Origin of the sequence: Paraburkholderia sp. GAS33, from assembly GCF_050436645.1 — a bacterium.
GTDB classification, from domain to species: Bacteria; Pseudomonadota; Gammaproteobacteria; order Burkholderiales; family Burkholderiaceae; genus Paraburkholderia; species Paraburkholderia phenazinium_B.
The window spans coordinates 1-56,565 of sequence record NZ_JBNDMP010000005.1; the positions used below are offsets into that span (position 1 = coordinate 1).

At 62.9% G+C, this 56,565-nt stretch carries 57 protein-coding genes (1 of these 57 only partly in view); 19 read left to right on the top strand and 38 right to left on the bottom strand.

What is annotated here, in order from left to right:
* Positions 1–3 precede the first annotated feature (3 nt).
* Complete coding sequence (locus P3T24_RS16510) at positions 4–231, bottom strand: hypothetical protein (RefSeq protein WP_429436183.1); 228 nt, start codon at positions 229–231, stop codon at positions 4–6.
* 59 nt (positions 232–290) lie between these two features.
* Here P3T24_RS16510 and fliL point away from each other — a divergent pair, with 59 nt between their 5' ends.
* From fliL to fliR, 7 genes are read left to right on the top strand one after another with little or no spacing between them, the layout of a single operon-like run.
* Positions 291–806, top strand: coding sequence for a flagellar basal body-associated protein FliL (gene fliL, locus P3T24_RS16515; RefSeq protein WP_074262842.1), 516 nt, complete (start codon positions 291–293; stop codon positions 804–806).
* A gap of 55 nt (positions 807–861) precedes the next feature.
* Positions 862–1,860, top strand: a complete 999-nt coding sequence (fliM, locus tag P3T24_RS16520) for a flagellar motor switch protein FliM (RefSeq protein WP_074262843.1) — start codon at positions 862–864, stop codon at positions 1,858–1,860.
* Positions 1,853–2,314 (top strand): flagellar motor switch protein FliN, encoded by a 462-nt coding sequence (gene fliN, locus P3T24_RS16525; protein ID WP_074262844.1) that lies wholly within the window; start codon positions 1,853–1,855, stop codon positions 2,312–2,314. Before fliM ends, fliN begins: the two co-directional genes overlap by 8 nt.
* On the top strand, positions 2,311–2,982 hold the full coding sequence (gene fliO, locus P3T24_RS16530) for a flagellar biosynthetic protein FliO (RefSeq protein WP_429436186.1): 672 nt from the start codon (positions 2,311–2,313) through the stop codon (positions 2,980–2,982). The genes fliN and fliO overlap by 4 nt, the downstream gene beginning before the upstream one ends.
* The gene (gene fliP / locus P3T24_RS16535) at positions 2,983–3,837 is read left to right on the top strand and encodes a flagellar type III secretion system pore protein FliP (protein WP_074262845.1); all 855 of its coding nucleotides are present in this window, start codon (positions 2,983–2,985) and stop codon (positions 3,835–3,837) included. It abuts the gene before it with no gap.
* A 44-nt stretch (positions 3,838–3,881) separates the two neighbouring features.
* Positions 3,882–4,151, top strand: a complete 270-nt coding sequence (gene fliQ, locus P3T24_RS16540; protein WP_074262846.1) for a flagellar biosynthesis protein FliQ — start codon at positions 3,882–3,884, stop codon at positions 4,149–4,151.
* A 34-nt stretch (positions 4,152–4,185) separates the two neighbouring features.
* The gene (gene fliR, locus P3T24_RS16545; RefSeq protein WP_074262847.1) at positions 4,186–4,968 is read left to right on the top strand and encodes a flagellar biosynthetic protein FliR; all 783 of its coding nucleotides are present in this window, start codon (positions 4,186–4,188) and stop codon (positions 4,966–4,968) included.
* 65 nt (positions 4,969–5,033) lie between these two features.
* On the opposite strand, the gene flgL is transcribed toward fliR, so the two are convergent.
* The 12 genes from flgL to flgB form a co-directional block, all read right to left on the bottom strand.
* Positions 5,034–6,284 carry a flagellar hook-associated protein FlgL gene (gene flgL / locus P3T24_RS16550; protein ID WP_074262850.1) on the bottom strand — a complete coding sequence of 417 codons (1,251 nt, stop codon included), beginning with the start codon at positions 6,282–6,284 and terminating at the stop codon, positions 5,034–5,036.
* A gap of 11 nt (positions 6,285–6,295) precedes the next feature.
* On the bottom strand, positions 6,296–8,299 hold the full coding sequence (gene flgK, locus P3T24_RS16555; protein ID WP_429436189.1) for a flagellar hook-associated protein FlgK: 2,004 nt from the start codon (positions 8,297–8,299) through the stop codon (positions 6,296–6,298).
* 137 nt (positions 8,300–8,436) lie between these two features.
* Positions 8,437–9,192: a flagellar brake protein gene (locus tag P3T24_RS16560; RefSeq protein WP_074262852.1), complete on the bottom strand. Its 756-nt coding sequence runs from the start codon at positions 9,190–9,192 to the stop codon at positions 8,437–8,439.
* A gap of 374 nt (positions 9,193–9,566) precedes the next feature.
* Positions 9,567–10,493, bottom strand: coding sequence for a flagellar assembly peptidoglycan hydrolase FlgJ (gene flgJ, locus P3T24_RS16565; protein ID WP_074262853.1), 927 nt, complete (start codon positions 10,491–10,493; stop codon positions 9,567–9,569).
* A 12-nt stretch (positions 10,494–10,505) separates the two neighbouring features.
* The gene (locus tag P3T24_RS16570; RefSeq protein WP_429287763.1) at positions 10,506–11,675 is read right to left on the bottom strand and encodes a flagellar basal body P-ring protein FlgI; all 1,170 of its coding nucleotides are present in this window, start codon (positions 11,673–11,675) and stop codon (positions 10,506–10,508) included.
* A gap of 2 nt (positions 11,676–11,677) precedes the next feature.
* Positions 11,678–12,382 (bottom strand): flagellar basal body L-ring protein FlgH, encoded by a 705-nt coding sequence (gene flgH, locus P3T24_RS16575; protein WP_074262855.1) that lies wholly within the window; start codon positions 12,380–12,382, stop codon positions 11,678–11,680.
* A 32-nt stretch (positions 12,383–12,414) separates the two neighbouring features.
* A complete protein-coding gene (flgG, locus tag P3T24_RS16580) occupies positions 12,415–13,203 on the bottom strand; it encodes a flagellar basal-body rod protein FlgG (RefSeq protein WP_074262856.1) in 789 nt (262 codons plus the stop codon).
* 40 nt (positions 13,204–13,243) lie between these two features.
* Positions 13,244–14,005: a flagellar basal-body rod protein FlgF gene (gene flgF / locus P3T24_RS16585; protein WP_074262857.1), complete on the bottom strand. Its 762-nt coding sequence runs from the start codon at positions 14,003–14,005 to the stop codon at positions 13,244–13,246.
* Positions 14,006–14,025: 20 nt separating this feature from the next.
* On the bottom strand, positions 14,026–15,531 hold the full coding sequence (locus tag P3T24_RS16590) for a flagellar hook-basal body complex protein (protein WP_429436192.1): 1,506 nt from the start codon (positions 15,529–15,531) through the stop codon (positions 14,026–14,028).
* A gap of 49 nt (positions 15,532–15,580) precedes the next feature.
* Positions 15,581–16,303 (bottom strand): flagellar hook assembly protein FlgD, encoded by a 723-nt coding sequence (locus P3T24_RS16595; RefSeq protein WP_074262859.1) that lies wholly within the window; start codon positions 16,301–16,303, stop codon positions 15,581–15,583.
* A gap of 11 nt (positions 16,304–16,314) precedes the next feature.
* Entirely contained in the window at positions 16,315–16,740 is a 426-nt protein-coding gene (flgC, locus tag P3T24_RS16600; RefSeq protein WP_074262860.1) for a flagellar basal body rod protein FlgC, read from the bottom strand.
* Between the two features lie 109 nt (positions 16,741–16,849).
* Positions 16,850–17,347, bottom strand: coding sequence for a flagellar basal body rod protein FlgB (gene flgB, locus P3T24_RS16605; protein WP_074262861.1), 498 nt, complete (start codon positions 17,345–17,347; stop codon positions 16,850–16,852).
* A 220-nt stretch (positions 17,348–17,567) separates the two neighbouring features.
* On the opposite strand from flgB, the gene flgA reads away from it, so the two are divergent.
* The 3 genes from flgA to P3T24_RS16620 all read left to right on the top strand — a co-directional run bounded on the left by flgA (position 17,568) and on the right by P3T24_RS16620 (position 20,174).
* Positions 17,568–19,133 carry a flagellar basal body P-ring formation chaperone FlgA gene (gene flgA, locus P3T24_RS16610; RefSeq protein WP_429436194.1) on the top strand — a complete coding sequence of 522 codons (1,566 nt, stop codon included), beginning with the start codon at positions 17,568–17,570 and terminating at the stop codon, positions 19,131–19,133.
* A gap of 166 nt (positions 19,134–19,299) precedes the next feature.
* Positions 19,300–19,656, top strand: a complete 357-nt coding sequence (gene flgM, locus P3T24_RS16615; protein ID WP_074262863.1) for a flagellar biosynthesis anti-sigma factor FlgM — start codon at positions 19,300–19,302, stop codon at positions 19,654–19,656.
* A gap of 74 nt (positions 19,657–19,730) precedes the next feature.
* Positions 19,731–20,174: a flagella synthesis protein FlgN gene (locus tag P3T24_RS16620; protein WP_074262864.1), complete on the top strand. Its 444-nt coding sequence runs from the start codon at positions 19,731–19,733 to the stop codon at positions 20,172–20,174.
* Between the two features lie 251 nt (positions 20,175–20,425).
* On the opposite strand, the gene P3T24_RS16625 is transcribed toward P3T24_RS16620, so the two are convergent.
* From P3T24_RS16625 to flhD, 20 genes are all read right to left on the bottom strand, one after another.
* The gene (locus P3T24_RS16625) at positions 20,426–21,160 is read right to left on the bottom strand and encodes an RNA polymerase sigma factor FliA (protein WP_074262865.1); all 735 of its coding nucleotides are present in this window, start codon (positions 21,158–21,160) and stop codon (positions 20,426–20,428) included.
* Between the two features lie 28 nt (positions 21,161–21,188).
* Positions 21,189–22,058 (bottom strand): MinD/ParA family ATP-binding protein, encoded by an 870-nt coding sequence (locus P3T24_RS16630; RefSeq protein WP_074262866.1) that lies wholly within the window; start codon positions 22,056–22,058, stop codon positions 21,189–21,191.
* Positions 22,051–23,982 carry a flagellar biosynthesis protein FlhF gene (gene flhF / locus P3T24_RS16635; RefSeq protein ID WP_429436197.1) on the bottom strand — a complete coding sequence of 644 codons (1,932 nt, stop codon included), beginning with the start codon at positions 23,980–23,982 and terminating at the stop codon, positions 22,051–22,053. The genes P3T24_RS16630 and flhF overlap by 8 nt, the downstream gene beginning before the upstream one ends.
* A 204-nt stretch (positions 23,983–24,186) precedes the next feature.
* Positions 24,187–26,289 carry a flagellar biosynthesis protein FlhA gene (flhA, locus tag P3T24_RS16640; RefSeq protein WP_074262867.1) on the bottom strand — a complete coding sequence of 701 codons (2,103 nt, stop codon included), beginning with the start codon at positions 26,287–26,289 and terminating at the stop codon, positions 24,187–24,189.
* On the bottom strand, positions 26,286–27,494 hold the full coding sequence (gene flhB, locus P3T24_RS16645) for a flagellar biosynthesis protein FlhB (protein ID WP_074262868.1): 1,209 nt from the start codon (positions 27,492–27,494) through the stop codon (positions 26,286–26,288). Before flhB ends, flhA begins: the two co-directional genes overlap by 4 nt.
* Before the next feature lie 252 nt (positions 27,495–27,746).
* Positions 27,747–29,021 (bottom strand): DUF3443 domain-containing protein, encoded by a 1,275-nt coding sequence (locus tag P3T24_RS16650; protein WP_429436200.1) that lies wholly within the window; start codon positions 29,019–29,021, stop codon positions 27,747–27,749.
* Positions 29,022–29,044: 23 nt separating this feature from the next.
* A complete protein-coding gene (locus P3T24_RS16655; protein ID WP_074262870.1) occupies positions 29,045–29,563 on the bottom strand; it encodes a DUF2844 domain-containing protein in 519 nt (172 codons plus the stop codon).
* Positions 29,564–29,845: 282 nt separating this feature from the next.
* Entirely contained in the window at positions 29,846–30,553 is a 708-nt protein-coding gene (gene cheZ / locus P3T24_RS16660) for a protein phosphatase CheZ (RefSeq protein WP_074262871.1), read from the bottom strand.
* A 1-nt stretch (position 30,554) separates the two neighbouring features.
* On the bottom strand, positions 30,555–30,950 hold the full coding sequence (cheY, locus tag P3T24_RS16665) for a chemotaxis response regulator CheY (RefSeq protein WP_074262872.1): 396 nt from the start codon (positions 30,948–30,950) through the stop codon (positions 30,555–30,557).
* Positions 30,951–31,063: 113 nt separating this feature from the next.
* The gene (locus P3T24_RS16670) at positions 31,064–32,164 is read right to left on the bottom strand and encodes a protein-glutamate methylesterase/protein-glutamine glutaminase (protein WP_074262873.1); all 1,101 of its coding nucleotides are present in this window, start codon (positions 32,162–32,164) and stop codon (positions 31,064–31,066) included.
* A 5-nt stretch (positions 32,165–32,169) separates the two neighbouring features.
* Positions 32,170–32,949, bottom strand: a complete 780-nt coding sequence (gene cheD / locus P3T24_RS16675; RefSeq protein WP_429436203.1) for a chemoreceptor glutamine deamidase CheD — start codon at positions 32,947–32,949, stop codon at positions 32,170–32,172.
* Positions 32,946–33,896, bottom strand: a complete 951-nt coding sequence (locus P3T24_RS16680) for a CheR family methyltransferase (RefSeq protein ID WP_429411656.1) — start codon at positions 33,894–33,896, stop codon at positions 32,946–32,948. The genes cheD and P3T24_RS16680 overlap by 4 nt, the downstream gene beginning before the upstream one ends.
* Positions 33,897–34,097: 201 nt before the next feature.
* Positions 34,098–35,972 (bottom strand): methyl-accepting chemotaxis protein, encoded by a 1,875-nt coding sequence (locus tag P3T24_RS16685; RefSeq protein WP_429436205.1) that lies wholly within the window; start codon positions 35,970–35,972, stop codon positions 34,098–34,100.
* Positions 35,973–36,015: 43 nt separating this feature from the next.
* Positions 36,016–36,531, bottom strand: coding sequence for a chemotaxis protein CheW (gene cheW, locus P3T24_RS16690; protein ID WP_074262876.1), 516 nt, complete (start codon positions 36,529–36,531; stop codon positions 36,016–36,018).
* Positions 36,532–36,595: 64 nt separating this feature from the next.
* Positions 36,596–38,902: a chemotaxis protein CheA gene (cheA, locus tag P3T24_RS16695; RefSeq protein WP_429436208.1), complete on the bottom strand. Its 2,307-nt coding sequence runs from the start codon at positions 38,900–38,902 to the stop codon at positions 36,596–36,598.
* Positions 38,903–38,985: 83 nt separating this feature from the next.
* Positions 38,986–39,363: a response regulator gene (locus P3T24_RS16700; protein WP_429411650.1), complete on the bottom strand. Its 378-nt coding sequence runs from the start codon at positions 39,361–39,363 to the stop codon at positions 38,986–38,988.
* 78 nt (positions 39,364–39,441) lie between these two features.
* Entirely contained in the window at positions 39,442–40,449 is a 1,008-nt protein-coding gene (gene motB / locus P3T24_RS16705) for a flagellar motor protein MotB (protein ID WP_429287755.1), read from the bottom strand.
* A 24-nt stretch (positions 40,450–40,473) separates the two neighbouring features.
* Entirely contained in the window at positions 40,474–41,334 is an 861-nt protein-coding gene (motA, locus tag P3T24_RS16710; RefSeq protein WP_074262880.1) for a flagellar motor stator protein MotA, read from the bottom strand.
* 179 nt (positions 41,335–41,513) lie between these two features.
* The gene (flhC, locus tag P3T24_RS16715) at positions 41,514–42,089 is read right to left on the bottom strand and encodes a flagellar transcriptional regulator FlhC (RefSeq protein ID WP_074262881.1); all 576 of its coding nucleotides are present in this window, start codon (positions 42,087–42,089) and stop codon (positions 41,514–41,516) included.
* A gap of 60 nt (positions 42,090–42,149) precedes the next feature.
* The gene (flhD, locus tag P3T24_RS16720; protein ID WP_074262882.1) at positions 42,150–42,473 is read right to left on the bottom strand and encodes a flagellar transcriptional regulator FlhD; all 324 of its coding nucleotides are present in this window, start codon (positions 42,471–42,473) and stop codon (positions 42,150–42,152) included.
* Positions 42,474–43,184: 711 nt separating this feature from the next.
* On the opposite strand from flhD, the gene P3T24_RS16725 reads away from it, so the two are divergent.
* Positions 43,185–44,249: a glycosyltransferase family 4 protein gene (locus P3T24_RS16725; protein ID WP_074262883.1), complete on the top strand. Its 1,065-nt coding sequence runs from the start codon at positions 43,185–43,187 to the stop codon at positions 44,247–44,249.
* 227 nt (positions 44,250–44,476) lie between these two features.
* Here the strand turns inward: P3T24_RS16725 and P3T24_RS16730 are convergent, their stop codons facing one another.
* Positions 44,477–44,779 (bottom strand): H-NS histone family protein, encoded by a 303-nt coding sequence (locus P3T24_RS16730; RefSeq protein WP_074262884.1) that lies wholly within the window; start codon positions 44,777–44,779, stop codon positions 44,477–44,479.
* A gap of 293 nt (positions 44,780–45,072) precedes the next feature.
* Between P3T24_RS16730 and aqpZ the strand changes: the two genes are divergently transcribed.
* Entirely contained in the window at positions 45,073–45,816 is a 744-nt protein-coding gene (aqpZ, locus tag P3T24_RS16735; RefSeq protein ID WP_074262885.1) for an aquaporin Z, read from the top strand.
* Between the two features lie 183 nt (positions 45,817–45,999).
* The gene (locus tag P3T24_RS16740) at positions 46,000–46,689 is read left to right on the top strand and encodes a histidine phosphatase family protein (protein ID WP_429436212.1); all 690 of its coding nucleotides are present in this window, start codon (positions 46,000–46,002) and stop codon (positions 46,687–46,689) included.
* On the opposite strand, the gene P3T24_RS16745 is transcribed toward P3T24_RS16740, so the two are convergent.
* Together P3T24_RS16745 and P3T24_RS16750 are read right to left on the bottom strand one after the other, a co-directional pair.
* Positions 46,686–47,504 (bottom strand): Cof-type HAD-IIB family hydrolase, encoded by an 819-nt coding sequence (locus P3T24_RS16745; RefSeq protein ID WP_429436215.1) that lies wholly within the window; start codon positions 47,502–47,504, stop codon positions 46,686–46,688. The genes P3T24_RS16740 and P3T24_RS16745 overlap by 4 nt on opposite strands.
* A gap of 63 nt (positions 47,505–47,567) precedes the next feature.
* A complete protein-coding gene (locus P3T24_RS16750) occupies positions 47,568–48,461 on the bottom strand; it encodes a BadF/BadG/BcrA/BcrD ATPase family protein (RefSeq protein WP_429406512.1) in 894 nt (297 codons plus the stop codon).
* Between the two features lie 172 nt (positions 48,462–48,633).
* On the opposite strand from P3T24_RS16750, the gene P3T24_RS16755 reads away from it, so the two are divergent.
* Both P3T24_RS16755 and P3T24_RS16760 read left to right on the top strand, forming a co-directional pair.
* Positions 48,634–49,230, top strand: a complete 597-nt coding sequence (locus P3T24_RS16755) for a DNA-3-methyladenine glycosylase I (RefSeq protein WP_429436217.1) — start codon at positions 48,634–48,636, stop codon at positions 49,228–49,230.
* A gap of 343 nt (positions 49,231–49,573) precedes the next feature.
* Positions 49,574–49,999 (top strand): hypothetical protein, encoded by a 426-nt coding sequence (locus P3T24_RS16760; RefSeq protein WP_074262889.1) that lies wholly within the window; start codon positions 49,574–49,576, stop codon positions 49,997–49,999.
* Positions 50,000–50,124: 125 nt separating this feature from the next.
* On the opposite strand, the gene rpsU is transcribed toward P3T24_RS16760, so the two are convergent.
* Positions 50,125–50,337, bottom strand: coding sequence for a 30S ribosomal protein S21 (rpsU, locus tag P3T24_RS16765; protein WP_074262890.1), 213 nt, complete (start codon positions 50,335–50,337; stop codon positions 50,125–50,127).
* Positions 50,338–50,574: 237 nt separating this feature from the next.
* Complete coding sequence (locus P3T24_RS16770; RefSeq protein ID WP_429436219.1) at positions 50,575–51,528, bottom strand: aldo/keto reductase; 954 nt, start codon at positions 51,526–51,528, stop codon at positions 50,575–50,577.
* A gap of 279 nt (positions 51,529–51,807) precedes the next feature.
* Here P3T24_RS16770 and P3T24_RS16775 point away from each other — a divergent pair, with 279 nt between their 5' ends.
* From P3T24_RS16775 to P3T24_RS16790, 4 genes are all read left to right on the top strand, one after another.
* Positions 51,808–53,286: a flagellin gene (locus P3T24_RS16775; protein ID WP_429436222.1), complete on the top strand. Its 1,479-nt coding sequence runs from the start codon at positions 51,808–51,810 to the stop codon at positions 53,284–53,286.
* A gap of 174 nt (positions 53,287–53,460) precedes the next feature.
* On the top strand, positions 53,461–54,987 hold the full coding sequence (gene fliD, locus P3T24_RS16780; RefSeq protein ID WP_429287749.1) for a flagellar filament capping protein FliD: 1,527 nt from the start codon (positions 53,461–53,463) through the stop codon (positions 54,985–54,987).
* Between the two features lie 12 nt (positions 54,988–54,999).
* Positions 55,000–55,326 carry a flagellar protein FliT gene (gene fliT / locus P3T24_RS16785; RefSeq protein WP_254368724.1) on the top strand — a complete coding sequence of 109 codons (327 nt, stop codon included), beginning with the start codon at positions 55,000–55,002 and terminating at the stop codon, positions 55,324–55,326.
* A gap of 311 nt (positions 55,327–55,637) precedes the next feature.
* Positions 55,638–56,565, top strand: the 5' portion of a protein-coding gene (locus P3T24_RS16790; protein WP_429436225.1) for a tetratricopeptide repeat protein. Its footprint extends 1,973 nt past the window's final position; only the first 928 of its 2,901 coding nucleotides appear in the window; the start codon lies at positions 55,638–55,640; the stop codon falls past the right edge of the window.

Sequence of the window (56,565 nt, forward strand, 5' to 3'; positions counted from 1 at the left end):
AAATCATGATCGAATGAACCCCAAACACTTGACCTTCAATACAGTTGCTTTCTTTGCGGCGGCAAAGAAAGTAAGTGCCGCCCCGCACAGGGGCATCGCTAATAGACCGATAAGACAGCAAGGAAAGGCCAAAGCAGCAAGAACAACCACCAAAGCGCCGCGCAGGCAAAAAAACACCGCAAAACCACAAACCGAAGGAATACCCCCCAAACCCCCTTCTTTTCGACCCATCGCGCGAAGCGCACCTGAACAACAATTCACCATACCAGCACTGAGGCAAGCAAGCACCCATGGCATCGACGACCGCAAACCAGCAAGGCACTGTTCAGCCGGCCACTCCTGGCCCGATGAAACGCATCATCCTGATCGTGCTGATCGCGCTTATCGCCGCAGGCGCGGCCGCCGGCGGCACATGGTTCTTCATGGCCCATCGGGAAGCCGCCCCCGCTCCAGCTCAAGCCGCCGCAGCGGCACCCGCGGCCCAGGCCGTGCCGGTGTTCTTCCCGCTCGAACCCATGACCGTCAACCTTCAATCAGATGACGGCCAGCAACACTATCTGCGCATCGGTCTCACGCTCAAGCTGAATGACCCCAAGGTCCAGCAACAGCTCACCGACCATATGCCGGAAGTCCGCAGCCGCGTCCTGCTCGCGCTGTCGAACAAACACCCGGACGATCTCGCGCCCCTCGAAGGCAAGCGCGCGCTCGCAACCGAACTCAAGACGCTGATCGAACAGCCGAACGATAAGGGCGCTGCGCCCATCTCGATCGATGACGTGCTGTTCACCGAATTCGTCGTGCAGTGACGCCGCGTAACGCTGCTGCCATCATCAACCGCCAAGGGACGCACGAGGAATAGGAATGGGCCACGAAGAGTTCATGTCCCAGGAGGAGGTCGATGCACTCCTCAAGGGCGTAACCGGCGAGTCCGACTCGGAAGCCGAGCAGTCAGATCGCTCAGGTGTCCGGCCGTACAACATCGCCACGCAGGAACGCATCGTCCGCGGCCGGATGCCCGGCCTCGAAATCATCAACGACCGCTTCGCGCGTCTGTTGCGCGTGGGTATCTTCAACTTCATGCGCCGTACCGCGGAAATTTCCGTCGGCCCGGTGAAGGTGGTGAAGTACAGCGAATTCACGCGCAATCTGCCGATCCCGACCAACCTGAACCTGGTCCACGTGAAGCCGTTGCGCGGCACCTCGCTCTTCGTGTTCGACCCGAATCTGGTGTTCTTCGTGGTCGACAACCTGTTCGGCGGTGACGGGCGCTTCCACACCCGCGTCGAAGGCCGCGATTTCACGGCCACCGAACAGCGCATCATCAGCAAGCTGCTCAACCTCGTGTTCGAGCACTACACGAATTCATGGAAGAGCGTTCGCCAGCTGCAGTTCGAGTTTGTGCGCTCCGAAATGCACACGCAGTTCGCCAACGTCGCGACGCCGAACGAAATCGTCATCGTCACGCAGTTCTCGATCGAGTTCGGCACCACCGGCGGCACGCTGCACATCTGCATGCCGTACTCGATGATCGAGCCGATCCGCGACGTCCTGTCGTCGCCGATCCAGGGTGAAGCTGTCGACGTCGACCGCCGCTGGGTGCGTGTGCTGTCGCAGCAGGTGCAAGCCGCGGAAGTCGAACTGAGTGCCGATCTCGCGCAGATCCCGATCACGTTCGAGCAGATCCTGAACATGCGCAAAGGCGATGTGCTGCCGATCAATATCCCCGAACACATCACCGCGAAGGTGGATGGAGTGCCGGTGATGGAATGCGGCTACGGTATTTTCAATGGTCAATATGCGTTGCGGGTCCAGAAAATGATCAGCGCAGCGGACACGATTAAGGATGGTGGATATGACTGAGCTGAATGCATCGCCGGAGAAGGAATTGCCGGCAAGCGAGGCGCAACTGGCGGGCATGGAAGCCGTCTCCGACGACAATGCGCTCGACGACTGGGCCAGCGCGCTCGCCGAGCAGAACGACAACAGCGCCGTCAACGCGACGACCGCCGGCGTGTTCCAGCCGCTCTCGAAAGTTGAACCGAACACGACGCGCAACGACATCGACATGATCCTGGACATTCCGGTCCAGATGACTGTCGAACTCGGCCGCACCAAGATCGCTATCCGCAACCTGCTGCAACTCGCGCAGGGCTCGGTGGTGGAGCTCGACGGCCTCGCCGGCGAGCCGATGGACGTGCTGGTGAACGGCTGTCTGATCGCGCAGGGTGAAGTCGTGGTCGTCAACGACAAGTTCGGCATCCGCCTGACCGACATCATCACGCCGTCCGAACGCATCCGGAAGCTGAATCGATGAAACGCCTTGCCGGGCGCAGTGCGCGCCCTAGTGGGCGCAACGGTGCGCACCGGCGGTCAGCCAGTCACGCCGGCACCGGCGTCGCGGCACCTGCAGCCGCTCGCGGCTTCGGCGCCGCAGCCACCGTCCTCGCCTTCCTCCTGAGCACGCCGCTTGCCCTCGTTCCGGCGAGCGCCGCTGCGGCAGACATGAATGCGGTCAATCATCCCGCCCAGGTCGCCTCCGGCGTCGGCGCGGGTGCTGCGGTGCCTTCGCTCGGGGTCGGCGCGGTGCTGCAAACCATTCTCGGCCTGCTGGTCGTGATCGGCCTGGTGTTCGCCTGTGCCTGGCTCGCACGTCGCTTCGGCCTGCAACCTGGCAGCCGCGGCGGTCTCGTGAAGACCATCGGCGGCGCTTCGCTGGGCGGCAAGGAGCGCGTCGCGGTCGTCGAGATCGGCGATACATGGCTCGTACTCGGCGCAGCGCCCGGCAATGTGCGCCTGCTGCACACCATGCCGGCCGGCTCGGCTGCCGGTGCAGGTGTGGGTTTGAGCACGGCAGCCTCAGGCGATCCGCTGCAGCCAGACGCTGGCGGCGCACTGCCGGGCACCTTCGGACAACGCTTTCGCGACGCCTTGAAAGGCGAAGTGGGCAAACGTTTCAACCGGCCGAACGGCGGGGATCAGTAAATGCAGTCCAGTCAACAGTCAGCGCGCCGCGAGCACGCAGCCTCGAGCCGCGCATCCGCTCCCAGCCAGCGCAGTTTCCTTTCGACGCTGTTCGCCACGCTGCGGCGCTGCTTCGCGCTCGCGATACCGGTGCTGCCGATCCTGCTGATCGCCATGCCGTCGCTCACCTGCGCGCAGACCGCCGGCCTGCCCGCCTTCAATACCAGCCCGGGGCCGAACGGCGGCACGACGTATTCGCTGAGTGTGCAGACGATGCTGCTGCTCACGATGCTGTCGTTCCTGCCGGCCATGGTGCTGATGATGACGAGCTTCACGCGCATCATCATCGTGCTCTCGCTGCTGCGCCAGGCACTCGGCACCACCACCACGCCGCCTAACCAGGTGCTGGTCGGACTCGCGCTGTTTCTTACGCTGTTCATCATGTCGCCGGTGCTGAACAAGGCCTACACCGACGGTTACAAGCCTTTCTCGGACGGCACGTTGCCGATGGATCAGGCGGTCAACCGCGGCCTCGCGCCGTTCAAGACCTTCATGCTGCGGCAGACGCGCGAATCGGATCTGGCGCTGTTCGCCCGCATTTCGCATGCACCGCCGATGCAGGGTCCCGAAGACGTGCCGTTGCCCCTGCTCGTGCCGGCGTTCGTGACGAGCGAGCTGAAAACCGGCTTCCAGATCGGCTTCACCATCTTCATTCCGTTCCTCATCATCGACATGGTGGTGGCCAGCGTGCTGATGTCGATGGGGATGATGATGGTGTCGCCCGCGACGATCTCGTTGCCGTTCAAGCTGATGCTGTTCGTGCTGGTCGACGGCTGGCAATTGCTGATCGGCTCGCTCGCGCAGAGCTTCAGCTAACCCGGCGCACCCGCCTAACCCTCACCGCTTCCGGCCTATTCATCATGACACCCGAATCAGTCATGGCACTGGCGCACCAGGCGATGTACGTCGCCGTGCTGCTGGCCGCACCGCTCCTGCTCGTGGCGCTCGTCGTCGGTCTGGTGATCAGCCTGTTCCAGGCCGCCACGCAGATCAACGAAGCGACGCTGTCGTTCATTCCCAAGCTGCTGGCGATCGCCGTCACGCTCGTGATTGCCGGCCCGTGGATGCTGTCGACCATGCTCGACTATCTGCGCCAGATGCTGACCAACATCCCGACGCTCGCCAACTGAGCCTGCTGAGCCCACTGAACATCAGACGCCCATCATGTTTTCCGTCACCTATGCGCAACTGAACACATGGATGGCCTCGTTTCTGTGGCCGCTCGTGCGCATTCTTGCGCTGGTGGCAACCGCGCCGGTGTTCGGCAACGCAGCGCTCTCGACGCCGGTGAAGATCGGCCTGTCGAGCTTTATCACGCTCATCGTCGCGCCGACGCTCGCGCCGCTGCCGCAAGTCACCGTGTTCTCGGCGATGGGCGTGTGGATTATCGTGAACCAGTTCGTGATTGGCGCCGCCCTCGGCCTGACCATGCAGATCGTCTTCACCGCGATTCAGGCGACCGGCGAATTCGTCGGACTCGGCATGGGTCTCGGCTTCGCGACGTTCTTCGATCAGGAGGCGAGCGGCTCGAGCGCGGTGCTCTCGAGTTACATGAACGTCTTCTCGATGCTGGTGTTTCTGGTGCTCGATGGGCACCTGCAGATGATAAGCGCGCTGGTCGTCACCTTCCAGACACTGCCGATCTCAGCTGACCTGCTTGGCTCGGCTGGCTGGCGCACGCTGGCAGGATGGGGCGGGACGATCTTTTCGATGGGGCTGCTGTTGTCGCTGCCGGTGGTCGCTGCACTGCTGATCGCCAACCTCTCGCTCGGCATTCTCAACCGCGCGGCGCCGCAAATCGGCGTGTTCCAGATCGGCTTTCCGCTGACGATGCTGGTCGGCATGCTGCTGCTGCAGTTGATGGTACCCAACATGATCCCGTTCTTCGCGCGGATGTTCGATCTGGGGATTGACCAGATGGGGCGGGTGGCGGCGGGGTTGCGGTAGGCGTGGTAGACCCGGTCGCCTAAGCGCCTCCCGCCTTTTACCGAATCGAATCCTTCGCCTACCGCTTACTGATTCAGATACTGGAACAACGACATCTGCTGAACCTGCACGAAAGCTTCCTGCGAGGCCTGCAGTGAGTACTGCGTCTGCGTGTACTTGCTGATAGTCGAAGGCATGTCGATCGAAGTCAGGTCATCCAGCGAGTTCGTATTCGCCAGCGTCTGGTTCTGGTTCACAGCCTGCATCGCGGTAATCTGCTGCTCGCGGCCACCCACCGTCGCCTGTACCGACGTGACGTTGTTGATCGAGTTCTGCACCTGGCTCATCCCCGTTGCCAGCGTGTTCTGCAACGCTGCCAAAGCCGTCGTCGTATCCGCCGGCGTCTGCAGCGCCGTGATCATGTTCTGGATCGTCGAGAAAATGTTCGTGCCGCCCTGCGCGGCCGGCACCTGCGTAGCCGGCGCCACGTTGAACGTGTCACCGTCCGCGGGCGTGCCGCTGATAACCACACTCTCGCCGCCCGTTCCCAGCGCGATCGCCGAGCCCGACGTGTAAGGCTGTGCCGTACCCGTCGTCGTTCCCGTACTGTTGGTGTCCGTGACCGTATAGGTGGTCACGCCGCCCGTTACCTGGAAAGCGATCGAGTAGGTGTCGCCGTCCGCCGACGTCGGTCCATTGCTCGTGCTGATCGTGCCGAGCACTCCCGTACCGGTGTTCGCGGACGATGCGTAGGCCACCGGTGTCGCCGTTTCCGGCGTCACGCTCAGGAAAACCGATGCACCCGTGTCGCCGGTCGCGATCGACGTCGTCGACGAAATCTGCGCGCTCGACACCCCGTTGTCGCCGTTGTAGACCACTGCGCCCGCTGAATTCTGCGTGAACGGCTGCGTGGATGACTGGAAGCCGCCAAACAGATAGCCGCCCGATGGCGACGTCGTGTTCGAGAGCGTCACCAACTGGTTGTTCAACTGCGTCAGCGTCGCGGCAATCCCGCTGCGATCCGTATCGTTGAGCGTGCCACCGCCGGCGCTTTCCAACTGCGTATTCACGCTTTGCAGGGCCTGGATGACGCTCGACAACGTGGAGTCCTCCGACTCCAGCGAGGTCTGCGCCGAACTCTGATTGGTCGAGTACTGCGACAGGGTGGCGCCCTGCATGCTCAACTGCACGGCCTGAGCTGCGCCAAGCGGATTGGATGCCGGCGTGGTAAGCGCCTGGCCGCTCGAGATTTCCGCGTACAGCTGGGACAGCTCGCTCTGCTGATTGTCCATCGCCTGGACATTCATGCCGAGATATTGGGAAGTAGAGATGCGCATCGTTCAACGCCTCACTGGAAGATGCCGAGAATGGTCTGGAACAGCGTGTCAGCGGTCTGAATGACCTTGCTGTTAGCCTGGTACAGTTGCTGGTACTGCAACAGGTTCGCTGCTTCTTCGTTGATGTTCACACCGGATACCGACTGCTGCGCCGACGTAATCTGCGTCACGAGCGCCGTCTGCGTCGTATTCGACGCGTTGACCTCATTGGTCGTGTTGCCGATTGTGTTGACGTAGCTCGCGTACGCGTCAGTCAGGGTAGTCGTGCCGCCGTTCAATACCTTTGCCGAAACGATATTCGACATCAGCGTGGCATTGCGGCCGTCGCTTTGCGCACCGACGTTCGACGCGATGGTAAAGGTGTCGAGGTCGCTCGGCGTGCCGCTCAACGTAACCGTGACGCCGTTCATCGAACCGCTGGGCGCCGGCGTGGTCGCGCTATTGATGGTCAGCGTCGCGCCGTCCGCCGGTGTGTACGGCACCACCGTGGAGGTCGACGTAATGTTGACCGTGCTGGGCGGCGTCGTGCCGATGGTCACGACCGAACCCGCCGGAAAGCCGGTCAGGCCGCCCGATGCGGAGCTATAGGTCAGCGTGGTGGTGGAACTGGGCAGCGAATAACCGGCCGCAACCGTTCCTTCCGTAATCGTCGCTGTGCCGGCATTGCTCGAAGTGGCCGTGGCGAGCACCGGCGAGGCCGCGGCAATCGCGGAACCGCTGGTCGTCGCAAGCGCAAAGCTGTCGAGCGCGCCACTGGTCGGCGACACCGAGAACGAATCGCCCGCGTTCATCGTGCCGGTCATCGAGAAGTTCAGGCCGTCAATCGGATTCGCCAGGCTCGAAGCCGTGGCAACGATCGAACCCGTCGAGTTGTCGGTCAGCGTATAGGTGGAACCGTTATACGAAAGCGTGTAGTTGCCGGTGGTCGGTTGCGTCGCGTCGACAAACGAAACGCTGAGAGACGCGCCGCCCGTGTTGTTCGCATTGGGTGTCGCTTGCGGCGCTGCCACCGAGAACAGCGGGCCACCGGCCGTGCCGGACAGGTTGAGACCGAGCTCGTTCTGATTGTTGACCTGCGCCGCGAAACTGGTTGCGATCGCACCCAGTTGCGCCTCTGAAGGATCGAGCGTCTGCGTGCGGAACTGGATCAGACCGCCGAGCGTGCCACCTGCATTCTGCATGGTGGTGTTCGACAGGTACTGGGTGGTCGCGGCAGTGGGCGTCGTACCGGCAGCGCCCAGGTAGGTAATCGAGTCCTCGGACGAATCCGACGGCGAGGGTGCAGTGCCCAGGTTGTAACTGGTCGACCCGGTGACCAGCGCCTGACCGCTCGGCAGGAATATGCTTTCACCGTTGGAATTCGACACCACCTGCACGCCGACGAGCTGCGACAGGTTGGACACCGCCTCATCGCGCTGGTCGAGCAGCTGGTTAGGCGGCTGGCCGCCCGCGCTGGCAGCGGTGATCTCCTGATTGAGCGAAGCGATCTGCGCGGTGTAGGTGTTGATCTGCGACACCGTGGAGGACAACTGCGTGTTGACGCTCTGGCCCAACGCGTCGTACTCCTGACCGGCCTGGTTGATCTCGCTTGCGAGCGTCTGTGCATCGCTGATGGCAGTGCCCCGCGTAGCGGAGCTCGCTGCGCCGTTTGCGACATTCTGCAAACCGGTGAAAAAGCTGGTGATCGCTGTCGAGATACCCGAGGTCGGGCTGCCGATCATGTTGTTCAGTTGCGCGAGCATCGTGTAGTTGGCGGTCAGCGAGCCGCTGCCCGACTGCGCGTTGTTCAGCTGGGTCGTCAGATACTGGCTGTACGCGCGCGTGACCGTCGAGGTGGCCACGCCCTGCGGAAGATAGCCGGAGCCGGTGTATTCACCGGAGCTTTCCGCATAGACGGGACTTTCGACGTCATAGCCGGGCGTCGTCGAATTGCTGATGTTCTCACTGGTTGTCGTCAACCCCCATTGGGCTGCGTTGAGTCCACTGAGACCGATATTGATTAGGTTGCTGGACATGCGTCATCCTGAAGGGCTGGCAACGCGCCCACCGAGTTGCCAAGACTCTCTGTATATCGGCGCACTGGCGACAAAATTGAGGGGGCAACCCGCATTAAAACGCGTACCGCGAGAAGCGCGGCGGCACGCGAGAAAAATCAGGTTCGCACCAGCGAGCGACGCTTCATTTCAAGCTGGGTAATCAACCGTTGCAACGTGTTCTCGGCGCTGCCCGGCAGCGCCACAAAGCGCATTCCGAGCTGGTAACGCTGGGTGCCGTTCGGCAGGTCTACGGCGCGAAACGACACGAGTTGCAGATCCACCGAGAGCTTGCCCGGCGCACCGAGGCTCAGCTCGCAATCTTCCAGCACACAGCCCATGGGCAGATCCACCACGCGCGTGTCTGTGCTGCGCATGCCGACCCCGCCAAGCGACAGGTCATGCACTTCGAAACGGAAGCGCTCACCGTCGGGCAGTCGGCCCGTACACGTGTAGGGGTCGAGCACCGGCGCGTCGACGCGGAAATACTCGCGACGCTGCACGTAAAACAGCACTTCGGGGAAGTCGGCTTCAAACGCCGGCCGTCCCTCGAAACTGCTCTCGCGCGGCGTGCCTGTGACGAATTCGACGCGCACGCCATCGGGTTGAGCGTGGAAGAGGCAGCGGGGCGCAGCGATCAGGCCGCGATTCTGGTCGGCGAGCGCGCCCCAGTCGAAGGTAAACGTCCGGCTGGGCACGTTCACGTCGAGAATCCGCGTGACGAGTTGGCCGCCCTTGTATTGCGCGGTCAGAAAATCGCCGCGGTTGACCAGATTGCGTAACTGGACACCGATCTCGAGCGGATTGCGGCGACCGAAATCGTTGCCGGTCTCTGAAGAGCCGTCCGTCTGGCCATTCGTCTCAGTGGTATCCATGGGCTTGCCGATATGCGGGTTCGTACGTGCCCGTGCCCGAGGTCCAGTGCCGGGGCCCGTGACACGTGCGTTGACCGGGAGAAACATGACCCCGGTATTAAGGTCTGACTGAATAGCGGCAGTCTGGACCCAAAGTTTAGGGTAACCGAGGGAAATATTTGGCGCAAACGTTAAACCGGTCACGTCCCGCCCCCTTTAGCCACCCGCATTGCCCCGTATGCAGTTCGCATCAATCCGCAAGATCCACCGTGCGGTTCGGCCGGCGGCACTCGCGTACCGTCCGGCCCCACCGTCTTGTTTTGCGACATGGCCCCGTCGCCCTGCATTTCATCCTGCTTGTTACTTTCCAAAGCCGCCTGAACCGCTCAGGCCGCTCAGCTCATCCGGCTCATGATCGACATCAGTTTCTTCGCGTAATGCGGATCGGTCGCGTACCCCGCGCGCTGCATGCCGACGGCAAAACCCGCTGCGTCATGCGAGCCGTTCAGCACCTGCGCATAGCGCGGATTGCCCTTGAGCATTTGCGCATAGTCGGCCATCGCTTCGTCATACGAGTCGTAAGAGCGGAATTTTTCGACGACGCGCTCCGGCCGGCCGTTGCGGTATTCGGTCGTGACGGTGGACACGGTCTTGCCAGTCCAGTCCTTGGTCGCCTTGATGCCGAATACGTTGTGGCTGGTCTCGCCGTTCGCCTTCAGGATCTCGCGCTTGCCCCAGCCCGATTCGAGCGCCGCCTGACCGATGATGAAACGCGCAGGCACGCCCGTGGTTTCGCTCGCGGCCTGCGCGGAGGCAGCGAGCTTGTCGACGAATGCATCGACGTTGGTCGTGCCGTCACCGCGCAGCGGCGGCGTCAACGCGCTGTTGCGCGAATAACCGACGCCGCTCGCCAGCGACCCGTTTGCCTGCGCATTGCCGTACGCCTTGGCGAGCGCGTTCAGCGCGGCGCTATTGCCTTCGCCGGCTTCGCCCGTCTGCATGCCCGAGTTGTTCATCAACTGCTTGAGCATCGCATCGGCCACGCCGATGCCCTTGTTCGACATCTGCTGCGCCATCTGCTCGTCCATCATCGAGGTGAACTGGGCGCCGTCGCGCGAGTCGAGCGGACCGTCCTGCGGCGTCGCATCGCGCATGCTTTTGAGCATCATCGTGATGAAGGTCGCGTCGAACTGCTTGGCGGCCATCTGGACACCCTGCTGCGGCGATGCGGCGGCCTTGGCGCGCAGGCCATCGAACCCCTGGACGTCGAGCGCAAAGCGCTGCGTCAGATCGGGCGTTCCTGAGGTGGAATCCATCGTCATGGCGGCTCCTTCTTAGATGATTTCAAGTTCGGCGCGCAAGGCCCCTGCTGCCTTCATCGCCTGCAGGATCGACATCAGATCGGCGGGTGTCGCACCCAGCGCGTTGAGCGCCTTTACGACATCGGCCAGATTGGCGCCGGCTTTGACGTATTTCAGCGCGCCGTCGTCCTGCTTCAACTGGATCTGGGACTGCTGGGCAACCACCGTGCGGCCATTCGAGAACGCGCCTGGCTGGCTGACCACGGGTTGTGTGTTGACCACCACCGAGAGATTGCCGTGTGCGACGGCGCAATTCTCGAGCGTCACCATCTGGTTCATCACGATCGAGCCAGTGCGCGCATTCAGCACGACCTTTGCAGCGCCCGCCGCCGGCTTCACATCGAGGTCTTCGAGTTGCGCCATGAAAGAGACCTGCTGGGCCGGATCGGCCGGAGCGCGCAACTGGATCGTGCGGCCATCGAGCGGTGTGGCGGTGCCCTGGCCGAACGCGTTGTTGACCGCCGACACGATGCGTTGGTTGGTGTCGTAATCCATGTCGTTCAGCTCGAGCTGCATGGTGCCGTCCTGCGTGATGCTGGTCTGCACCGCGCGCTCGACGATCCCGCCGGCGGCGATGCGTCCCGCTGCGAGCTGGTTCACCTGCACGCGGCTGCCGTTCGCGCTGGCGCCCGCGCCGCCCACCGCCAGGTTGCCCTGGGCAAGCGCATAGACGGAGCCGTCAGCGCCCTTCATCGGCGTGAGCAGCAGCGTGCCGCCGCGCAGGCTCTTGGCGTTACCGAGCGACGATACCGTCACGTCGATCGCCTCGCCCGGCCGGGCGAACGGCGGCAGCACCGCCGTCACCATCACCGCGGCGACGTTCTTCAACTGGATGCTGGTCAGTGCCGAGGTGCTGCTGTTCGACGAACCGGCCGACTGGTTGTTGATCGAGATGCCGAGGTTCGCGAGCATGTTCGCGAGCGTTTGCGTCGTGAACGGAGTCTGGGTGGTCTGGTCGCCCGTGCCGTCGAGACCGACGACGAGGCCGTAGCCGATCAGCGGGTTGTCGCGCACGCCCTGGATCGCGACCAGATCCTTCAGCCGTTCGGCGTGGGCCGCGGGTGTGACAGGCGGCAGTGCCCCGCACGCGAGCGCGAACACCAGACAGGCATGGCCAAAACGGTGGAGAGGTCCGAGTTTCATGATCACCACGGCGCCACGTTAAGGAAGAAGCGTTGTAGCCAACCCATGGTCTCTGCCTCGTCGATATAGCCCTTCGCCGAGTATTCGATCTTGGCGTCAGCCACCTGGGTCGAGTACACGGCATTCAGGCCGGAAATCGTATTCGGGTTGACTACGCCTGAGAAACGCACGAACTCGTTACCCTGGTTGATGAGCATCTGCTTTTCGCCGCTCACCTGGAGGTTGCCGTTGGGCAGCACATTGGTCACCGTGACGGTGATCACGCCGCTAAAAGTGTTGGAGGCGTTCGCGCCGCCGGTCCCCGAGAACGTATTGCCGCCCTGGGCACTGAGATTGGCCTTGCCGAACAGACCGGCGAGAAAACTGGCGCTCGTGGTCGAGAACTGGGTGGTCGAACTGCGGTTGGTGTTCGCGCCCGAGGACTTCGTTGCGTTGATGTTTTCCTGAATGACGATGGTCAGGATGTCGCCAATATTGCGCGGCCGCTGGTCTTCGAAAAGCGGCCGTCCGGCGTAGCCCGGATTGAAAATCGAACCCGGCGACTGCGTGTGCGGCGGCACCGGCGGAACCGCGGTCATCGGCTGCTGCACGATGGGCTGCTTCGGTATCTGCGCGCAGCCGGCCAGCGCCAGTGCAAGCACGCTGGCAGTAGCGACGAACGCGCTGCGCGCGTCGCTCTTGACCGGTTTGAGATTGGATTGCGACATCGTATTTACCTACCGCCTCTGGTTCCGAACCCTTAAATCGACATCTGCGACAGGGTCTGCAACATCTGATCGGACGTGGTGACTGCCTTGCTGTTGATTTCGTACGCGCGCTGGGTCTGGATCATGTTGACCAGTTCCTGCACGACGTTCACGTTCGACGTTTCGACATAACCCTGTTCCAGCGAACCCGAGCCGTTCGAACCCGGCGCGCTGATGTTCGGCGTACCCGAGGAACTGGTTTCCGAAAACAGGTTTTCGCCTTGCGCGTCGAGACCGGCCGGGTTGATGAAGGTGGCGAGCTGCATGGTGCCGATCTGCGTCGAGTTCGAGCTGTTGGGCTGCGTGATCGACACCGAACCGTCGCTGCCGATCGTGAGCGAAGTCGCGGTCACCGGTACCGTGATCGCCGGAATGACCGGATAGCCGCTCGAGGTCACCAGCTGGCCCTGCGCATTGGTCTGGAACGAGCCGTCGCGGGTATAGGCGGTCGTGCCGTCCGGCATCTGCACCTGGAAGAAACCGTTGCCGTTGATCGCCACGTCCTTCGAGTTGCCCGTTTGCTGCAGGTTGCCCTGCGTGTACAGACGTTCGGTCGCGACCTGTTGCACGCCGGTGCCGAGCTGGATGCCCGAGGGCACCTGGGTCTGCTGGGTCGAGTCGGCGCCCGGCTGACGCACGGTCTGATAAAGCAGATCTTCGAACACGGCGCGCGAGCCCTTGAAGCCATTGGTGCTGACGTTGGCGAGGTTGTTCGAGATCACGTCCATCTGGGACTGCTGCGCATTCATGCCGGTCGCAGCGATATAAAGTGAGCGGTTCACAGTGTTGGTTCTCCTGGGTGCACGTCTGGCGCGACGCCCGTTAGCTGAAGCTGAGCAACTGGTTGGCGGACTGATCGTTCTGATCGGCGTTTTGGATCATCTTGGTCTGCATGTCGAACTGCCGCGCATTGGTGATCATCGAAACCATTGCGTTGACCGGGCTCACGTTGCTGCCCTCGAGCGATTCGGGTGCCAGCGTGACAGTGGGATCGGCGTCGGCAGGGTTGCCGTCAGCAGTACGGAACATGCCGTCGTCGCCGCGCTTCAATGTGCCCGCTGCGGGCTTCACGAGCTTCAACTGGTCGATGACCGCGATCGCCGTGGCCGGGTCTCCCGGCGCAAGCGCCGAAACCGTGCCGTCCTTGCCGATCGTGATCTGCGAGCCAGGCGGCACCGAGATCGGACCGCCCGTGCCGACTACCGGCAGGTTGGTCGCATTCACCAGCTGGCCGTTCTGGTCGATATGCAGATTGCCGGCACGCGTATAGGCCTCGCCACCGTCGGCGGTCTGCACGCTCAACCAGCCGTCGCCCTGGATCGCGACGTCGAGCGGGTTGCCGGTCTGCTGGATCGGTCCGGGCGTTTCGTCCGCACCCGGTGTCGACGACAACACGAACGTGCGTGTCGTGCTGTCGTTGACTGAGCTGCCGTCGCCGAACGACATCGGTACCGCGCGAAACGTCTCGAGCTGGGCGCGAAACCCGGTGGTCGACGTGTTCGCGAGATTGTTCGCGACAATGGCCTGCTGCTCGAGCGCCTGGGTGGCGCCCGACATCGCGGTATAAATCAGACGGTCGGTCATTCGTTCGGCTCCTGTTGCCCTTACATGTTGATCAGGGTCTGGTCAACGGTCTGCTGCGTCTTGATCGTCTGCGCGTTCGCCTGATAGTCGCGTTGCGCCGTGATCAGGTTGACCAGTTCGTTGGTCAGGTCCACGTTCGAATCTTCCACCGCGCCGCCTTGCAGCGTGCCGTGGTTGGTGCTGCCCGGCGTCGAGATCTGCGCTGCGCCCGACGCGGCGGTCTGTGCGTACTCGTTGTTGCCGAGGTCGACGAGGCCGTTCGGATCGTTGAAGTTGGCGAGTACGACCTGACCGAGCGAGGCCGTCTGACCGTTCGAATAGTTGCCGGTGAGAATGCCGGTCGTGCCGACCGTGAAGCTCGTCAGCTGGCCGGCGGCAAAGCCATTCTGCTGCAGGTTGTTCACGCCGTCCGTGCTGCCGTACTGGGTCGTGCCGGCAAGATCCAGCGTCAGCGCCTGCGGCGTGCCGGAGCCGTCGGTGTTCGGAATCGTGAAGGCGATCGAGTCCGACGCGGTCGTAGACGCGACACTCGTGATACCGGTCAGCGCGCCGGAGGTGTTGAAACTTGCCGTGCCGACCAGACTTGCCGTGCCGCCTGCGACGCCTGCGTAGACGTCCCATGCGCCGGAGCCGGTCTTGGCGAAGTACATGTTGACCGTCTGCGAGCCGCCCAGCGAGTCGTACACCTGGGTCGAAGTCGAGTAGTTGTAGGTCGACGAGTTGCTTGCGTCGAAAGTGGTTGGGGTCGGCGTAACCGCTACCGTGTCACCGCTCACCGGCGTACCCGTCAGCGTGATCGTCTGGCCGTTGCCCAGCGCAATGGCAGTGCCGGCGGTGTAGGTCCCGGTACTGTCGTTAGCGGCGTTGTCGGCATCCGTTACCTTGTATGTTGTCGCGCTAGTAAATTCGATCGTGTAGTCGTCGTTATTCGACCCAGCCGAAGCGGTCGTAATCGTCGCACCGCTGCTCGCCAACGTCGAGCCGGTTCCCAAGGTCGGCGTCACGGTCGGCGTGCCGAGCATCAGCGAATCCTGAGCGTCCAGGTTGAGCTGCGCCGTGATGGTGGTGGTCTGCGTCGGTGCGATGTTGGTAGTCGGCACGGTCAGCGGCACCGTTTGCGCGCTGTTGATGATGCCGCTGGAATTCGCGGCATAGCCCATCAGCTCGAGTCCTTGAGCGTTCACGATATTGCCCGTGTTGCTGAGCTGGAACACGCCGTTGCGCGAATACGTGAGCGAGCCGTTATTCGACATCTGGAAAAAGCCGTTGCCGTTGATGGCGACATCCAGTGCCTGGCCGGTCGTATTGATCGTGCCTTGCGAGAACTGCTGCTGCACTTCGGCGAGCTGCGTGCCGATACCGATCTGGTTGTTCACGGCCGTGGCAACCGAGTTCGCATACATATCGGCGAACACTGCCGTACCGCTCTTGAAGCCGATCGTATCCGAGTTGGCAATGTTGTTGCCGATCACGTCGAGATCGCTCGATGCAGCCCCGAGGCCGCTCAAACCCTGCTGATAACCCATGACGTATTCTCCGTTCCGGGAAATGTCTAAATTTGGTTGAACTGATTGCTTAGAGGACTGCCGCGACCGAAGTCAGGGCGACCGTATTGCCATTCGACAGCACGAGACTCGGTGCGCCGCCGGTACCCTGTACGACGCTTTCCACGGTACCCGGGGTCAGGGTCGTGCCAACGCCTGCAGCACCGTTGATCGTGCCGGTGGCGGTGATCGTGTAGGTGCCCGTCGGCAGTGCGGCACCCGTCGAATCGACCGGGGTCCACGTCACCGGCACAGTACCGGCCGGTTGCGCGCCCAGATCGAGCGTGTTGACGATCTGGCCTGCCGAGTTCACGACGTTGACCTTCATGTCGGACGCCGCCGAGGCCAGCTGCACACCGAATTCGGTCGCCTTGCCGGAGGTCACCGAAATGGAATTGCCTGGGGCCAGCACGCTGGAACCGATCAGCAGTGCGGCCTGCGAGGTCTGGCCTGCGTTGAGCTGCGTCGCCAGCGAGCTGAGCGACGTGTTCAACTGGCTGATGCCCGTCACGGTGTCGATCTGCGCGAGCTGCGAGGTCATCTGCGAGCTGTCCATCGGATTGGTCGGATCCTGGTTCTGCATCTGCGTAATCAGCAGTTGCAGGAAGGTGCTTTGCAGATTCGCACCCGAGGTCGCCGAGCTGCTCGAGCTGCTGCTCGACGCACTGCTCGCCGAGCCCGTGCCGTTCATGGTATCGAGCAGCGTCTGCGAGACCTGGGTCCCGCTGCCGCCGATGGTGGTTGAAGTAGTCAAGGAGGCGCTCCTCAGGTTCCGATCGTGAGTGTTTTCAGCATCAACTGCTTCGCTGTGTTCAAGGTTTCGACGTTCGCCTGGTAAGCGCGCGACGCCGAGATCATGTTGACCATTTCTTCCACCGGATCGACGTTCGGCATCGTGACGTAGCCGTTCGCGTCGGCCGCGGGGTTGCCCGGGTCGTAGGTCTGCTTCATCGGCGTCGGATCGTCGACCACGCCGGTCACCTGCACACCGCCCACCTGCTGGCCGGATGCGGTGCGCGCGCCGCCGATCGGATTGACCGCGAACACGACCTGCTTGGCCTTGTACGGCTGGCCGTCAGGACCCGTCGTGCTGTCGGCGTTCGCCAGGTTCGACGCCGTCACGTTGAGCCGCTGCGATTCGGCCGACATGGCCGAACCGGCGACATTGAAAATATTCATCAGGGATGGCATAGCTTCTCCGACCTCTCCTGCCGGCAGGTTCCGGCTTGATTGTTTCCCGTGGGCGTGGTTTTTAGCGGTTACATCCAGCATGTGCGCCGGTCGTCGCGTCTGGACTCGATCAGGAGCCCGACGTGATCACCGACAGCATCGATTTGATCTGATTCGAAACTTCCGTCATGGCCGACTCGAAGTGCAGCGAGTTATCGGCGAACTGCACGCGTTCCGCGTCGAGGTCCACCGTGTTGCCGTCGAGCGAGGGTTGAGTCGGAATGCGGTACTGCAACTGGCCGTAGTCGTCGCTCGGACCGCCGGTCGCAATCAGGCTGGCCTTGCCGGCCATGTGGCCCGGTTCGGTCGAGGCCATCGTCATGCCGCTCGTCACGCCGGCAGGTTGCGCCATCGCCAGCGTCGAGTTGTTCGATGCGCCGGTGCCGGTGCTGCTGCCGTCCGTCTTTCTCAGAGCGCCCGCGAGCGTCGACGAGAAATCGACGTCACGCGCCTTGTAGTTCGGCGTGTCGGCGTTCGCAATGTTCGACGACAGCAGTTCCTGCCGGTAAGAGCGGACATCGAGCGCCTGACGGCCAAAGGCGAATTCGGCATCGAGTTTATCTAGCATGAAAAATCTCCGGATAACGTTCCCGCGTCTGGCGCTCGATCAGGGAGCACAACATCTGCGGCGACCCAAAAGGGCTTTTTGCATGAGATGCATCTTAGGCGGGGCAGGCAAGCGGCAATCTTCTGAATAACCGGGGAAGGTCGCCTCTATTCAACGTTTGCGCCGGGAGCCGCGTCACTAGAATGCAACTCGTACCCTTGCCTCACGCTGGAGATGCACGATGGCCCGATCCACTCTCGATGTGCTGCCGCCGCGGCGCCGCATCGTTGCACGACACACTGCCGCCTGGCTGGTGTGTGCCGTGGCGGGTGCGTGGTGTGCGTCTGCGGCATTGGCCCAGGAGGCCAGCGGCCCGATCGTGATTCCCGGTCCGGGCGAACAGAACCCGGCCGATCTCGCGCGCATGACCGCGATGGCGACTTCCAGCAATGCCAGCCCGCGGACGATCAATCCGCAGCTCGCGGCGACGCTCGCACCGCCTGCGCAGTCTTCGACGCCGCAAGCGACCGATCGCTTTACCAGGCTGTCGAACGCGAGCGGTGCCATTGTGATTCCGGGTACCGATGAGGCATCCGCGTCCGGCGCGCCAAATGTTCCGGCGAACACGACGGTCATCCAGCAAGCCAGCCCGGCGAATACGGCCAGCCTTACCCGCGTCAATATGAATCCCGCGCTCGCCGCGAGCCAGGTCGTGCCGGTGGTCGTCACGTCGATGCCGGCGCGTGCGACGTACGGCGCCGCACTGCGGCCCGTGAATGCCGCCCCGGCTGCCGCACCTGTCGGCGTACCGGCCGTGACACCCGCCGTGACCGCTGCGAGCAGCGTCGAAATCGACAGCCTCGCTTCGCGCGGCGAGCCGCCCGAACTGGGCGCGAGCGCGGCAGGCCGCAATCCGGCGCCTCACGTTGCTGCCGCGCCGGCTCAAACGACACTCCCCGTAAAGAATCAGGCGCAGGCGCTGGCGGAAGCCGCGCAGCGCGCGCAGGCAATTCAGGCGCTGCAACAGGCTCAGGCGGCTCAGGCCGTTCAGGCGCTGCAGCGAGCGCAGACTCCGCAACCGGCGCCCAAGCCGGTGCTGGCCGCCTCCAGGGTTCAACCGTTCCAGACTGCTGCCGCAATTCAGGCATCGCAGCCGGCTCAGGCCAGCCAGCCCGTGCCCGAAGGTCAGGAAGACGGCCAGCTGATCCACGCCGCCGCGCTGGACTTTCTCAAACAGCAGGCCAATGGCCTGCCGGGCCAGGTGGAACTGAGCGTTGCCCAGGCTTTCCCGCGCGGGCTTGCCGCCTGCGACACGCTGCAGGCGTTCATGCCGCCCGGCGCGCGACTGTGGGGCCGCACGACGGTGGCGGTGCGCTGCACGAGTGGCCACCCATGGACGGTCTGGCTGCAGGCGAAAGTCTCGATCCATGCGACTTACTACGTCGCCGCGCGGGCAATGATGCCTGGCGAGGTGATTTCCGACGCCGATCTGGTTCCTCGCGACGGCGACCTGACCATGCTGCCGGCGTCGATCGTCACCGTGCCGTCGCAGGCAGTCGGTTCGGTCACGTTGATGCGCGTGAGTATGGGCTTTCCGCTGCGTCAGGACATGCTGAAGAGCGCCGCCCAGGTGACGGCCGGACAGAGTGTGCGGGTGGTGGCGCAGGGCGACGGCTTCTCGATTTCGTCGGAAGGCAGCGCGCTCAGCAATGCGACGCCAGGGCAACCAGTCAGGGTGAAAACCTCAACCGGGCAGATCCTGATGGGAATCGTGAAGGACAGTTCGACGGTTCAGATCCAGATGTAGATGCCCGGGGATCTGAACCTGAAAATGGCGCCCGTGACAGTGGCGTTCAAAGGGTTTTGGGGGAAGAAGGCGGCCGGTGGGGCCGTTACAAACGGATACATCGATTGAGCTAAAGTTTGGTTTCTTGAATGCCGTTAAAGGAATCAAATAGTTCAGGAAGCCAATCGTGAAAATCGATTCCACCACCAATAGCATGCCGGACAGTCTGACGGGCAGCGCGGCAACGCGTACCCAGCAGGACAGCTCGGCCCCGGCGGCTTCGACCGCCCAAAGCGCGGCAGCCGCCGCGCAAGCCGCCACCGGCTCGGGTGGCGACGCGAATGTGAGCTTGTCGGGCCTGTCGTCCAGCCTGCGCAGCCTGGCGGCATCGGGTTCGGCAGACATCGACACCGCTCACGTCGAATCGATCAAGCAGGCCATCAAGAACGGCACGCTGACGATCGATCCGGGCAAGATTGCTGACGGCGTGCTCGACACGACGCGCAGTTTGTTGCAAACGAGAGCCCCGGCGACCGGCAATTGAGGTTGGACGCCGCGAGGCGTCACCTTGAAACCCGGCCCGCACGCTTTGTACGGGCGCCGTGAGAGCGACTTGTGATGAAAGACGCGCTGCTTGCCACTGTGATCGATGAGTACTCGACCATCGAAGAATTTGCTTCTGTTCTGGCTATCGAGCAGAAAGCGCTAACCCAGGTGGAACCGGCCGAGATGTTGCGGCCGGTTGTCGAAAAGAAAACCGAACTGGTCGGCAAGCTGGCCTCGCTCGAGAAGATCCGCGACGCGCAGCTCGCCGAAATGGGTCTGCCGGCCGGCTGGAACGGCATCGAGCTAGCCGCCGGGCGCGACCCGAAGCTCGCCGAGCAGTGGTCGTTGCTGCAGCAATCGGTAGAGCGCGCACGCCGCTCCAACAAGACTAACGGTGTGCTGATCCGCACCCGCATGGAATACAACCAGCGCGCCCTCGAGGTGCTGCAGGTGCGTCCGAAAAAGCCCTCGCTGTATGGGCCGGATGGACGAGTGCCAGGGTTCGGCGGCCTGTAATTCCGGACGCTCCCCCGCTCATCGAACTCCAATCCAGTCTGTCCTGAATGCTCGCTGAGTCGGTCTGACCGTTTTCAGACCAACTCGGCGCAGCCTGCCGTTTGGCGCCTGTCCGCCACCTGCGCTTGCCGCACTTTTCCTGCTTTCCTCTCAGCACAAAAAAAGCGCCGTCCCTTTACATCGGGACGGCGCTCATTGCGCTTGAATCATGAGCGGCGGGTAACGGCGGTGAACCGCCGGCCGCCGTGGTGTTACTCCGCTTCAGCCTTGGCCCAGGCCATCTCGCGCAGGCGCGTGCGCAGCCGTGCAACCGCCTGGCTATGCAGCTGGCAAACCCGCGATTCGCTAACTTCCATCACCGCACCGATCTCGCGCAGATTCATGCCGCGTTCGTAGTAGAGCGACATCAACAGCTTTTCGCGTTCCGGCAGACGCTCGATCGCTTCGACCAGCGCCGAGCGCAGGCTTTCGTCGAGCAGTGCCGAGAGCGGGTCCGAATGATCGACGCAGTAGCGGTCGAGGAACGGCTCGTCGTCGGCGGAGCGATCGAAGTCTTCGTAGTAGATCAGCTGGCTGCCATGCAGGTCCTGCAGCATCGCCTGATACTCGTCGAGCGGCATCTTGAGGTGACCGGCAATCTCCGTCTCGCTCGCCGAACGGCCGAGTGTTTGTTCGACCTGATGCACAGCCGTCTCCACCTCACGCGAGGTACGGCGAAGGCTGCGCGGCAGCCAGTCGTTGCTGCGCAACTCGTCGAGCATCGCGCCGCGGATCCGCTGGCTCGCATACGTTTCGAACTGCGCGCCCTGGTCTTCCTTGTAGCGACTCGCAGCATCGAGCAGGCCGATCATGCCGGCCTGAATCAGATCGTCGAGATCGACACTCGCCGGCATCTTCGCCACCAGCTGCAAGCCGAGCCGCCGCACCAGCGGTGCGTATTTGGTCAGAACCTCGGCTTGGGAAATCTTTCCCTGAGCGTTGTACATCGTGCTCCCCTTGTCCGCGCCCCGCCCTTCAGGCGTGCTGCACAGACGGTTGGTCGGCGTGTTGCGCCGCTGTTACTGCCGCCGGCGCCACCCATTGGTGACGTGACGACATCGCTGGCCGCATTGGCCAGTACTGCAATTCGGCGGCGAGGTGCCGATAGTCCCGCGCAGCAGGGGTCGACGGAAACGCGTCGACCACGCAGCGCGACAGTTCGAGCGCCCGGGCCATGCGCGGGTCGGCGGCGATACAGCCCGCGCCTTCCAGCGACACAGTCAGATAACGCCCCGCCACCCCCGCGAGGTTTTCAAAAGCGGTGTGCGCGTCGGTGACGCTATGCACATGGTTCACCAGCACCCGGAACTGCCCGATGCCGTGCGCGTAATGCAGCCGCTTCATGCAGGCATACGCATCGGTAATCGCCTGCGCAGCGACGCGCGTGACGATCAACAGGTCGTGCGCCTGCATCGCCAGCGCAGAGAGCTGGCCGAGCCGGTCGAGTTGCGCATCGATCAACACGATGTCCGCGGGACCGTCCAGCACCACACTCAGTTGCGCCGCCGTGTAGCCTTCGCGATTGCTGCGCGAGGCGCTCAGCACTGAAAAGCCCAGTGCATGACGCGCTACGGCGGCGTCGAGCGATATCTCGCCGCGTACCACGGCGGCGAAGTTGGCCGCCCCCTGTACGCCGCCGAGCATGGCGCCCACCGAGTAATCGCCAAGGCACTCGTCGATTACGAGGACATCCTTGCCCTGCTCCACGAGTGCCGCCGCCAGATTGACGACGGTCGTGGTACATCCAACGCTGGTCGAACCGCCCGTTACCGCCAGCACTCTTGAACCGCTGCGGGCCAGCAGGCGCCGCAGTCCTTCTGCCTGATCCGAGACGACCTTATCCAAAGCGGACCTCGTGCAGTTCGGCCGTCGAGCGTGCTGAGAGCGCCGAAAGCAACGCCGGAATATCGTCGTCCTGCGGCACGAACGGCGAACTGTCGCGCGGAATGCAGAAAGCGCTCTTGATCAGGAATTTCTTCGTTGCGACGTACAGGTTCTCGGGCACCTTCTGCCCGGTCGAGACGTAATGCACCGGCAACTTGTAGCGGATCACCGTGTCGAGTACGCCGCCCAGGTTGGTCGCCTCGTCGAGCTTGGTGAGGATGCAGCCGGCGAGCGGCTGTTGATCCGGCCCGCGCTGGTAGGCCTGCACGACTTCGTTGAGCGTGTCGCCATGGCACGTTGCGTTCAGCAGCAGCAGGCGCTGCACCGGTTGTCCGGCGCGGCACAGCATGGCGATCTGGTCGGAGACGAGGCGGTCGCGCTGGCTCATGCCGATCGTGTCGATCAGCACGATGTGCTTGTTGCGCAGCTCGGCGAGCGCCAGTTGCAGATCGGCGCCGTCCTTCACTGCGTGAACCGAAACGCCGAGGATCTTGCCGAAAATGCGCAGTTGTTCGTGACCGCCGATCCGGTAGCTGTCGGTCGTCAGGAGTGCCACCTTGCTGGCGCCGAAGCGCATCACGCAACGCGCGGCAAGCTTGGCCGTGGTCGTGGTCTTGCCGACACCCGTCGGGCCCATCAGGGCGAACACGCCGCCGCGCTCCATCAGCGCGTCTTCGTTTTCCATGATCGGCAGGTTCGACTCGAGCACGTTGCGCACCCAGTCCATCCCGCCTTCCATGTTGTCGATCTCGGGCGGCAGGTTGTCGACCATCATCTGCACCAGTTGCGCGGAGAAACCGGCGGCGAACAGGTGCTTGGTGAGCGAGGCGCGCGTCGGGCTGCGACGCTGGCGGTCGGCCCACAGGAGACCGGCGAAGTGTTCCTCCATCATGCCGCGCATCGACGAGAGCTCGCTCATCACCGTTTCGTTGACGACCTGCTCCATGCGAGCCTTGATCGCTTCGGTGACGCTGGCGGTGGTGCTGGCTGCGGCACGTGCGTCGTCCGCTGGAGTGGCCGGGCTCGGCTTCCTGCTAGCGCGGCGCGCGGCGAGTTGTGCGGCTTCGCGGGCCCAGTCGGGCGTGTCGGCGAGGTTCGACGGCTGACGCGTGCCGACCTGGATGTCGACCGGTGCGCCGAGGCCCTTGGCCATCGCGGCGGCCGGTGTCATCGACGAAGGCCGTGCGCTGTAGGCACCTTGCTGCTTGCCGGCGATATTGCGGGCGTGGTCGATCAGCCAGGGATTCGTTTCCGCCATCGTGCGCGGCGTGGCCGGCGAGAACGGCATAAACTGCGGCGCCGGGACACCGGCGGCTTTCAGCACGTCGGCGCGGATGTCGTCGCCCGAGCGCGGCATCTGCGGCATCTGCGCCTGCGGTGCGGCTTGCATCGAAGGCGCGCTTTGCGCCGCGTGAGCGGCTTGAGCCTGCGGCGCGAGCGGTGCGGCCTGAGCCGACGAAGCGTACGGCGAGGCCGTGGCCGGCTCTTCCGTTACGGCTGCCTGTGCGGGTGCAGCGGCTTGTGCCGGCGCGTTGCTGGCCGACATGCTCTCCGTGCCGGCTTCCGGGCTTGCGCCGAACACCGACGAAAACACGTCCGGCATGCCGCTCGCGTACGGATTGGACTGCATCATCGGCGTGCTGCGCGGTGCCGGTGCTGCCGGGCTCATCGCAGGGGCCGCGCTGTTTGCGCTGCTGCCGTTATTCGCGCCGTTACGCGCCTTCGGAGCGATTGCCGCGAGCTCGCTATCGGCGAGCGCCACGATCTCGACGGTGCCGTCTTCGATCGTGCGGTTCGACAGCACGACCGCGTCTGGGCCCAACGCCTCACGAACGAGGCGTAGCGCGTCACGACTGGTAGCACCGACAAATTTACGAATGTTCAAGCTGGACCCCCGATGAGGTTGACGGACCGGCGACATACCGCTTTCCATTGAGATCGATTATTGCGAAAGATGTCGAGAGACCATCGCTTGATAAAGACAGGGAAAAGCAGGCAATTCGCGTGATGGGTAGTACGCCGGGGCCGCGCTGCAAGGGTCCCCAAATGAAAACCGGCGCCTGAAGCGCCGGTCTGAAGCGTGAGCGGGTTAGCCTTTCCCGCCTATCAGATTCACCACCTTGACGTTGCGAGTGTCGGGCACCTCCGCATACGACAGCACCTTCAGCTGCGGCAGGTTGCGGCGCAGGAAGCGCGCCAGCATCGGCCGCAACGCGTGCTGCACCAGCAGCACCGGCGCGAGCCCCAGGTTCTGCTGGCGCGTCATGGCTTGTTGCGTCTCGGTCATCAGCGTGTGCGCGAGACCCGGTTCGAGACCAGGGTTTGCCCCAGTCGAAAGCGCCTGCGAGAGTACCCGTTCAAGGTTTGAGTCGAGGCCCATGACCTGCATGTCGCCGGTGCCTGGGAACCACTGTTGCGTGATCGCGCGGCCCAGCGCCAGACGCACGGCTGCCGTCAGCTCGTGCGCGTCGGTAACCTTGGGCGTGTGCTCGGACAGCGCTTCGAGGATCGTGCGCAGGTCGCGGATCGGCACACCTTCTTCCAGCAGGTTCTGCAGCACCTTCTGCAGCGTGGTGAGCGAAAGCGCCTTCGGGATCAGATCGTCGACCAGCGACGGCGTGTCCTTCTGCATGCGCTCGATCAGCGCCTGGATTTCGCGGCGGCCGAGCAGCTCGGAGGCGTGCGTGACCACGAGGTGATTCAGGTGCGTCGCGACCACGGTGCTCGAATCCACCACGGTATAGCCGTACACCTGGGCCTGCTCGCGCAGATTGGTGTCGATCCAGATGGCCGGCAGGCCGAACGCAGGATCCTGAGTCGGCGTGCCCGGCAGCGCCGCGCTCACCTGCCCCGGATTGATGGCCAGCCACTGGCCCGGATAGGCCTCGCCGACGCCGACCTCGACGCCCTTCAGCGCAATCCGGTAACCATTGGGGCGCAGTTCCAGGTTGTCGCGGATGTGGATCACCGGCGGCAGGAAGCCGATTTCCTGCGCGAACTTCTTGCGGATGCTCTTGATCCGCTTGAGCAGTTCGCCGTCCGAATTCTTGTCGACGAGCGGAATCAGCCGATAGCCGACTTCGAGACCGAGCGTGTCGATCATCGTCACGTCGTCCCAGCTTGCTTCGGTGTTTTCGGTCGGCGTGAGCGCAGCCGGCGCCACGGTGGCGAGTGCCGCGGTGCTCTTCGCTTCCGTCGCGCGCTTCTTCATCATCCGGCCAAGCTGGATCAAACCACCGCCCAGCAGCAGGAAGGCGAAGTGCGGCATGCCCGGGATCAAGCCCATCAGCACCAGAATGCAGCCCGTGATGATCAGCACGCGCGGGTTCGTAAACAGCTGCCCGGTCAGCTGCGTGCCGATGTCTTCGTTGGTGGCCACGCGCGACACGATCACGCCGGCGGCGGTCGAGATCACCAGCGACGGAATCTGCGCGACGAGGCCGTCACCGATGGTCAGCAGCGTGTAGTTCTTGGCGGCGGCGGCGAAGTCCATGTTGTGCTGGACCACGCCGACGATCAGGCCGCCGATGATATTGATCACCATGATCAGCAGGCCGGCGATCGCATCGCCTCGCACGAACTTGCTGGCGCCGTCCATCGAGCCGTAGAACTCGGCTTCCTGCGCGACTTCGAGGCGGCGGCGGCGCGCCGCGTCTTCGTTGATGATGCCGGCGTTCAGGTCGGCGTCGATCGCCATCTGCTTGCCGGGCATCGCATCGAGTGTGAAGCGCGCGGACACTTCGGCGATCCGGCCCGCACCCTTGGTGATCACCATGAAGTTGATCACCATGAGGATGATGAACACCACGATCCCGACCGCGAAGTTGCCGCCGACCAGGAACTGGCCGAACGACTCGATCACCTGTCCAGCGGCAGCCGGGCCGGTGTGGCCTTCGAGCAGCACGACCCGGGTGGAGGCCACGTTCAGCGAGAGGCGCAGCAGCGTCGAGAACAGCAGCACGCTCGGGAATGCGGCAAAGTCGAGCGGCTTCATCGTGTACATGCTCACCAGCAATACCATCACAGACAGCGCGATGTTGAAGGTGAACAGCAGATCCAGCAGGAACGGCGGCAACGGCAGGATCATCATGCCGAGGATCATGCAGATCAGCACCGGGCCTGCGAGTGCCCGCAGGTTGGTGTTGCTCAGCGAGTCCGGCCGTCGGGACAGGAAACCGGCGCGTGCGTTCATGCGGAGGCTCCAGATGCCTTGTCGTCTTCGTTAAGCGCTTCGGCGGCTTCCTGATCCGCCTCTTCGTCGGATACCGGACCCTGGTCCAGATCGGCGGGAACTTCGAGTTCGGTCGGGGCAACCGGCACCACGCCGCCTTCGGTCTTGAAGCGGCGCAATTGATAGACCCATGCGAGCACTTCCGCGACCGCGCCATACAACTGGCCCGGAATTTCGCGGTCGAGATCAACGTTGTGATACAGCGCCCGCGCCAGTGGCGGGGCTTCGAGCAGCGGCACGTTGTTCTCCACAGCAAGCTGGCGAATCCGCGCGGCGACGAGGTTCACCCCTTTGGCGACGACACGCGGCGCGCGCATCTCGCCGTCGCTGTACTGCAGCGCGACCGCGAAGTGCGTCGGGTTGGTTACCACCACGTCCGCCGTCGGTATCTTGGACATCATCCGGCGCCGCGCGGCTGCGCGCTGCTGCGCCCGGATGCGGGCCTTAAGTTGCGGATCGCCTTCGTTTTCGCGGTGTTCGCGTTTCACTTCTTCCTTCGTCATCCGGAGTTTCTTGTGGTAATTCCAGATCTGATACGGGACATCGAGCGCTGCCACAAGGAACATGCCGGCGACCGTCATGCCGCAGCACACGGCGATCAGGTGCGCCGCATTGGCGAGCGCCACGGTGAGCGGCTGGGTCGCGAGCGCGAGGATCTCCTCGCGGCGGTTCCAGACCGAGACGCCCCCGACCCCGCCCACGACGATGGTCTTGGCGAGCGACATGCCGAGCTGGATCGGCCCGTTGATCGAAAAGATCCGGCCAAGGCCGGCCATCGGATCGAGCCGGCTGAATTTGGGTTGGAGCGCCCCTGAGGAGACGTGCCAGCCGCCCAGCGCGAGCGGCGAGAGCAACGCGGCGCCGCCGGTCAGGGCGAGGATCGGTACCAGCGCACGGAGCGCCTGCATGCCGTCGACACTTGCGCCGATCAGCATGCGCCGGGTTTCGAAGACGCTGTCGTGGTTGAACATGAGCGCGCCGCGCAGCATCGATCCGAGATGATCGCCGATGCTCCCCGACAACGCCCAGACGCCATAGAAACCGGCCGACAGCAAGGCAAACGAGACCAGTTCCCGCGAACGAACGATCTGCCCTTCCTCCCGTGCCTTCTCCAGGCGCCGGGGGGTGGCGTCTTCTGTTTTTTCGAGGTCGCTTTCCCCTGCCACGCAGCTCTCCAGACGGTCGAGGCACCATGCCCAATTCCAGTGAGAGCGATTATTCCTGCAGAACTCAAGCCATGATCGGCGGATAAGAACGGGGAAACGGGGGTATTTCGGGAGATGGAGCGGCGCGGGGGGCCGCTACGGGCGGGAGCGGGAGGGGCCGGGCGAGGAGCCGGGGGGCGCTGCCGCCGAGGGTCGCCCGTTCCGGGGCCGGGAGGCGTGGAACGGGCGGAACGGGTCGCCGTGAACCCTGGATCAGTAGCCGACGTAAGGTGCCTGGCCGCCGCTCGCAGTCTGGTCGATGCCGAAGTACATATAACGGCCGTAGAAGAACGGCAGGCCGATGTCGAAGCTGCCCGAGGTGCCGATCTGGCCAGCGAGATCGTTGAAGGCGTAGTTGTTGCCGTTGCTGAACAACGTCGACGCGCTCAGGATCCCGACGTTAGCCGCAGCGGAGACGCCGTTCAGGCCAACCACGGTGACCGTACGCGTCTGCGCCGTCGAAGGGCAGTAGAAGCCGCTGAAATTGCTGCCGCACAACGCCAGGGTGCTGTCGGTGAAGAAGTAAGCGTTCGAGCCGGAATCGAAGAAGGCCGACAACGTGCTGCCGTTGAACGTGCTGTTGTTAAGGTCACCGAAGGCATCGGTCGTGAAGGTCTTCGCCGCCGCGAGCGCGTTGTTCGACTGCGTGCCGATGCCGAACACCAGCGTACCGGTGGCCGACGCGGCTCCGTTGTTCGAAACGGGCGCCATCTCGACAATCACGCCGTTGTTGTCGGTGGGGAAGTGTGCGACCGGGTTCGCCACCTGGTTGGTATTCGGCACCTGAGCGGTCGTGCAGCTCGAGCTTGAGGTCGTACACGCGTAATAATTGCTGAACTGGGCAAAGGTCGTCGAACTCGCGCAGGTCGCGCCGCAATCGTAAGGTGCGTTGCCAATGCCAAGAATGCCATTGGCGCCAAGCGCGCTGGGGGTGTTCTCTTCGGAGCCGTTGGCACAGCCTGTCGGCACACTGTTGTTCAGGTCACCCAGCACCTGGATCGGAATGCCGGCGGTCGTGGTCTCACCGCCAATTGTTACGGTTGCCGTGCGTACCGAGCCCCACGAAAAGCCATCCGCGAAATTCGTGCATTCAGCCAGCGTGCCGGACGCACCGCTGGGGATAGCAGCGTCAGGCAGCGCAACGCTCAACACGCCGCTGGCGATCCGCAGGCCATATGAACCGGTATCCACCTGCACGTTGTTAATGGTCTGGCAGGTACTCGTCCCGGGCACGCAAACCTTGACGCTCACCGTCGGAATGTTGATGACGTTCGCCACGCCCGTGCTCACCGTGATCGCGGCGGTGTTCGCCGCAGTCGCCGCAACCGGCTGTGCGGTCGGGCTGGCCGGCAACGAGCCGTTATTCGCACTCGACGAACTGGAACTGTTGTTGCTGCCACCGCCTCCGCCACACGCGGCAACCAGCGACACCAACGTGACCGTCACCGCGACCTGCGCCCACCCTCTGAGCTTTGCTGCAAATTGCATGTCTCGTCTCCCGTCCGTCACTGTCAGTGGATGTCGGAACCGCTGACGCCGGCAGGCAGCGCCTGCGGCAGCCATGCATCACCCGAGAACGCGCCCATATGGCCACCGGAATGGACCACCAGGCCGCTCTGCTCGACCGCGACCGGACCGTGGCCGCCGCGCACCGCGCGCACGGCCTCGACACCGGCCAGGTATTGCGGGAAATAAGTACCGAGCAGATTGTTCAGATCAGGCATTTGCGGCCCGTTCCAGCCGAGGCCGAAGACGGTGCCGTCCGCGGCGAGATACTCGCGCACGACTGTGCCGCTGCCGTAGGTCGTCTGACGTACGGTGTATGAAGAACTGCTGCTGGCTGCGGAGGCGGCGCCGGATGCGGCGTGTAGAACGGCAACAGGGGAAACGGTCTGGGAACTGACGGACGCGCCGGCGGGCGGCGTCATCGGACTCCCGCCCAGCGCCGCGTGAGCGGACTGAACGGCGGGCACCACGCAGGACAATCCGAGCGCTGTCATGACGACGGCGCGGCGTACACGACTCAGCATAGCCACACTCCTCCCGGTCAACTGCGATACGGCCCGTGCATCGCACGTGCGCTCGCATTTATCCAAGATCATACGGTACCGGGCCACTGCTCCGCAGGAAGGTTTCCTCCAGGGTGCCTGGCCGGGGTATCCGCTATGCGCGATGGCTAGCCGGCAAGAAACCTGCGCCCGGAGTGCGGGACGGTACACGGCGGCGCCGAACGCTGTGGAGCGGGGCGCGTGCCATGTTCGACCGCCGGGAGCCGGCGCGGTTCAGATGTGGAAAGCTGTTCGAAAGCCGTGTCAGAAGCCAAGGCTCGCCAGCAGATCGTCGACTTCGCCTTGATCCTGCATCACGTCGGCCTTGCCTTCCGGGTTGATCTGCGGCCCGTTCAGCAGGTTCTCCGGGCTGCCGGTCGACGAGGGTTCGGCCGCCAGCGCCGCTGCCGTTGCCGCGAACTGCTCGCGCCGTTCGAGCGCGATGTTCTCGATCAGCACGCCGAGCAGTTGCTGCTCGATCAGATACACGACCTCGGTGATCTTCTTGATGACCTGGCCGGTCAGATCCTGGAAGTCCTGCGCCAGCATGATCTCGAGCAGCTGCTGGTTGGTGGCCGTCGTCACCTCGGGCACGCCACGCAGAAAGGTCCGCGTGTCGTTCATCAACGCGCGCACTTCCTCGCGTTCGATCGGCGCCGCATACCATTGCTCCCAACGCGCGTCGAGCACCGCTGCGTCCTGCTGCAACTGCTCCTGCAACGGCTTGGCGACCTCGATCGAGCTCAGCACCTTTTCGGCTGCCTGCTCGGTCATGTTGGCAATGTACTTCAGACGGTCGCGCGCGTCGGGCACCGCTTCGGCGGCGCGCTCGACGTGCTTGTCGATGCCGAGCTCGCGCATCGAGTCGCGCAGTGTGCGCGTCAGTTGCCCGATGCGGGCAAGGATGCGATCGCTTGCAAGGTCGCCGCCGTCTTGCGCTTCGACGGCTGCCGCGTTGGTCGGCTGGTTCACGTCAGCTCCCGGCTTTCGCCATCTTCTCGAGAATCTTGTTGAGCTTCTCGTCGAGGGTTACCGCTGTGAACGGCTTCACCACATAACCGCTCGCGCCGGCCTGCGCCGCCGCGATGATGTTTTCCTTCTTCGACTCGGCCGTCACCATCAGTACCGGCAAATGCGTGAGGCTGGCATCCGCGCGGATTTCCTTGAGCATGGCCAGACCGTCGAGGTTCGGCATGTTCCAGTCGGAGATCACGAAGTCGTACTTGCCGCTACGCAGACGCGCGAGACCCGCCTGGCCATCTTCCGCCTCGTCGACGTTCGAATAGCCCAGCTCCTTCAACAGATTGCGGACAATCCGGCGCATCGTCGGAAAGTCATCTACGACCAGAATCTTCATTCCCTTATCCATTTCAATTCCCTTTCCCTAATCCCAGATGGTGCAGCGAGTGTGTCGACTGGAGTCCGCGTTTCAGCGCTGACTCAGGTCCCATGCAAGACGCCTGCGTTCTGACCCGGCGCGCATCATACCCGCTGGACGCGTTCACCCATTGACGAAAGACGCGCCATGACGCGCCGGCTCATCTCGGGCAGCGAGGTGATTTCGTCGGCAGCGCCGAGTGCGATCGCCTCGCGCGGCATGCCGAACACAATGCAACTCGCTTCGTCCTGCGCAAGCGTATACGCGCCTGCTTTTTTCATCTCCAGCAGTCCAGCCGCACCGTCGCGGCCCATTCCCGTGAGAATCACGCCCACCGCATTCTTGCCGGCGTGCTGCGCAGCGGAGCGGAACAACACGTCGACAGACGGACGGTGCCGGTTTACCGGCGGGTCGTCGGAGAGGTGTGCAATATAGTTCGCGCCGCTACGTGCTAGCAACAGGTGAGCGTGACCGGGGGCAATATACGCGTGTCCCGGCAGCACACGTTCGCCGTGCTCTGCCTCTTTAACGGTAATTCTGCACAAGCCATTAAGGCGTTGAGCAAAAGATTTTGTAAACCCTGGCGGCATATGCTGTGCGATCAGCACCGCGGGGGCGTCTGGCGGCAGCGGCACGAGCACTTCGCGGATCGCTTCGGTGCCGCCCGTCGAGGCGCCGACGATGATCAGCTTTTCCGTACTCAGCAGCGGGTTGTTGAAGTTCGGCGCCGGCGTCGCAGCCTGGGCACCCGCCGCGTGGCCGGCGGCCGTGCCGGCGTGATGCACCGGGGCAGCCTGGCGTACGCGGGCGCGCGCAGCGGCGCGGACCTTGTCGGCAAGCTTCTCCGAGTAGTCGAGCATGCCGTCGCGGATCCCGACCTTCGGCTTGGTCACGAAATCGACCGCGCCCAGTTCCAGCGCGCGCAGCGTGATTTCGTTGCCGCGCTCGGTCAGCGACGACACCATCACCACTGGCATCGGCCGCAGACGCATCAGCTTCTCGAGGAAGTCGAGACCGTCCATGCGCGGCATTTCAACGTCGAGCGTCAACACGTCCGGGTTGTGCTGCTTGATGAGTTCGCGCGCGACCAGCGGGTCGGGCGCGGTTGCGACGACGGTCATGTCCGGCTGGCCATTGATGATTTCGGTCATCAGGCTACGGATCAGCGCCGAATCGTCGACGCACAATACCTTGATCTTTTGCACAGCTCTCACGCCTCCTCGGCAGTTCTGGCGTTGTTTGAATTATTCGGACGCGGGCTCGCGCCAAATAGCTCGATGCGCGGCTTCGCAGCCGGGGCGCCCGTCCCTGAACCAGCAGCGGCCCTTGCACCAAACAGCTCGATTTTTGGCCGGCCGCCAGCCGGCGCGGCAAACAGTTCGACGCGTTCGCGAGCCTTTGCGAGACGCTCGGCGCGCTGCTCGGAGGTCTGCCGGGCGAGCGCCTGTTCGCGCTCGGCCACCCCGGCTTCCTGCTGCAGGCGCAGTTTTTTCACCATCACCTGGCCGGTGCGCGGCATGAAGGCGACCTTGCGCGGATGGCCGCCTTGCAGGTCCTCGGCGGTGATGCGGATTTTTTCGAGCGCCAGATAGCGGCGCACGAATTCCGAATTGCGATCGCCGATGTTCATCGTCGTCATGCCGGCCAGCACCGCGGCGCCGCCGAATACCTTGGCTTCGAAACGTTCGCGCCGGCCGCCCGCCTTGATCAGCTCGTTGATGAGCACTTCCATCGCATAGGCACCGTAACGCATCGAATCCGAGGCAGCCTGGCCGACGTCGGCGCCGTCGTCCGGCAGCATGAAGTGATTCATGCCGCCGATGCCTGCCGTGTGGTCGCGGATGCAGGCGGCCACGCACGAGCCGAGCACGGTAACAAGCACCATGTCGTCGTGGGTCGTATAGAACTCGTTCGGCAACAACTTCACGCCGGGGCGCTGGAAGTGATTGTCGAAGTACAGATTGCTGGCGATCGGCAGGGCGCTACTCATACAGTCACCCCGCTAGTCGACGAGTGAGCCGGTTGGGTCTGGCCGCGTTGACCGGCGCGCGCTGCGCCACCGTCGCGGGTCAGTTCGTAAACAGTCTGGCCACGCAGGCGGAACGCCTGGGTCACGTAGGTGAAGTTCTCCGAGTGACCGGCGAACAGCAGGCCACCGCCCTTCATGAGCGGCTCGAAGCGCGACAGCACCTGCGACTGGGTCGGCTTGTCGAAGTAGATCATCACGTTGCGGCAGAAGATCGCATCGAACTGCGAGCGCAAACCGTAGTCGCGGTCGGTCAGGTTCAGCTGCTGGAAACGGATCATCGCGCGCACTTCCGGGCGCACTTTCACCATGCCCGCGTGCGCACCGGTGCCCTTCAGGAAGAAACGCTTGAGCCGTTCCTGCGAGAGGTGCTTGACCTGATCGAACTGGTACATGCCTGCTTCACCCTTGGCGAGCACCTGGGTGTCGATGTCCGTGGCGAGCACCGTGGCCTGGCGCGCGGCGCTGTCGCCGAGCGCTTCGATCAGCGTCATCGCGATCGAATACGGCTCCTCACCGGTCGAAGCCGCCGAGCACCACACCGACACGGGTGCCTGACGGCGTGCGACGAATTCAGCGAGGATCGGGAAATGGTGCGCCTCGCGAAAGAACGCGGTCAGGTTGGTGGTCAACGCATTGGTGAACGCCTCCCACTCGGCCGGATCGTTCTCCGACTCGAGCAGATCGAGGTATTCGCGGAAGCTGTCGAGACCGCGCGCACGCAAACGACGCGCGAGCCGGCTATACGCCATGTCGCGCTTATGGTCCGACAGCGAAATGCCGGCGCCGCGGTGGATCAGTTCGCGAATGCGAGCGAAATCCGCCGAGGTGAATTCGAAATCACGTCCCGGGTCAGCGGCTTTTGCCGGTTCGACCTTGTCGGGACGAAGCTGTGCGCGCGTTACCATTATCAAAGTTCCTGCCTGCGATACGAAGCGTCGCTCGCGGCCTCAGGGGAATTCCCTGCGGGGCGAGTGATGTGCATCGCGGGGTCGCGCCTGCCCGCGAATGTTTCCTGACCGACGGCTCGAACCACGCCTTGCGAGCGTGCTTCAATGAATCGCCCGTACTGCGGCGAAGAGCCGAAAGCCTGCATAGCTAACCATCTTCCCTTAGAACGTTTCCCAATCTGCATCCGGGCCTGCCGCGGATGCGCCTGTTGCGGCCGGCCGTGCTGCGGGCGCCGCGGCGCTGGCCGAGGTCTTCGGCCGGAGCGCGGGTTCGGTACGTGCCGGTGCGCTCGCGCGCGGTGCGTCGTGCTTGATGTCCTGCTTCGCGTCGTGCTTTGTATCGTGCTTCGCGTCGTGTCTGGCTGCCGCTGCCGGCGCATGACCTGACGCTGCGGCCGCCTTCGGTGCGGCTGCCACAGGTTGAGCTGCCGCGCGCGGCGCGGCTTTGCTGCGTGCCGCAGCAGCGCCGGCGGCGCGTTGTCCGCCTTCCACGCGCCAGCCGCCCACCACGCTGCGCAATTGCCGCGTCTGCTCTTCGAGCGACGCCGCCGCTGCGGCCGCCTGTTCGACGAGCGCTGCATTCTGTTGCGTGACTTCGTCCATCTGCACCACGGCGCGGTTGACCTGTTCGATGCCGGTCGACTGCTCTTCCGACGCCGCGCTGATCTCGCCCATGATGTCGGTCACGCGACGCACGGCTTGGACGATCTCTTCCATCGTCGAGCCTGCGCGGCCCACCAGGGCCGAGCCGCTTTGCACCTTGTCGACCGAGTCGCCGATCAGTTCCTTGATTTCCTTGGCGGCGCTGGCGCTGCGCTGCGCGAGGTTGCGCACTTCGCCGGCCACCACCGCGAAGCCGCGGCCCTGCTCACCCGCGCGGGCCGCTTCCACGGCGGCGTTCAGCGCGAGGATGTTGGTCTGAAAGGCAATCCCTTCGATCACGCTGATGATGTCCACCACCTTGTTCGAGCTGGTGGCGATGTCCTGCATCGTATGCACGACCTGGCCCACCACGTCGCCGCCACGCGTCGCGATGTCCGACGCGTTGACCGCGAGCTGGCTCGCCTGGCGGGCGTTTTCGGCGTTCTGCCGCACGGTGCCCGTTAGTTGCTCCATGCTCGATGCGGTCTGCTGCAACGAAGCGGCCTGCTGCTCGGTGCGCTGCGACAGATCCGTGTTGCCCATGGCAATTTCGCGCGCACCGGTGTCGATCGATTCGGTGCTGCCGTGCACGCCTTTGAGCATCGTCGAGAGGCTGTCCTGCATCTGCTTGATGCCGCGGAACAGGCGTCCGATTTCGTTGGTGCTGGACACCGTTACCGCGTGCGTCAGGTCGCCTGCGGCGATCCGTTCGAAACACTCGGTGGCCTCCATGAGCGGCTGCACGATCAGGCCGCGCAGCGCGATGCGGATCACCACCACCAGCACCAGCGCGAACACACCCACCGCGATGATCAGCGAGGTCATCAGCGTGACGTTCGACTGGGCCGCCGTCTGCTGATCGGCCGCGCGCTGCTGCAGTGCCTTCACAACGGCCGAGGCGGAGTTGTCGTAGGCGATAAAGAGCGGGCTGATTTTCGTATCGGCAATGGCATGAAAGGCGGCCTGGTCGCCTGCGTGCAGCGCTGCGAACTCCGGCTCCACGCCGTCGTGCATCACGGTTGCGCGGCGCGCCAGCAGGTCGTCGAGCAAGGCCTGGTCGATGCCGGATTTGGGCGCATCGAGAAACGTCTGCCAGCTCTCATTGCCCTTGCCGAGCAGCTCCTGGCCACGGTCCAGTACCTTTTTCGCTTCGTCGGCATTGCCGGCGGCAGTGAGCGTGTTGTACCGGTCGACCGCAACGCGCGAGCGCAACAGATACGACGAGGCATCGTCGAGTGCGTGAATAGCCACCAGATCGCCGCGCGCAATGCCGTCGAGCGACTGGCTGGCGCGGCTGAGCGCGGTCAGGCCGAGCGCGCCGACTACGAGCGTGAGCGCCACCAGAACGATCCCGACCACGGTCAACGAGGTTCGAATCGACCACCTGCTTAGCATCTTGATGCTCCCTAATGTCCCGTCACATGCATGCCGATCGCGGTTATCCGCCGATCGTTTCGATCAAAGCCATTTCGCGGCTGGTCATGAGCTTTTCGATGTCCATCAGGATCAGCATGCGGCCGTCGACCGTACCGAGACCCGTCAGGTATTCAGTGGTCAGCGTCGCGCCGAATTCGGGAGCCGGCATGATCTGGTCCACCTGCAACGTCAGCACGTCCGACACGCCGTCCACCACCATTCCGACCACGCGATGCGCGACGTTGAGGATGATCACCACCGTCTGGTGGTCGTACTCTACGCGGCCCAGATGAAACTTGATGCGCATGTCCACGATCGGCACGATGATGCCGCGCAGATTGATCACGCCCTTGATGAAGTCCGGGGCGTTCGCGATGCGCGTCACGCTGTCATAGCCACGAATTTCCTGCACCTTCAGGATGTCGATGCCGTACTCTTCGGCGCCGAGCGTGAAGACGAGAAACTCCTGGCCGCCAGCGTCTGCCTGCAACGCATCGCGGCGGCTGACGCTCGAATTGATGGATTGGACTTCTGCCACGTTAGCCCCCAAACGGTTGGGATGAAATAAGTTAAGTAAAAAGTTGCCCGAGGTTGCCCGAGGCCTATGCGAGACTCATTGCGCCGTGCGCGTTGCGCGTCTCGCGGTTCAGCGCCGCCACGTCCACGATCAGCGCGACACTGCCGTCGCCGAGAATGGTCGCGGCGGAAATGCCGTGCACCTTGCGGTAATTCGTTTCCAGATTCTTCACGACCACCTGCTGCTGGCCGACCAGTTCGTCGATCAGCATGGCGAAGCGCCGTCCTTCGGTCTGCATGATCGTGACGATGCCCTGGGTCGGCTCCTTCTTGGCGTCTTCCACCGAGAACACTTCGTGCAGCGCGACGAGCGGCAGGTATTCACCGCGCACGCGCACCACGCGTTCGCCGGCGGCCACCGTGTAAATGTCTTCTGCCTGCGGCTGCAGCGACTCCATCACGAAGTTCAGCGGCAGAATGAAAATCTCGTTGCCGACCTTCACCGACATGCCGTCGAGAATCGCCAGCGTGAGCGGCAACACGATGCGCGTGGTGCTGCCCTTGCCTGCCTGCGAGCTGATCTCGACGTGACCGCCCATCGCCTGGATGTTGCGCTTCACCACGTCCATGCCGACGCCGCGGCCCGACACATCGGTCACCTGTTCGGCGGTCGAGAAGCCCGGCAGGAAGATCAGGTTCCAGACTTCGTCGTCAGTCATGCTTTCACTGACCTGCATGCCCTGCTTGGCCGCCTTGGCGAGAATCTTGTCGCGGCGCAGACCGGCGCCGTCGTCGCTCACTTCGATCACGATGTTGCCGCCGTGATGCGCGGCCGACAGCACCAGCTGGCCGGTCGAATCCTTGCCCGCCGCGCGCCGTGCTTCCACCGTTTCGATACCGTGATCGAGACTGTTGCGCACGAGGTGGGTCAACGGGTCGATGATCCGCTCGATAAGGCTCTTGTCGAGTTCGGTCGCCTGACCGAAGGTGACGAGTTCGACTTCCTTGCCGAGCTTCGCCGCCAGATCGCGCACCAGACGCGGGAAGCGGCTGAACACATAATCCATCGGCATCATGCGGATGGACATCACCGCTTCCTGCAGATCGCGGGCATTGCGCTCCAGTTGCGCCATGCCGTTGAAGAGACGGTCGTGCAAGGCCGGATCGAAGGTGCTGGTGGTCTCGGCCAGCATGGCCTGGGTGATCACCAGTTCGCCGACCAGGTTGATCAGCTGGTCGACCTTCTCGACGCCGACCCGGATCGAACTGCCTTCGGCCGCGGCCGCAGCCGCCGGACGCCCACTCTTGCGGTCGGATTCGCCTGCGCCCGCTGCTGCCGCGGCCGGTGCCGGCGCGGGAGCAGGGGCCGGTGCGACCGCCGCCGGCGTGGGCGCCGGAGCCGCAGCCGGTGCTGCCTGCGCCGGCGCTTCGAACAATCCGTGCGTCGGCGCTGCTGTGCTTGCCTGCGGCGCGGCAACCGGCGCGGGGGCCGGTGCCGGTGCAGGCGCCGGTGCATGCTCCGCAGCGGCAGGCGTTCCAGGTTCGCCTTGCTGCGATTCATCCACCGGTGCTGTGCCGCGGCCAATCGAGATCTGACTGTCGTCGATCACGAAACAGCACACGGCGATGATGTCGTCGGACGTGACATCGGTCTGCAGCCACAGCGTGAAATCGCCGCCCGCCTTGACCTGCCCAACGATATGCCCCAGGTTGCCGAGCTCTTCGGCCAGCAGTTCCTGGTCCTTCTCACCTACACCCCGTAGCGTGATTTTCAGATGCGGGCCGCTGTCTTCGGCGGCGGTCCCGGTTGTTGCTGTTGTCGCTGTTGTTGTTGCGCCGGTCTGGGCCGGTTCAATGCCTGATATCTCGCTCGCCACGTCGACGGCCTGATCGACCACGTGCGCCGGCGGCGGGCCGTCATCGGCCTCGACGACTGCCGGAGCCGACGCAACCACTTCCGGTGCTGCCGCGGCGGTCGGTGCCGGCTCGCTCTCGCCGCGGATGCTTTCCGCGTAGAGATGTTCGAGCTTGGCGCAGATCGCTTTCGCCACCGCCGCGTCCGGCTCGGCGCTCGCGCGGTAGTCTGCGAGCTGGCCGGACAGCACGTCCTTGGTCTCGAGGAACGTGTCGATCATGTCCTTGCGCAGCACGAGTTCGTTGTTGCGCGCGCGATCGAGCAGCGATTCGAGGATGTGGGTCGTTTCGGTCAGTGCCGTAAAGCCGAAGGTCGCTGCGCCGCCCTTGATCGAGTGCGCCGCACGGAAAATCGCCGCGAGGTCTTCCGGATCCGGATGGCCAATGTCCAGATTGAGCAGCAACTGCTCCATCTGCGCGAGCAGTTCGTCCGCTTCGTCGAAGAACGTCTGATAGAACTGAGTGATATCGAGTGTCATGCCTGGGTCACCGCGAGAGATCCTGTCTGGGCTTTGGCAGCCGTGCCGCTTGTCTAAAGGCGCTGTTTAAAAAGTTGTGTGGCTCAGGCCTCGCCGGGCTCGGCAAGCGCCGCGACCAGCTCGGTCAACATGTCCGGGTCGAGCGGTTTTTCAATCCAGCCGGTCGCCCCCGCCGCTCGCGCCGCCTCCTTGAAAGGTTCGCCGGATTCCGTCGTAAGGACGAGGATCGGCGTCGCCTGGTAAGCCGGGTTGCCGCGCAGCGCGGCGATCAGATCGAGGCCGGTTCTGCGCGGCATATGCTGGTCCGTCAATACGAGGTCAAACGGCATCGCGAGCGCATTCTCGAGGCCCTCTTCGCCGTCCGCGGCGAGCGTCACCTCATAGCCGGCCGTCGTCAGCGTGGCGGAGAGAATCTGCCGCATCGATGCCGAGTCGTCGATTGCCAGAATGTGCCTGATCATTAAATCCTCGCTGCGCTCACTATGAATCGCCTGACTGTGCCGCGGATGCGCGGCGGCACGGCCAGGCCATCGTGTCTTTCAATGCGGCGCCACGGTGGGCGCCTTCGGTGCAACCGTCGGCGGTTGCGCAATCTGTTGCAGCAGGGGCGCCTGCCCCGAACCGGCGGCATCGTCCGACAAGGTGGTCGTGGTCGAGTCGTCGTGCATCATGGCGTCCTCGGACTTCTTGTTCAGAACCAGAATGCTGATCCGGCGGTTTTCGGGGTCGAGCGGATCGCTCTTGTTCAGGTTCTGCGACGACGCCATGCCGATCACGCGCATCACCTTCGCTTCGTCCATGCCGCCCGCGATCAGCTCGCGGCGCGAAGCGTTCGCACGGTCCGCCGACAACTCCCAGTTGCTGTAACCCTTCTCGCCGCCTGCGTACTGCACGGCGTCTGTGTGACCTTGCACGATGATGCGGTTCGGCACGTCGTTCAGCGTGTTGCCGATGGCGCGCAGGATGTCGCGCATATACGGCTGGACCTCGTCGCTGGCGGTGTCGAACATCGGCCGCTTCTGCGAGTCGACGATCTCGATGCGCAGCCCCGTCAAGGTCGAATCGATACGGATCTGCTGCTTGAACTGACGCAGCACCGGATTGGCTTCGATCGCGGCCATCAGCTTGACCTGCAGATCGTGCAGGCGGGCCTGCTCCTGGCGCTCGAGTTGCCCCTGCGCCTGGTTCACCGCTTCGTCGTCGCTATGCGCGACGGTATGCTGCGCGCGCGCCGTCGTGCCGTCGCTCTGGCGCGTGATGCCTTGCGAGTCGGTCGAAATATCGCGGCCGCCGCCCTTCAGGATGCTCGAATCTTCGGCGCTGCGGTCACCGCCCCACAGCGTGATCTTCAGCGGCTGGTTGAAATAGTCCGCGATACCGCGCAACTGCACCGTGGTCGCCGAACTGAGCAGCCACATCAGCAGGAAGAACGCCATCATCGCGGTCATGAAGTCCGCGTAGGCGAGTTTCCAGGCGCCGCCGTGGTGCCCCGCCTTCTTCGGCGCGGAACGCTTGACGACAATTGCGCGGTCTTTATCCTTGCTCATCGAGTCAGCCCCTGGTCCGCGCGGTTACTTGGCTTTCACGCGGCGCACGTGCTCTTCCAGCTCGCTGAACGACGGGCGTTCAGTCGAGAAGAGCACCTTGCGGCCGAATTCGACGGCGATCGCCGGCGCGTAGCCATTCAGGCTCGCGAGGATCGTCACCTTGATGCACTGGAACATCTTGGTCGACTCGGCGACGCGCTGTTCCGCGACGCTCGAGAGCGGCCCGATCAGACCGTACGAAAGCAGAATGCCGAGGAAGGTGCCGACCAGCGCCTGGGCGATCATCTCGCCGAGCACCGCAGGCGGTTTGTCGGCGGAGGCCATGGTGTGCACCACGCCCATCACTGCCGCGACGATGCCGAACGCCGGCATGGCGTCGCCGACCTTGGCAAGTGCATGCGCCGGGGCTTCGCCTTCGGTGTGATGGGTTTCGATTTCCTCGTCCATCAGGCTTTCGATTTCGAAGGCGTTCATGTTGCCGCCGACCATCAGACGCAGGTAGTCGGTCAGGAATTCGATGATGTGCTTGTCGGCGAGGATCTTCGGATACTGCGTGAAGATCGGGCTCTTCGACGGATCGTCGATATCGGCTTCAAGCGTCAGCGTGCCTTCCTTGCGCGCTTTCGCCAGCAGGACGTAGAGGAGCGCCATCAGCTCCATATAGACGTCCTTGTTGTATTTGGACCCCTTGAAGAGGGTCGGAAGCACGCCCAGCGTCGACTTGATGGTTTTCATCCCGTTGCCGAGAACGAACGCGCCGACGCCGGCGCCCCCGATCATCAGCAGTTCGACTGGCTGCATCAGCGCGCCCAAGTGTCCGCCTTCCAGCGCATAACCGCCGAAAACGGACAACAGCGTCACGAGTGTTCCCACGAAAATCAGCACAGCCGAGCCCTCACAAGGAAGCGACGGAGACCGTCGTTAGACTGGTTTACGGCAACCGGGCGGAAAACTTTGGTGGAAAAGCAAGTTGGCGAGCCGGTGTAAACCACAGGCGGGGGACGCGAGCGCTAGGCGGACGCCTGGGCTGCGATGCAAGCGGGGCGGGCCTGGCCGCCCGCGCCTCAAACTTCCAGTTCAGCGTCCAGTTCGGCGAGCTGGTTCGCGCGTACTTTCGCTTCGGCAACTTTCTTTGTCTTACCGGCGCGGGACGGCGGCTGGCACAGTCCGCAGACAAATCCGTGCTGGGGATCGTGCGCATGGGCGACGAACTGGCCGCCGCAGCGGCAGCACGAGGTCATCTGCAGCATGCCGGAGTCGAAAAAGCGCACCAGGGTCCATGCGCGGGTCAGGCTGAGGACCGGCTCGTCGTCGTGCAGATGGACGTGTTCCTGATACAGCCGGTAGCTCTTGACGATCGACTGGATCGTCTCGCAACCGCCATGGTCCGCCATGAAGCGGTAGATGTTATAGAACAGCGAGGAGTGAAAGTTCGGCTGCCAGGTCATGAACCAGTCCGTCGAGAACGGCAACATGCCCTTGGGTGGCGAGACCCCCTTCAATTCCTTGTAAAGCTTGATCAGCCGGTCGCGTGACAGGCTGGTCTCGGCCTCGAGCAACTGCAGACGCGCGCCGAGTTCGATCAATTCGATCGCCAGGGTAATTTCCCTGACTTCGAGTACTACGCTTTTAGTGGCCATGCGCTGCGCTTCCCGCGTCCTGGTGTTGCTGGTCGGTTTTGCCGCCGTAGAATGCCGGCCTCAGCCGATCTGTTCCACGGGCTGGCTTGCCATCAAGATCGCGGTATGCGCCTGAGCAACGGCGCTGCTGGTCTTGCCCTTGTCCGCAAGTGCGGACAGGACGGCGTGATCGTCGAAGCGAAAGCGGCAGAGAACCTGGCTGGATGCAGCCAGCTTGACGGTCTGTGCCAGAGACAGATTGGCAATCACATCGGCCAACTGATCCGATATACCCATGCGGAACATCCCCATGGGCTTGTCCTCACGCAGCAGACGCTGAGCGAGCAGGAGATAGGAGAGGTTCACTTCTCGTATCTCATTGAGCATGTCACTAGTGGTGCTCATGATTCCCCCGAGTCGATCTGGCTGGTCAGGCCGTTACGGAAACGTTTGCTCGAACGCGCGCACCGCACACCGCACGAACGGCTCGTTTATGGTCTTGCAAGCATTGTGTCTAAATGTAACTGCGACTGAAATCGGACAGACACCCCGTCTGATTGCCGGAATGTTCCATAAATTCTGTAGGAATTTTTCCTACAAAACGCCTATTGGGGAGGGAATGAAAGGCGGGAGAAAGCTTTTGGGGATCGATCGGTGCGCGACCCCGCGCGGTTTTTTGCACCGTTACAGGTGCGAGCAAATTATAGATCTTTTTCACGCTGCGGCAACAATCGCTCGCTATTCGCGACGCATCGCGCCGCCTTTCAGGCCGGGGCACAAGGCGCGGCACGGTGATTGCTGAGGGGTGTCGTGCCGGCTATGCTGCACCCCGGTCTCACCTGTTACGCACGGTGTTTCGCGCTGTAACAACATTAAGCGTTTGAAAAATAACTCGAATTGCGCCGGTCGATCCCGATAATGGCCTTAAGGGATAACCCGATGCAGTGCCGGGTTGCCACCGGGCGGCGGCCTACCGCGTCCGTCCGTCCGAAAGGTATTCGCTCTTCGCCCGATCCGGGCAGATTTTGCGAACGCCGTTATGAACCGCAACTTATGTTGCATGGGCTGGAGTGTTTGCTCTTAAGGGCCGACTCCAGCCGTCACAGGAGAGTACGCATGCGAATCGCACAAATAGCGCCCCTATACGAAGCCGTTCCGCCCAAGTTCTACGGCGGCACTGAGCGCGTCGTGTCGTACCTGACCGAGGCTCTGGTCGAGCTCGGTCACGACGTGACGCTGTTCGCGAGCGGCGATTCGGTCACCTCCGCCAAACTCGAGGCCGCCTGGCCGCGCGCGCTGCGCCTCGACCCGACTGTGCGCGACGCCATGGCGCCGCACGTCCTGCTGATGGAACGGGTGCGCAGCATCGCCCATGAGTTCGACGTACTGCACTTCCACCTCGACTATCTGCCGTTCCCGCTGTTCTCGACGATGGACACGCCGTTCGTGACCACCCTGCACGGCCGTCTCGACCTGCCCGAACTGCAGCCGATTTTCGATACGTTCTCGCAGGCGCCGGTGGTGTCGATTTCGGACTCGCAGCGTCTGCCGCTCAAGCAGGCCAACTGGCTCAACACCATTTACCACGGTCTGCCGGAAAATCTGCTCACGCCGCAGACGCACAAGAAGCCCGAATATCTGGCGTTCCTCGGCCGTATCTGTCCGGAGAAGCGCGTCGATACAGCCATCAAGATCGCTGCACAAAGCGGTCTGCCGCTGAAGATCGCCGCCAAGGTGGATAAGGTCGACCAGGAATACTTCAAGACGGAAATCGAACCGCTGCTGTCGCAGGCGCACGTCGAATTCGTCGGTGAAATTAACGAAGCGCAAAAGCCGGAGTTCCTGTCGGGCGCCAAGGCGCTGCTGTTCCCGATCGACTGGTCGGAGCCGTTTGGTCTCGTGATGATCGAATCGATGGCCTGCGGCACGCCGGTGATCGCCTTCAACCGCGGTTCGGTGCCTGAAGTGATCGACCACGGCGTAACCGGCTTCGTGGTCGAGGACGTGCAAGGTGCGGTGGCGGCGCTGCAGCGGCTGGGCGACCTGTCGCGTACGGAAATCCGCGCCCAGTTCGAACGCCGCTTCAGCGCGAAGACAATGGCGCAGAACTATCTCGACGGCTATACCGCGCTTATCGAAGCTGAACGCCGTCCGATGTTGCGCCAGGTAGCGGTAGGCTGACCGGCCTATGCATCTGATGCCGGCTAAATACGCGAAAAACACCGTGTGAATCGTTTGCGCGAGCGGAACCGCGTCGATTAGCCGCTCATCTTCATAAAAGCCGCCTCTCAAAGGCGGCTTTTTTACCGCCCAATTCCAGCACAAATCTGATACATATTTCGCCGCTTAAGCTTCCCGAATGCCATTAACCTTCAGGAAGCTTTCGCCGTGACAATTAACCGCCGCGACTAAACCTGTTCGATCAGAAAGCGTTCGCGATTCTTGCCGGAAATCCACTTGGGCGGCTTGCCTCGTCCGCTCCACGTATTACCGGACTTCGGATCCTGATACTTGGGCGGCAGCGGCGCCTTCTTGGGCGGGCGTCCGCGCCGGGCGGCAACCGCAAAACCCAGGTCCTGGGCAGTCAATCCATACTCGGCAATCTTGCCGCGGATCTCCTCGATTACATTGCCGAGTTCAGTGCGTCGTGCTTCGTCCGCCTGAGCCTGCAGTCTGGCGATCTGCGCCTTAAGTTCTGCATATTGCGACATTTCCCTACTCCCTTTTTGTAGAACTCATTGTGACGCAGACTAGCCGTAATTACCGAATTTCGCAATGGACAGTAATACTCACAATTGAGGTATCGTCTGATAATTATTAAAGAGCGATGAATTGTTAAATCGATTCGGACTTTATCGGTAAATAATCCAAACTGCCTACGGCGACATTGACAATTCTTGACACCCGATTCGCCGATATTTCCCTAGAATTTGGCGCTCGGAGGTGGGTACCCGAATACCCATGTACCGCCTCCAGCAAGTCAAACTTTTTAGGATTCCATATCATGCAGTTGTCAAAGCGCCTCGCTGCCGAGCTGTTCGGCACATTCTGGCTCGTCCTCGGGGGCTGCGGCAGCGCGGTCCTCGCCGCCAACTTCGCCGGTCCGGTCCATGGGCTGGGCATCGGCTTTGTCGGTGTCGCGTTTGCATTCGGCCTCACGGTGCTGACCATGGCCTACGCCATCGGCCATATCTCGGGCTGTCACCTGAATCCGGCGGTGAGCGTCGGCCTGACCGTGGCGGGCCGCTTTCCGGCACGTGACCTCGTACCGTATATCGTTGCCCAGGTGGTCGGCGCCGTGCTCGGCGCCTTCGTGCTGTCGTTGATTGCCAGCGGCAAACCGGGCTTCGACCTCGTGTCGAGCGGCTTCGCCAGCAATGGCTACGGCGATCGCTCGCCCGGCCACTACTCGCTGATGGCGGCGTTTATCTGCGAAGTGGTCATGACTGGCTTCTTCCTGTTCGTGATTCTCGGCGCCACCGACAAGCGCGCGCCGGCTGGCTTCGCGCCGATCGCCATCGGACTGTGCCTGACGCTGATCCACCTGATCTCGATTCCGGTCACCAATACCTCGGTCAACCCGGCCCGCTCGACGGGTCCGGCGCTGTTCGTGGGTGGCGCAGCTGTCGACCAGCTCTGGTTGTTCTGGGTCGCGCCGATCCTCGGCGCTGTGATTGCCGGTCTCGTGTATCCGGTTGTCGCGGCAAGCCGCGCACCGCTCGAGTCGCGTTCTGCGCTGGCCGATTGACGAATCCGTAGCGCCAAAGGGCGAATCTATCTGCAAAGCGGGCGCTGTGGCGCCCGCTTCTGCTTTTACGGTCAGGCGGTCAGGCCTGCGGACAAGCGACCGCTGATGCAGCCGGCGCGCGGCAAGGCGCAGCGCCACTGCTAGAATCGTCCGACTTTCACACGGCTCGCAAAGAGGCTCCCGATGAACCGTTCCCGTCGATTCCTGCAAGGCGTCGCACTCTGGCTCGCGGCCTCGTGTGGCACCGCCATGTTGCCCGTCATCGCGCATGCGGCCAGCAGCCAGGCGGCCGGCACCGCCGTTGAAACGCTGGTGTTTGTCCGTCACGGCGAGAAGCCCGCGCAAGGGCTGGGTCAGCTCAATTGCCAGGGTCTTAACCGGGCGCTAGCGTTGCCCGCGGTAATCGCCGCCAAGTTCGGCAAACCTGACGCGATCTTCGCGCCAGATCCGGGCGAGCAGAAAAACGACGGTGGCCATCCTTATTACTATGTGCGCCCGCTGGCCACCATCGAACCCACCGCCATCCAATTCCAGATGCCGGTGCAAACGCCTTATGGCCTGACGCAGATAGACCGCCTCAGCGCCACGCTGATCGATCCGGCATATCGCAACAAGCTGGTGGTGGTGGCATGGGAGCACAAGCTGATCGAGAAGCTGGTGCGCCAGATGGTGAGCGCTCATGGCGGCAACGCCGCAGACGTGCCGAAGTGGCACAGCGACGATTTCGACAGTATTTATATCGTCAAGCTCGACTGGCAGGGCGGCTCGCCGCGCGCCAGCTTCCAGCATAGCGACGAAGGGCTGAATGGGCGGTCTACGGATTGCCCGTGCGCGGCGTTGGCGCCCGCGGCGGCTTCAGATGCGGTGCATTAGGCAAGCTTATCGTCCATGGCGAACAGCTTGCGCAGATGACGCGCGACGCCTGCTTCGAAGTTGTTGCCGATTCGCGGCACGTTCGGCAAGCGCGTGATCAGATCCGGGTTGGCGTTTTTCATCATGAACGGATGGCCAGCGGTTTCGAGCAGGTCGATGTCGTTCATGTTGTCGCCAAACGCGATACAGCGGCCGGTCTCTACGCCGAGGCGGTCGAGCACGAACTTCAGCGCGCGGCCCTTCGACACGTTCGATGTCATGACCTCAAGGCAATCGGGCAGCGAGTAGGTGACATAGAGGGCGTCGCCGAACTCGCGTTGCAGATTGGCCGCGACCGGTGCGAGATCGGCCGGCTCGCCAATATAGAGCGCCTTTGCAATGCCCTCGCCGTGATGCCGGCGCAGGTCGGTCACTTCGTAGCTAAAGCCCGAATCCTTATGTAGGCGCAAAAGTTCTGGCGCGTCCCGGTCGATGAGCCAATCGTGATCTGCAAACAGATTGACGATCACCCGCCCATGCGCGCCCGCGATTTCCGGCTGCACGAGCCGGTGCACGGTGGCGGGCGGAAGATCGTCCCCGTAGATCATGATGTCGTCCGGCGCATGCACGCGCGCGCCGTTTGACGTGACCAGGTACGGCCGGATGCCCAGCAGATCGCGGATGCCCGCCGCGTCGCGGTAATGGCGGCCGGTTGCGATGATGAATTGCAGGCCGTCCGCCTCCAGCCGCCGAACCGTGGCAACGGTGAATGGGTCGAGTTGATGGTCTCCGTCGAGCAGGGTGCCGTCGAGATCGGTGGCAATGACTTGGTACATGGTATGAGCAGCCGGCAGCATCGAAGGCGCCATTTTATCGTTGCTTGCGACGCTTTCCCCGGATTAGCCCGCCAGATTCAAACCGAGCCGCGCGGCTTCCTGCTGCGCAAGCTGCCACGCACCGTGCGCCGAATCGCCCAGCGGCGCGCGCAGCCTGGCCTGCAAATGCTGCGGTACGTAGTCGCGCAACGGTTGGCCGAGGCCACCGCACAAGGCCACCGGCAGCTCTCCGGACGCGTCTAGCGCCGTAATCATCTTGCCAATTTCTTCTCCGGCTTCTTTGAGCAGGCGCGCGGCGAAGGGATGGCTGGCATGCGCGATGACGATGGGCGCGAGACTCGCGTAGGCGGTCTGATTGGCGTTGCAAAGCCAGACAATCAGGCCGTCGCGGTCCTGCGCACCCACCCGTTCGAGCAGGGCCTGGGCCAGTGCATCCAGCGGCGCGCGGCCGTCCAGCGCCTGCTGCGCGTACACGACTATGCGCAAGCCGAGCCAGGCGCCACTTGCCTCATCACCAGACGGGAAGCCGAAACCGCTGGCGATCCGGTACTCGCCGACACCATCTGCCGCGGCAGCCACGCTGCCGGTGCCGAGCGCCACGATGACACCGTGCGCCCCGCCGTGCGCGCCAAGCAGGGTCGTGTAGGCATCGTGTTCCACGGCGAGACCGGCTAGCTTCGGCGCCTGGGCGTGAAACGCAGCAAGCCAGTCGGGGTTGTTGAATCCCGCCAGCCCGCAGCCCAATACGCAACGCTCCCATTGCGGGGCGACGCCGGCCTGCCGGAAAGCCTCGGTGCAACCTGCCAGGATGGCCTGCCAGGCACGCTCGATACCGAGGCCCAGGCCGGACGGGCCACTCGCCGCCAGAGCCAGTTCGCGGCCGTGGGCGTCACCGAGTACGACACGCGTGCCGCTGCCGCCGCCGTCGACGCCGATCAGAAAGAGGTCTGTATTCATCAAGTGAGTGTGGGTGAAAAGAGTTGCCGAACCGGAATGCCGCATAGCGTGGCAGACCAGCGTGGATCCGGCAACTGGCCGAACGGGCGGCTTGCGATGCGCGGGCGTTCCGCTATGCTGGCAAAGCCCGGACGCGCCGGGATTTCGACACATCACATGCAGGAGCCGGAACGTGACACAGCGATGCAACTGGGTATCGAGCGAAGCGCTCGCACACTACCACGACACCGAGTGGGGTGTCCCTTCGCGCGACGATCAACATCTCTTTGAAATGCTGGTACTGGAGGGCGCGCAGGCCGGTCTGTCATGGTCCACGATCCTCAACAAACGCAGCGGCTACCGTCGGGGATTCGCCAACTTCGATATCGACAAGGTGGCCCGCTTCACGCCAAAGCATGTCGACGCGCTGGTCGCCGATGAATCGATCGTACGGCATCGCGGCAAGATCGAAGCGGCCATTACCAACGCGCGCGCCGTGCAACAGATCCAGGCGGAACACGGGTCGCTGGCGCATTTCATCTGGTCTTTCGTTAGCGACACGCCCATCCAGAACGAATGGACCTCGTACCAGCACGCGCCGGCCTCAACGGAGATTTCCGACGCGCTGAGCAAGGGACTCAAGCGCTACGGCTGCAAGTTCGTCGGTTCGACGATCTGCTACGCGTTTATGCAGGCCGTCGGCATGGTGAACGACCATCAGACCGACTGCGATTGCTACGCCCGCTGCGCCGCCCTCGGCAAAAAGGGGCGCAAGCGGAAGGCCGGCTGAGGCGCATCCGCGAGTTCCGGGGCCGAAGGTACGCCAGGCGCGTCGCCGGTCTCGGATCTGCGCCCCGGCCTCGTGTGGTTTTCGCCACACTTCGGACGCAAAACCCAGCGTCTGCGGGAAAGTCCTGAGCGCGCCCGTGCCGCCCCCTCACAGCCTTACCCAGCTTGGCTTTGCGGGCACTCCCCCACCTGCAGATCTCTCGAATCGTGTCAAAATTGCGGACTTGCGCGCTGCACCGCTACGTTTTTACCTGATTCAGTCGTTATAACGATTGAAGGGACAACAACTGCGCTTGAACCACCCATGAATGACCGCTGCGCGTAGACGCAGGGGGAGAACAACCATGAAAAATCCAAACTTCCTGACGTATCAGGAGATATTCGACAAAGCCGTCAGCCATCTTGACGGTCAGGGGCGCGCCGCACTTCTGCCGCGTGGCGGCGGAGCCTATCGGGGATACTGCGGTGGCTGCCCGGTCGGCAGCTTTATCAAGCCGCGCGACTATATGACGGCAATGGAAGGCATTCCGGTGCGCTATATCGGCAAAACCCCGATCGAAGTGCCTGCCTATATGGATGTCGGAGTGGCCGCACTCAAGAAAGCGCTGCTGCGAGCCCATATCAATATCTTCGACCCAGCCACCATCGACCTGCTAAGTTGCCTACAAAACGTGCACGACGTATTCGGCACGTGGGAATGGCAGGAGCGGCTGGTTTCGATTGCCCGTCAGTTCGGCTTGTCCACAGCGCAGCTGAAAACCGCCGCCTGAGCCGCCATAAGGCTTCCCGGAAACATCCTCGGAAGCCTCGCTGGAATTGCTCCCCCAAATACAAAACGGCGGTGTGGCTTCTTGCGAAGCTCACACCGCCGTTCGGCTGTGCTTGAAAAGCGTGCTTAGTGCAGCTTTTTCGGCAGTTGCTGGCTACGCAGGCGCTTGTGCAGGCGCTTCACAGCAGCGGCCTTCTTGCGCTTGCGAGCCGTCGTCGGCTTTTCGTACGATTGGCGTTCACGCAGTTCTGCGATCAGGCCATTCTTTTCGATTGCGCGACGAAAGCGGCGGATCGCCACTTCGAACGGCTCGTTTTCCTTCAGAAGAATCGTCGTCATGTAATTCCTAACTAAATCGCTGGATACGGGTAATTGCGCAGTGGTGTGTGCCACGTACGCGCCGGCCTCCGGTCATTTCGCAACATGGCCAATAACAGGCAAACGAAACCATGAACGAAACGAAAGGCAAAGCGGCCACGGAGGCCGGAAAAGAGAGGTGGGGAGTTCACCACGAAACAGGCAACGATCTCAATTCACTCCCGATGATATCAGGAAAATACCGTGCCTACCACCATTTTAGCCATTCCGCCAGGCACTTGCGTCATCCAGCAGGCGCATGTCCGAGCCGGTCAGCATCAGGTGGACTGACGCAGCAAGGCTCTCGAGTTGTTGCACGGAAGTCGCGCTGGCGATCGGCGCCGTCACGCTGGGACGGGCGATCAGCCATGCCAGCGCCACCGTGGCGGGCGTGGTGCCGTGCTGGTCGGCCACGGTATCGAGCGCATCCAGGATGCGCGTGCCGCGTTCGTTCAGATACTTTTTGATGCCGGCGCCGCGCGCGCTTTTCTCCAGGTCCGCGGACGAACGGTACTTGCCCGACAGAAAGCCACTTGCAAGGCTGTAATACACGACCGCACTGAGGTGCTCTTCCAGAATGACCGGTTCGAGATCGGTTTCATAAGCCTCGCGGTCGTACAGATTATATTCGGGCTGAATAATCTGGTATTCCGGCAGACCGTGCTGCCGCGACACCGCCAGCGCCTCGCGAATACGCGCGCCGCTGTAGTTCGACGCCCCGATCACCCGCACCTTGCCGGCCTCGATCAGGCGCTGATAGGCGCCCAGCGTCTCGGCGAGCGGGGTATCGGCCGCGTCCTTATGCGAAAAATACACGTCGATGTAATCGGTTTGCAGACGCCGCAGCGAATCCTCAACGGCCGCTTGGATGTTGCCGGCGCTCAAACCCTTGCGCTCCGGGTGGTTGCCCACCTTCGTAGCCAGCACGATCTGGTCGCGCTTGCCGCTGCGGCGAAACCACTTGCCGAGAATCGTCTCCGACTCCCCGCCCCGATTGCCAGGCACCCAGGCGGAATAAACGTCGGCGGTGTCGATAAAGTCGAGACCGGCGTCGACGAAGGCATCGAGGATCGCGAACGAGGTCGCCTCATCGGCGGTCCAGCCAAATACATTGCCGCCGAACATGACCGGCGCCACCTGCAATTCCGAATTGCCAATCCTGCGTCTTTGCATGATTTCTCCAGGGAATGCGATTTGGAAAGAAAAAGAATACGCCGACTTTTCAACCTCCGTCGTCGGCGCCAACAGCCGGCCAACAGGCCGCTTAAACCGGCTTTCGACCGTCCGGCACCGTAATTCCTGGTAAGACAATTAGGTCCGAGTTGAACAAAGTCCCTCAAGTTTTTTTTTCTCACGCCGACATCCTGCTCAGAGGCGGCCAGCAATGAACGAGTGCACCGCCCATGTCAACGTGGCAGTAACTTTAGGGCAACAGCCTCTTGGGAGATTTTCATGCTCAGCATTAACAGTAATATCAGCTCGCTGGTGGCTCAGGAAAACCTGAACAGCTCGGGCGATGCGCTCCAGCAAGCTATCACTCGCCTCTCGTCGGGTAAGCGTATCAACAGCGCGGCAGATGACGCTGCTGGCCTGGCAATTTCCACAACGCTGCAAACGGCAATCAACGGCCTGAACCAGGGCGTGTCGAATGCAAACGACGGCGTGTCGATGGTGGAAACGGCTTCGACCGGTTTGAGCCAGATCACGCAAAGCCTGCAAACGATCCGCTCGCTCGCCAACGAGGCAGCAGGTGGCTCGCTGTCGTCGACCAACCAGGCAGCCCTGCAACAGGAAGTGGCGCAGCAAGTTGCTGAAGTGAACCGCCTGGCTTCGCAAACGACGTACAACGGTATCAACCTGCTGAACGGTTCGGCTGGCCTGATCAACGTTCAAGTCGGCTCCAACGTCGGCCAGACTGTTGCCCTCGACCTGAGCCAAGGCGTGTCGGCTGCTTCGCTGGGTGGTGGTTTCGTGCAAGCCGGCAACACGCTCGGCACGATCACGGGTCTCGACCTGACCTCGACCGGCGCAGAAAACACCGGTGGCGCTGCTGGCGCGATCACGCAAATCAACGTGGTGTCGAACGGCACGGGCGGCTTCACGTTCACGGACCAGAACAACCAGGCTCTGTCGAGCACGGCTGTTTCGAACCTGTTCGTGACCACGACGTCGAGCAGCGGTATTCAGTCGATCTCGCTGGCAGCCGGCACAGGTGCATCCAACGGCCTGAGCCTTACCGGTGAAATGGCTGGCATCCAAGCCGCCGCTACCGCATCGACTACAGCGACTTCGGCCGGCACAGTATTTGGCGTGATTTCGGGCATCAACGTTGATCCGAATACTGGCCTTTCGGCTGCGACGGGCACCGCCAACGCCATCACCTCGGTCACCGTCGAAGCAAACGGCAACGGCGGCATCGAGTTCGTCGACCAGAACGGCAACCAGTTGACAACGGGTGCAACCGCTGGCCTGTTCAGCACCAGCGGCTCAGGTATCTCGTTCGCTTCTACCACACTGCCGACTAGCACGTTCGGCAGCACGGCGGCAGGTACGGGTGTCGGCGGCGGTCAAACGTCCGGTACGCTGCTGTACAGCGTCAACGTCAACAACGCACCGACGTCGGTTGCAGCTATCAACATCAGCACGACGCAAGGCGCCAACCTGGCGATGGAAACGGTCGACAACGCACTGGCTACCATCAGCAACATTCAGGCAACGCTGGGTGCAGCACAGAACCGCTTCACCGGCATCTCGACGTCGCAGCAAGATGAGTCCACCGACCTGTCGAGCGCACAATCGCAGATCACCGATGCGGACTTCGCGCAAGAAACGGCTAACCTGAGCAAGGCACAGGTGCTGCAACAAGCGGGTATCTCGGTGCTGGCACAAGCCAACTCCAACCCGCAGCAAGTTCTGAAGCTGCTGCAGTAATCGGTAAGTTAGCAATAGCGTGAGCAGTAGACGCGGGTGAGCCGGTCGTTACACCAACCGGCTCATCCGCGAAAGCATTTGAAACGGGAGGCTTGTCCTCCCGCCTCGCATACGGACCCGACACCTTAGACACGACACCAGTCGCGTGGTCCACGCCACGTACGGAGTTTATTCATGTCAACTATTTCGAGCGCGACGTCTAGCGCATCCGCCGCCGCCTCCGCGGCCCTGGCAGAAGCGGGACAGTCGCTCATTTCCGGTTCGACGGGCAATTCCTCGCTGGATGTCAATTCACTCGTGTCGACACTCGTCAACGCGAAGGTTGCGGGTCAGACAGCAGCGCTGGAGACCGAATCGGCAAACGACACAGCTCAGCTGTCCGCGATCGGATCGCTCTCGGCCGTGTTGTCGGAACTGCAGATCGGTCTGGCGCCGCTCTTCAACGGCTCGCTGCAGTCGAGCTTTACCGCGACCGCGAGCGGCACGGGCATCACGGCAACTGCCGGCACCGGCGCCGCGGCCGGCACATACACAATGATCGTGTCGCAGGTCGCAGCCTCGCAGAGCATGTCGTCAGGCGCCTTCAGCACCGACCAGGCAGCGGCCATGGGCACCGGGACGCTGGCCGTGTCGATCGGCGGCAAGTCGATGAACGTCAATATCACCTCGTCGGACGATTCGTTGAGCGGCATCGCTGCCGCCATCAACAGTCAGGCCTCGACCTCGGGCGTCGCCGTCTCGGCCTCCGTCGTCACCGGCTCGAATGGTTCCCACCTGGTGCTCAGTTCAACGGCGACGGGCGCATCGAACGTCATCAACGTCAGCGTCAGCAACGTGTCCGGCGACAATGGGATATCAAGCCTCGGCGTCACGTCGACCGCGGGCAATGACTCGGGTGGCACGGGCGGCCAGTCGTCGGTCACCTCCGCGGGCAGCATTGCATGGACCCAGAATACATCCGCAGCAGACGCCGAGTTCACGATCAACGGGACTGCAGCCACTAGCGCCAGCAATTCGATCACGTCGGCCCTGTCCGGTGTGACGATCAATCTGACGGCCGCCGCAGCCGAGTCGGCTAACTCGACGCAAACAATCACCGTCGCAACGGACACGTCGACCCAGATAAGCGATATCGAGAACTTCGTCACGGAGTACAACAACGTCGTAAGCGCCATGTCGTCGCTGTCGTCGTTCTCGTCGGCTGGATCGAGCGCGAACGGGGCACTGGTGGGCGACTCGATGCTCACCACGATCCAGACCACGCTGGGCAATATCGTGAGCGGCACCACCGGGGGCTCGACGCTGGGCGCACTGGGCATTTCGCTGCAATCGGACGGCCAGTTGACGATCGACACGACCACGCTCACCAACGCGGTCACCAACGATCCCGCGCAGGTTGCGTCGGTTTTCAACGGGACGAACGGCATCGCCGAGCAGTTGAACACCAGCATCAACGCGTTCACGGGGACGAACGGCGTCATTGCCGACCGTTCGACCGAGCTCAGCGACGACATGACGAGCGTTCAGACCCAGCAGACGGCGTTGGCGGCTTACACGGCGCAATTGACCTCGCAGTACAACAACGAGTTCACCGCGCTGAACAACCTGATGGCGACGACCAACTCGGATTCGGAATACCTGACCCAGTTGTTCGGCGGTGCTAACAGCGCGGGCGCCATGGCGACCGCAAGCTCGGAGTAAAGGAGCCCTTAAATGACGGCAGAACGCAACGATATGGACCAGACCCAGCTCGTCGAGCGGGTCTACGAACTGACTCTCGCTATCGGCCATGCAGCGAGCCTCGCCGACTGGCAGGAAGCATCGCGTCTGGCCGACGTGCGCTCGCCGTTGTTGATGTCGATCCGCGCACAGCAGACCACGGCTTCGCTCGAACTGATCCGCCGGATCCAGTCTCTCGACAACGCACTGATGCAAGACGCCAGGTCATCGCGAGACGAAATGGAAACGGAATATCACGCGGCGATACAGCGCAGCCGTTCGGCGAGCCAGTATCAACGGATGGCGCTGCTGCGGAGATAGAACAGCCGCTGTTCCATAGGGTTTTCCATCAAAGAATAACAACAACACGCTGTCGTTCAGGCGTGCTCGTTCGCCTCAAGCCCGCTTCGCGCGGGCTTTTTTTCGTCCTCCGCCGTGGTGGCTGACACCGCGGGGTCGAACGCGAAAAGCGGCCAAATCTGGCCTTTACTCGCCGGATCACAGATACCGAGGATCTCTAAACTCTACGTATCAAGATCGCCATGCGATTGCCTGGGTGTCGACGCGCCCATGCCGCCGTCGACGAAAATGGGCCCCGTGGCTCGATACGTCGTCAATCCAAAAGGGCAACAATGAACACCGATGTCGACTTACAGCAGGCGATGGCCAACCATCAGGCAGAGCAGTTCCCTCAAGCCGAGCAGCTCTATCGCGCCATGCTCAAGAAGCAACCGAACAATCCGGAGGTAAACCACAACCTCGGGATCCTCGCCGTCCAGCTAGAGCGTCCAGAAGAGGGCTTACGTTTCTTCGAAGCAGCCGTTTCAGCCGCTCCAGAGCGGCCCGATTACTGGGCCGTCTATGCCGAAGCACTCGCCCTCGCCGGCCAGCGTCAGAAGGCCGCTCAAGTACTTGAACTGGCACGCACGCGTGGCGTGGTGGTGTATAACAGCGTCGGCGCCGCCCCTGCCGAGTCCACCGGTGTATCGAACTCCAACACGAGTGAATCGCTCGCCGCCGAATTCATCGCCACAATCGAAACGCTTGCCGAAAAAGGTTTCCACGACGACGCAGAAGAACTTGCTCGACAGATGGTCCAGTTGCTGCCGGAGCACGGGTTCGGGTGGGAAACACTCGCTGGCGCATACCTTCGGCGTGGTGACCTCGTCGGCGCACTGCCAGCACTTACGACGGCAACCGAGCTTTTGCCATGCAACGATGCCCTGAAGCGTCAACGACGGGCGGCCGTAGCTATGCAGGAAGGTCTATTGCTGGACGGGAACCGTAAGTTCGCTGATGCAGGCCGGTGCTATCAGGAAGTACTCGCTCTCCATCCCAATCACCCCGATGCCAATCACAAGTTAGGTGTGGTTGCCATCCGGCTGGGGCAGGCTGAAGCCGCTGTGCCCTACCTCGAAAGAGCATTGGGAGAAGATCCGAACCAGAAGCAGTACTGGGCGAATTACATCGACGCGCTAGTGCAGTCGGGACAAATCAAAGCTGCCTGGATGGCGTTGGAAATGGGCCAACAGCGGGGATTGAGCGGCCCGACGGTGGATA

What these genes read in the sequence shown, in the direction of transcription:
- P3T24_RS16510 (WP_429436183.1), bottom strand. Translation starts at nt 231, where the DNA reads ATGGGTCGAAAAGAAGGGGGTTTGGGGGGTATTCCTTCGGTTTGTGGT.
- fliL (WP_074262842.1), top strand. Translation starts at nt 291, where the DNA reads ATGGCATCGACGACCGCAAACCAGCAAGGCACTGTTCAGCCGGCCACT.
- fliM (WP_074262843.1), top strand. Translation starts at nt 862, where the DNA reads ATGGGCCACGAAGAGTTCATGTCCCAGGAGGAGGTCGATGCACTCCTC.
- fliN (WP_074262844.1), top strand. Translation starts at nt 1,853, where the DNA reads ATGACTGAGCTGAATGCATCGCCGGAGAAGGAATTGCCGGCAAGCGAG.
- fliO (WP_429436186.1), top strand. Translation starts at nt 2,311, where the DNA reads ATGAAACGCCTTGCCGGGCGCAGTGCGCGCCCTAGTGGGCGCAACGGT.
- fliP (WP_074262845.1), top strand. Translation starts at nt 2,983, where the DNA reads ATGCAGTCCAGTCAACAGTCAGCGCGCCGCGAGCACGCAGCCTCGAGC.
- fliQ (WP_074262846.1), top strand. Translation starts at nt 3,882, where the DNA reads ATGACACCCGAATCAGTCATGGCACTGGCGCACCAGGCGATGTACGTC.
- fliR (WP_074262847.1), top strand. Translation starts at nt 4,186, where the DNA reads ATGTTTTCCGTCACCTATGCGCAACTGAACACATGGATGGCCTCGTTT.
- flgL (WP_074262850.1), bottom strand. Translation starts at nt 6,284, where the DNA reads ATGCGCATCTCTACTTCCCAATATCTCGGCATGAATGTCCAGGCGATG.
- flgK (WP_429436189.1), bottom strand. Translation starts at nt 8,299, where the DNA reads ATGTCCAGCAACCTAATCAATATCGGTCTCAGTGGACTCAACGCAGCC.
- P3T24_RS16560 (WP_074262852.1), bottom strand. Translation starts at nt 9,192, where the DNA reads ATGGATACCACTGAGACGAATGGCCAGACGGACGGCTCTTCAGAGACC.
- flgJ (WP_074262853.1), bottom strand. Translation starts at nt 10,493, where the DNA reads ATGACGATGGATTCCACCTCAGGAACGCCCGATCTGACGCAGCGCTTT.
- P3T24_RS16570 (WP_429287763.1), bottom strand. Translation starts at nt 11,675, where the DNA reads ATGAAACTCGGACCTCTCCACCGTTTTGGCCATGCCTGTCTGGTGTTC.
- flgH (WP_074262855.1), bottom strand. Translation starts at nt 12,382, where the DNA reads ATGTCGCAATCCAATCTCAAACCGGTCAAGAGCGACGCGCGCAGCGCG.
- flgF (WP_074262857.1), bottom strand. Translation starts at nt 14,005, where the DNA reads ATGACCGACCGTCTGATTTATACCGCGATGTCGGGCGCCACCCAGGCG.
- P3T24_RS16590 (WP_429436192.1), bottom strand. Translation starts at nt 15,531, where the DNA reads ATGGGTTATCAGCAGGGTTTGAGCGGCCTCGGGGCTGCATCGAGCGAT.
- flgC (WP_074262860.1), bottom strand. Translation starts at nt 16,740, where the DNA reads ATGCCATCCCTGATGAATATTTTCAATGTCGCCGGTTCGGCCATGTCG.
- flgB (WP_074262861.1), bottom strand. Translation starts at nt 17,347, where the DNA reads ATGCTAGATAAACTCGATGCCGAATTCGCCTTTGGCCGTCAGGCGCTC.
- flgA (WP_429436194.1), top strand. Translation starts at nt 17,568, where the DNA reads ATGGCCCGATCCACTCTCGATGTGCTGCCGCCGCGGCGCCGCATCGTT.
- P3T24_RS16620 (WP_074262864.1), top strand. Translation starts at nt 19,731, where the DNA reads ATGAAAGACGCGCTGCTTGCCACTGTGATCGATGAGTACTCGACCATC.
- P3T24_RS16625 (WP_074262865.1), bottom strand. Translation starts at nt 21,160, where the DNA reads ATGTACAACGCTCAGGGAAAGATTTCCCAAGCCGAGGTTCTGACCAAA.
- flhA (WP_074262867.1), bottom strand. Translation starts at nt 26,289, where the DNA reads ATGAACGCACGCGCCGGTTTCCTGTCCCGACGGCCGGACTCGCTGAGC.
- P3T24_RS16650 (WP_429436200.1), bottom strand. Translation starts at nt 29,021, where the DNA reads ATGCAATTTGCAGCAAAGCTCAGAGGGTGGGCGCAGGTCGCGGTGACG.
- P3T24_RS16655 (WP_074262870.1), bottom strand. Translation starts at nt 29,563, where the DNA reads ATGCTGAGTCGTGTACGCCGCGCCGTCGTCATGACAGCGCTCGGATTG.
- cheY (WP_074262872.1), bottom strand. Translation starts at nt 30,950, where the DNA reads ATGGATAAGGGAATGAAGATTCTGGTCGTAGATGACTTTCCGACGATG.
- cheD (WP_429436203.1), bottom strand. Translation starts at nt 32,949, where the DNA reads ATGAGTAGCGCCCTGCCGATCGCCAGCAATCTGTACTTCGACAATCAC.
- P3T24_RS16685 (WP_429436205.1), bottom strand. Translation starts at nt 35,972, where the DNA reads ATGCTAAGCAGGTGGTCGATTCGAACCTCGTTGACCGTGGTCGGGATC.
- cheA (WP_429436208.1), bottom strand. Translation starts at nt 38,902, where the DNA reads ATGACACTCGATATCACTCAGTTCTATCAGACGTTCTTCGACGAAGCG.
- P3T24_RS16700 (WP_429411650.1), bottom strand. Translation starts at nt 39,363, where the DNA reads ATGATCAGGCACATTCTGGCAATCGACGACTCGGCATCGATGCGGCAG.
- motB (WP_429287755.1), bottom strand. Translation starts at nt 40,449, where the DNA reads ATGAGCAAGGATAAAGACCGCGCAATTGTCGTCAAGCGTTCCGCGCCG.
- flhC (WP_074262881.1), bottom strand. Translation starts at nt 42,089, where the DNA reads ATGGCCACTAAAAGCGTAGTACTCGAAGTCAGGGAAATTACCCTGGCG.
- flhD (WP_074262882.1), bottom strand. Translation starts at nt 42,473, where the DNA reads ATGAGCACCACTAGTGACATGCTCAATGAGATACGAGAAGTGAACCTC.
- P3T24_RS16725 (WP_074262883.1), top strand. Translation starts at nt 43,185, where the DNA reads ATGCGAATCGCACAAATAGCGCCCCTATACGAAGCCGTTCCGCCCAAG.
- P3T24_RS16730 (WP_074262884.1), bottom strand. Translation starts at nt 44,779, where the DNA reads ATGTCGCAATATGCAGAACTTAAGGCGCAGATCGCCAGACTGCAGGCT.
- aqpZ (WP_074262885.1), top strand. Translation starts at nt 45,073, where the DNA reads ATGCAGTTGTCAAAGCGCCTCGCTGCCGAGCTGTTCGGCACATTCTGG.
- P3T24_RS16740 (WP_429436212.1), top strand. Translation starts at nt 46,000, where the DNA reads ATGAACCGTTCCCGTCGATTCCTGCAAGGCGTCGCACTCTGGCTCGCG.
- P3T24_RS16745 (WP_429436215.1), bottom strand. Translation starts at nt 47,504, where the DNA reads ATGTACCAAGTCATTGCCACCGATCTCGACGGCACCCTGCTCGACGGA.
- P3T24_RS16750 (WP_429406512.1), bottom strand. Translation starts at nt 48,461, where the DNA reads ATGAATACAGACCTCTTTCTGATCGGCGTCGACGGCGGCGGCAGCGGC.
- P3T24_RS16760 (WP_074262889.1), top strand. Translation starts at nt 49,574, where the DNA reads ATGAAAAATCCAAACTTCCTGACGTATCAGGAGATATTCGACAAAGCC.
- rpsU (WP_074262890.1), bottom strand. Translation starts at nt 50,337, where the DNA reads ATGACGACGATTCTTCTGAAGGAAAACGAGCCGTTCGAAGTGGCGATC.
- P3T24_RS16770 (WP_429436219.1), bottom strand. Translation starts at nt 51,528, where the DNA reads ATGCAAAGACGCAGGATTGGCAATTCGGAATTGCAGGTGGCGCCGGTC.
- P3T24_RS16775 (WP_429436222.1), top strand. Translation starts at nt 51,808, where the DNA reads ATGCTCAGCATTAACAGTAATATCAGCTCGCTGGTGGCTCAGGAAAAC.
- fliD (WP_429287749.1), top strand. Translation starts at nt 53,461, where the DNA reads ATGTCAACTATTTCGAGCGCGACGTCTAGCGCATCCGCCGCCGCCTCC.
- fliT (WP_254368724.1), top strand. Translation starts at nt 55,000, where the DNA reads ATGACGGCAGAACGCAACGATATGGACCAGACCCAGCTCGTCGAGCGG.